Genomic DNA, 57,671 nt, shown 5'->3' on the forward strand with positions numbered 1-57,671 from the left:
AAAAAAAAGACAACCTTCTATTCTTTGAATTAATAATCTACTAATCGGACAATCTAAAACTCAAGCATCTTCTAGACTTTAATGAGTAACACCCTATTGCTTTTTTCGAAATATTCGTTATACTGATAAAAATTATTCAAGCATCGATGAGCGGGAGAGTAGTTAACGTGTTCTAGTCCACAGCGAGCCGGGTAAGTGCAAGCCGGTACAGATCACCTAATGAAGCGCACCCGTGAGATGGACTTCAGAACCTAAGTAGGAAGTCCCGGCTGAAGACCGTTATCCTGTAAGGTGGCTAAACATCTGTTTAGCAACGAGAGTGGTACCGCGAGCGCTAAAGCCCTCGTCTCTTTTGAGACGAGGGCTTTTTTGTATTTTTAAAGGAGGGTATAAAATGTTAAGTCAAATCATCAAACACAGTATTGAACAAAGTGTAAAAAAAGTATTCCACACCTTAGAAGTTGCCTACCCAAACGATGTTGCAATTCTGATCGAACAGCCAGCTAATCTAGAGCATGGTGATTATTCCTGCAATATTGCTATGCAGCTAGCCAAACTCCTGCGTAAATCCCCTCTCGTCATAGCAGAGTTAGTAAAAGCAGAAATTAAATTACATGAGAGTTACACGGGTCTTTTACAAAAAGTCGAAGTAGCTGCTCCTGGATTTATTAATTTGTATATGAATTGGCAGGTGTGGGCTAAACATTCCTTTAATCTGCCTGACAGCACGGGGGAGAAGGTCATCATAGAACACACTTCAATCAATCCAAATAAAGCTGCTCATGTAGGTCATCTGAGAAATGCTTGCATCGGCGATGCGCTGGTCAGAATAATGAAAAGAACCGGACATAACGTAGAGGTCCATAACTACGTGGATGATCTGGGCAACCAGCTGGCTGATACAGTCGTTGGTTTATTAAATGTACCTTTAGAAGGGGAACATCAACGTTTCGGTGATTATTGCTGGGATCTATATGCCAAAGTGAACAAAGAATATGCACGGAATCCAGAGATCACTCACAAGCGCACGGATATGCTGCATGCCCTTGAACAGGGTGATGGTAATGAGGCGTGGCTGGGCAATCTAGTCGCTGAACGTATTGTGAGAGAACATGTATCGGAAATGAAGCGTTTTGGTATTCACTATGACCTGCTGGTGTGGGAGAGCAATATTTTAAAAGAGGGCTTCTGGACAGCCGCATCTAAGCTATTGAAGCAAACGGCAGTTTTTGTACAGGAGACTGAAGGCAAGCTTGCGGGCTGCTGGGTGCTAAAACAAGGGACAGAGGTTAGCAGTGGAGCGGATTCAGAGGATCATCAGATGGATAAGGTGCTTGTGCGTTCGAATGGGATTTTGACGTACACAGCCAAAGACATTGCTTATCATCTCTGGAAATTCGGTCTACTATCCAAAGATTTCACCTACAGTGAATTCTCGTCTGGTTTATGGACCACAGGATTAACTGGAACCCCTGAGCCTTATGGACATGCCGACCGTGTTATTAACGTGATCGATTATAGACAGGAATATCCGCAACAAATGGTTAAGCAGGCTTTAGGAGCACTAGGATATAACGAGCAGGCTGAGAAGCTCCATCATGTAAGTTATGGCGTTGTTTCTCTTAGTCCGGCCTCTGCTGCTGAGCTGGGGATAGATGTTTCAGAAGGGAAATCTTCTTATGCCATGTCCGGGCGCCAAGGAATCGGCGTTAAGGTGAGCGATTTAGTAAAGCTTATGGAACAGAACATAGAACATTCGCGCTCCGATAAAGAGGGTCTTTCCAGCCACATCATTGCAGCTGCTGCTATTCGTTATTATCTGCTGCGGTTTAACCTGGGAACGGAAATCGTGTTTGATTTCAAACAGGCTACCGAAATATCCGGTAACACCGGGGTTTATCTGATGTACACCTATGCCCGTGCCAGCAGTGTTTTGAGCAAATCTACAATCCCGTTCAGCACAGATAGCTCAGAACTTCAATGCCCCATCGAAATGGAAAAGGCAGAGCTCGCTTTGCTGAGACAGCTTAGCGTCTGGCAAGAGACATTGTATTCTGCCAGCATAGAGTTAACGCCGAATATACTCTGCACGTACGCGCATACCTTAGCTACACTTTTCAATAACTTCTATTCTATATGTCCGATTTTAAAAGGTGAAGAGGTCACCATCGCCTTTCGCCTCTGGCTCACTTCGAGATTTAAGGACACTTTAGGGGATGTACTTGAAGTGCTTGGGTTACCGACACCGAGCCGTATGTAGTACAAAAAGGGCAATCACCACGCTTATCGCGGTGATTGCCCTTCTTTTATTATCTTACTTATAAATGTCTATCACATTTCCAGCTTCTACGCAGAGACGATCAAAGTCCTCACGTTTGATACGGATACCGCCACTACGGTAGCGATTAAGCGTACCTTCGGCTTGCACTTCTGTACCGTTAACAGTAATCCGACTGTTATCAGAGCCCGTAAGGTGATAAATAAAGTCTACCTTAGTGCCTGCATATTCAAAGCTAAAACGCATTCCGTCCAGCGACTCCGGCAGAATTGGATCGACGATTAAATCTCCGCCTTCCGTACGGATCCCCAGTGCATTCGAGATCAACTGGTTCATGTAGATCCCAGGACCGCTTGAATAGATTCTCCAGCCACCTTTAACCGCTACGTCACCATTACGCAGTTTATCGAAATTCTCCTGTGCCTCGTAACGGGTGTTAAATTTACCATCCGAGCTACTGAAATAAGAGTTAGCCTGACGTAGTTCAGCGTTTGGCACCACGTCGCGGATTCCGATCGGATTGATCGCCGCTAGGCCATTCCAGACCTGATCGGTTTTCCCTAGCTTAGCCATAGCTTCTACATAACGGATGTGTGCATGTACATATTGAAGTCCAATTTCCCGACCAAAGTTAGAAGCTTGCTCCGCACGTTTGAAATGGGTACTTACGCCGCCAACATATTGAGCTGGACGGTTCATCAGACGAACGCCATCTGGACAGAACAGTTTATCTTGGATTACTTCATAGTGGGCTTCGGCTTGTTCTGGTGTCAGCAGCTCACTGATCATGCTGCGCGTCATTGGCAGCAGACGGTATTGGATCCCTGTTTCCGTATCACTTGGATGCACCATAAGCTTCACTTGCTCTGGGTCCTCCATATACAAGAAGCCTGGAATTACCTCAGATTGAAGCATATGTGTGTTGAAATCCTCGCGAATTCCCTCCACCATCGCTTTCAGCTCTTCCGAACCTGCTGGATCAACTTTATGAAGCACTTCTGAGAACTGATTCAATGTCTGATAGGTAAGCGCCACTGTCCAGCTGCTAACCATGTACTGCTTCAGCTGTGGATTAGCCGGTTGGAGTGTATCATCCCAGTCTCCATCACCGTAAGAAGACAAATGCGTGTCATGCAGGAAGTGATTCTTAATATAAGCAACTTCCTTCCGTGCATGATCCAGCAGCGTCGCTTTTTCCTCTGTAAAATCAAAGCTATGCTTGCGAGTATAAGGCACAGTCGCTTGCAAAATACTGTAGTCTTGCGTTACCGCCAAATAGTCTCCAAGCACTTTGAGTGGCCATACAATAATATCTCCATGGCTCTCCTCTTGCTGAATCTTCGTATATTTATCAAACATGAACCACTGTGGCCAGTTACCATCATCTTCATATTGATGAGCATACAGGGTCAGCAATATTTCACGAACCTGATCGTATTTTTGCGTAGCCATGAAGTATTCCACTGGCCCCTGACACACGTCACGGGTTCCCCAAGCAGCGCCGCCGTATTGTTCCAATCCGTGAGGGACTGAATAATGGACAAGCATATTATGTGTATACCACCAAGCTAGAGCATTTACCTTAAACAACTCACCTTCGGACCCATCACCTAACGTCAAGCGGAAACCATTCATAACCCCGCTGTAGAACTCGCGGTATGCAGAAATCTCCTCTTCAGCTGTACGGCTGCTCGATTGAATCTCCTTACCATCCAGAAGACCTTGAATGTTCAATGTCCATTCACTGCTCTCCGACAGTTCCAGAATAGCTAGCGGCGCATCAGACTGGTCAGCATGAGAGACAAGTCTACCTTCATTTTGAAGAGTGAAATCCGCTCCCTGTACCTGGAATTTATATTGCAGATCAGGATATTCTCCTGCACTTAGTGCACTTCTATCAGCCGAGAAGGTTACGGTTCCCTCTTCTTGCTTGAATTGATATGGAAGCTCGTATTCGTTAACGTTCATAGTGATTTGATTAGTGACTAAATAACGATAAGCTTTTCCACTTTCCGTACGTACATTCAGGAATATCTCCGGAGAATCTGCCGTGGTGTAGTTCGTAATAATGAAGCATTCGCCATCTGTTCTGTAATACCAACGGGCATAGTTGAAACCAACTTCGAACAATGAAGGCATGGTCAAGAGGCGATATTCGCCATTCCACTGTACATAGATTCTTTGTCCCGAAGCCTTTGGAATGTTAAGTGCATTTCTGGCATTGGTCATGAGCTTGTTGAAATTGGTATTGCCAATAACGATTTGAGAATTAAATATTCCGTACATATAGGAAGTCGTAGTGATTACCTTATCGTTAAGTCGGGCATTATCCCCACTCATTAGAATATGACCATGAGGACGCTCTACCTTAAGTTCCTTCTCTTTTAATACAACATGCTCATAATTTTCCGTGAAGAAAGACAGAAGCTGGTCTCCCTCTTTTTCCTCTTGATAGCGAACCGGGAACAAGGCTTCGATCTCTTCACTCGTCAGAGAATTTGCAGCTAGTGGTGCTCCCAGCTCTTTCGTCAAGAAAGAACGTTCGAGCGGTGCTTCAGCTACTAAAGGCAACTCTTTTACCGTTTCCCAAGCCGCAGCAACATCATTCGTGAATTCTAACGAGGTAATCGCTTCTGGATGATCTTGCTTGAACAATCCATAAAATACAAACCGGGCTTCTCCGCTCAGCTTCACCCGCTCCGATTGCAGCGCAGTATAAGCGAATTCATATTGATAGATTTCATTACTTAATTGCTCACGGCTCAGGCTTTCTGGTTGATTGGTCTCTTTATAAGACAATCCAAAGAATTGGAAACCATCTGTTGAGAAGCTTGCTGCCTTAGTGATTGCACCTTGCTGCAAATATGGGAATTTGCCACCTTGCGGTTGATTCTGTCTGGAACATACTACATATCCCTTTGACTGATCCTCGAATACGGCGTGGTCAATATACTGTGACAGATAGGCTTCATTACTGCGAACAGCACCGATATCGGCAATGCCCACATCTTGTCCGTACACGAGATCCACATCTGCATCTTTCCCTTTAAGCTTCACGTCCCAGAACCAAGCGCCTTGAGCCGTCGGAGTAAAAATAACCTGATACTCGATATTTTCCGCAGTACCTTCCCAAACCAAGCGGTTTCCAGCCTTACGTACAGTGCTTGAGGAATGAATGCCCAGCAAAGGAACAGATTGAATGCTTCCATTACTATGAATGCGTAAATATAGATTGGATAAGGAGCCATCCACAATGTTAGGCAACAATTGATTGATCATTGTCCGTTCATGAAGAACTTGGAACAGGTCCCCGCTGTTTGTAAAAATGAATGATAAGTCCCCGGCGTTTAAATGGATGTTAGAATTCATAGTAGTAGTCATATTCTTGTATTTCCTCCATTTCGACAGCTAGTGCCGTTTATATTCTACATAATCTAATGCTAAGCGAAAATCTCGTTCTTTAACCTCTTGGCTATTTGGACCCACAAACAATTTGAATTGTCCAGGATCACTGCTAAAGCTTAAATCGCTATGATAGTAACGAAGCTGTTCTTCCGTAAGCGTAAAGCTCACTTCCTTGCTTTCTCCCGGGGAGAGGCTGATCTTGACGAAGTCTTTCAGTTCCTTCATCGGTCTTACGACTTCTCCTGAAATGTCTCGAATGTAGAGTTGCACTACCTCTTCTCCATGCACATTGCCCGTATTTGTCACCGTAACAGTTACCTTAATAGGCTGATCCTTCGTCATTATTACTCCAGAAAGGATCGGTTCACTGTAGCTAAATGTCGTATAACTAAGACCAAAGCCAAATGGCAGAAACGGCTCATTAGGAATGTCCAGATATTGTGAGACATAACGCTTGTCCGCACCCGGTGCATGTAGAGGACGTCCAGTGTTGAAATGATTGTAATAGACCGGAATTTGCCCAACAGATACAGGGAAAGACATCGTTAATCTTCCTGACGGATTCTCGTCACCATACAGTAGACTGGTAATCGCCGTACCGCCCTCGCTTCCTGGGAACCAGGCTTCCAGAATGGCATCCGCATTCTCAATCACACCACTAAGATCCATTGGGCGTCCGTTAAACAACACCACCACAATAGGTTTACCCAGTGTCTTCATACGCTCTAAAAGCTCACGCTGTGCTTCCGGCAAGCGGATATCTGAACGACTTCCAGCTTCTCCGCTCATATCCGAATGTTCTCCAAGCGCCAGCACAATCACATCGGCTTCCAGCGCTGCCGCTTTCGCCTCCAGCCATTGCTCTTCTGTAAAGCTCTCAATCCCGGAGCCTGCTGCCACGGTAACCTTACCTGCAGCTGCACGAGCTTCAAGAGCTGGAGCAAGACGGCTGGCTTCTTCTGTTGAACCCAACCAGGACCATGGTCCAAGAATATCTCCGTTATTAGCAAACGGTCCGATTAGCGCAATCCGCTGCTCTGTCGCAAGCGGCAGAACCTGATCATTCTTCAGTAGAACGCAGGATTTAACCGCTAATTCTCTCGCTGCTGTCCGGTGAGCCTCACAGAAGATCACCTCGCGTTCCTTCTCTATATCTGCCCCACGTAACGGATTCTCAAACAAGCCCAGTCTTTGCTTCAATTTCAAAATACGAAGTACGGCTTCATCAATGATGCTTTCATCCACTTGCCCATCAGCGACAAGAGCTGGCAATTGGTGCACATAACACTCTGTCATCATCTCGATATCCACGCTAGCTTTGATAGCTTTAAGTGCTGCTTCAGTCTCATCCTCGGCGACACCATGCGGGATCAGTTCCTTCACCGCGCCCCAATCTGAGATCAACACGCCGTCAAAGCCCCATTCCTCACGCAGCAGCTGACGAAGCAGCTTAACGTTTCCGCTTATCGGAATCCCGTCAATCGTGTTGAACGAAGTCATAACCATTTCGGCACCCTCATCCAGCGCTGCACGATAGGCTGGCAGGTAATATTCCCGTAGCTGACGTTCTGATAAATCGACCGTATTATAATCCCGTCCGCCTTCGGATAGACCATAGGCTGCAAAGTGCTTAACGCAAGCCGCCACACGACTTACATCACCCGTCAAGTCATTTCCCTGAAATCCGCGTACAAATGCACGGGCAAACCTACCATTCAAATAAGGATCTTCGCCGGTAGACTCCATCACTCTTCCCCAACGCGGGTCCCGAACAAGGTCCGCCATAGGGGCAAAAGTAACGTGTACACCAGATACTGCCGCTTCTTTAGCAGCAATCTCAGCGCTTAGCTCCGCTCGTTCCATATCCCAAGAGCAACCAATCGCCAGTGGCACCGGAAAAATCGTCTTAAAGCCATGCACGATATCGGCCATCATCAGCAGTGGAATACCCAATCTATTTTTACGTAAATGAGCTTCTTGGACGGCAATGACTTGCTCTGCACCCGAAAGTCCAAGTACTGAACCACTGTTCTCAATCATGTGATCCGTAATCCCCATGGATGCCATAGGGCCAGTGATTTGCCCTCCTTCTTCCGCTCCTTCATAGAAATTAGCAGCTAGCTGCTGCAATTGTGCTATTTTCTCTTCAAGCGTCATCTGGTTCAACAGGGACGTCAGTTGCTGGTCTTTCATCTCAAATCCTCCATAATATCTCTTTCTGCAATTGCTCATTGCTCCTAGTTGTACAAGAAATCAAAAGCTGTCTTCAGATGCTCCTCCCAGAATCTCCATTCATGTGTTCCCGGAGTCTCAACATATTGAAATGTATAGGGACTCGCTTGCATATGAGAAGCAAATTCCCGGTTCATCTCCACAAATGGATCTTCCGAGCCACAGCAGGTCAAAATTGAAGGCAGCTTACGTTTATCGTCGACCAATTTAGCCGCTAAAACATACAGATCTTGATCCGGCTTAACTTGTAAGCGTTTTCCGAAAGTGCCTGCCATCTCCCGCGCCATATCCGAAGACATTTGCGGGTCTTTCAATCTTTTCTGAATATCTGTAACGCCTGATAAGGAAACTACTTTGCTGTAACGCTCAGGAAAGGTAAGTGCACATTTTAGTGCCCCATATCCGCCCATCGATAGTCCGGCAACATACGTCTTTTGCGGATCATCATCCAGCCTCATCATTCGGCCACAAAGCTCAGGAAGCTCTTGCGTAACATAGTGGAAGTAATCCAGTCCGTACTCCATATCTGTATAATAGCTTCTTCCTACCTGAGGCATTATGACTGTACAGCCATACTTGTTAGCATACTGCTCAATGGTGGTCAGCCTGTACCATGTGCTAGCATTGTCGCCAGCACCATGTAACAGATAGAGCGTTCCTCCGGTGGTATTGCCCGAATCAACGGGGGAGATGATACTGATGGACGTTGTCATTCTTAAGGTAGGAGAACCAGTCTCAACGGTTAGAAGTGCCATATGTCATCTCCTTACGGAACCTTTTTTAAAATATAAGAAATTATATGCTTACGCTATAAATTATCCTTCTATTTCTCGCTCAAACGCTACCGTCCTTATAAGGACGCCAAAGGCGTTTATGCTTGTTTATTAATCTTCTTGCAAGATCCCCGCTTAACCAAAACAGACTCGAATACCACATGTTTGTTCTCCGATTGTCCCGAAATCAGGTCAAACAGAATTTCAACACTGGCTTTCGCCATATCCACCCCAGGTTGGCTAATCGTATCCAGCGATGGGTGATAGTATTCTGCCATCTCTATACCGTCAAATCCGATGATCGAAATATCATTTGGAATCGATAGACCCAAAGACAATAAAGCTTTGGCAGCTCCGATAGCGATGGTATCTGATGCGGCAAATACAGCGGTGATATCTTTTTTCTTATTAAGCAGTCTTTTCGTAGCCGTGAAACCAGAACTTGGACTGTATTCACAATCCTCTACCAAGGAAGCATCATACTCAATCCCATGATCCTCAAGCGCTTTAATATACCCCATTAGACGACGGTTTCCGGTAGTATGCTGAACCAAAGGAAATCTGGCCAAAAAGCAAATGTTCCGGTGTCCGAGTGAAATTAAATAGCTCACAGCTTTATAAGACTCTTGCATATCATCAATGATCACACTGGAGAATACGGCAGGATCAACATCCTTCGTAGTCGTGATGGTAGTCAAAACGAATGGGATCGGTAATTGTTTGAATTTTTCTTCAGAATGGTCATATGTACCACCCATAAAGATTACCCCGTATAAATTCTTTTCCTTCACAAGCTGAAGAGCAGCATTGATCTCATCCACTCCATCTTCAACATGCTGGATCAGAAGCGGGCAGCCGCGCAGATTCACTTGACGCTCTACTTCTTTGATCATGTCTGCAAAAAACGGATTTGCAATCCCCTTAACCATAAGTGCTATCGTATTAGAACGCGTTTTTTTCAGATTGCTTGCATTTCCATTTGGAATGTAATTATGTTCTCTTACAACAGCCATTACTTTAGCTCTGGTTGCATCGCTTACGACACCGGAGTTATTAATTACCCTGGAGACCGTGGCGATACCAACGCCTGATAGCCTTGCAATATCCTTGATATTCATAATTCCCCCCTGTTTCACCCCTATAATGAGCTCCCCCTGCATCTGATGAAATCAGCTTGGTGGAAACGCATGAAATAATGGGAAACGTTTCCCACGACATCATTTTGACTGTTTTCGGATCTAAATCGCTTAATACGTTCATTATGGACAGATATTTTTTAGAAGTCAACCTATGATTTTTGACTAAAAATGATTTGCATCTCAAATTCGTTTTAAATTTTAATTGTTTTGATGTTAAATAGTAGTCTTTCTGCTTGCATTGACTTTAAAATAAGAATAGAATAGCATCGATTTAGCTATTTAATATCTAGTAAGAGGAAACGTTTCCACATCATTTTCAATCATTTCGACTACCAAACTTCCTAATCCCAGCTTGGAATCTAAGAAAGAGAGGGCTACATTTTATGTTAAACATGACTCGCTTCGAAGCCCAGATCCGCGAACGTGGATTGAATGTGTTCAATGTTCGTGTGCTTCAAAATGGAACGTTAGTGGGAAAAGTGGATCTCGCAGAGGATATTCGGCGCTTGCAGCATTCGGTCAGCAAATCTTTTACATGCATGGCGGTAGGTCTAGCCATCGAAGAAGGAAAACTATCACTAAATACAACACTTAAGGATTTGTTTCCAGAATATGCATTCACTCATAAAGAAGTCCTTCCTTCCATGCAACCTGGGGATTTGACCTTGTTCGATTTACTACGTATGAGTACAGGGCATGATTCCCCACCGTTTTGGGTTGAAGAAAGATTGGCCTTGAAAGATGTAAATTGGATACAACATTATCTATCGCTACCTTTAGACAGACCTCCTGGAGAACAGTTTACCTACAGCAGCGGGGATACCATTATGATCTCTGCAATGGTTCAGGCCAGTGTCGGACAAACCGTAAAAGATTACCTTGTTCCCCGTCTCTTTACCCCACTAGGCATAGAAAACGTCGATTGGGAAACGGCCCCTCAAGGGATCACCCTCGGTTGTGCCGGACTTCAGATCAATACGGAAGAACTAAGCCGATTTGGACAGCTTCTTTTGCAAAAAGGAATGTGGAAGGGACAGCAGCTTATTCCCGCAGCTTGGGTTAATTTTGTTACACAAAAGCAGATCGAAAATAACGGAGCTGGTGATTGGGGCCAAGGGTACGGCTGTCAATTCTGGTTGTGTACGCACGATGCTTATCGTGCCGATGGCGCTCATGGTCAATTCTGCATTGTTGTACCGGATGCTCAAGTAGTAATCGCTATTAACAGTATGGAAGATAATATGCAAGCTATTCTAGACACTGTCTGGGAGGAGATCTGGCCGCTTTTTTAGCGGTGGGCATATGCAAGACAGCCTTCTCACGGGAAGGCTCAAGGTGCCGAGAAAGTCTCGGCACCTTCTTTTCGTATAATTAGGCCAACCCATTTATAGGGTTGGCCTTTTTTGAGAGTAATCAGGGAAAAGCTCCCTGTATTTAGCCGATAATTGCTTGAAATGAATGAAAAGAGGGAAATCCTCCCTAAAAATCGGGTGAATATCTATATCGGCCAACGAATTAGTTAAATTACAGGGAGGATTTCCCTAATTATTAGTCTATTGAGTAGAAAGCTCTGAATTATAGGGAGATTTTCCCTAATTGTTTATCAGAGCTTCAGTTTACTTACTTTGGCGAGGATGCCCTGCACGCAAAAACAGCCCTCCCGAAGGAAGGCTGTTACTTGCCCCGAGCGGGATACAGCCCTTTCGGGCTGACTGCGAAGCTGATCCTATCGATGCTTATGCTCCGACGAACTACCAGGGCTTCTCTTTCCCTGCACGCAAAAACAGCCCTCCTGAAGGAAGGCTGTTACTTGACGTCCCGGAAGGGATTCGAACCCCTGACCGTGCGCTTAGAAGGCGCATGCTCTATCCAGCTGAGCTACCGGGACATATAAGAATTAATGATATGTATTGACGCAACGATATTTATTATACCTTATTCAGCAGAATTTTCAAGATCAAACATTTTGGAAAATAAGTAATCTTAATCCTATTTTAATAATAACGAGGGCATCTTAGCTATTTTCATAGCTTACGGATACCCTCGTATCTACTCCATATTACTCCAGATTCCGAAAATGCTGCTCCAGTTGCTTTTTTAAATCTCCGTATGTCATTAATTCTCTCTGAAACTTGGAACGTTCATCTTCTGGCGTCATAATCATACTGCCTGTAAATGCGCTAGAAGTCACATCTTTAAAAGCATCATGCATATTGTTATCAAACCAATCGGTAGAAGTGTCTGCGTCGTTAGTGAGGATACGGACAATCTCATAGCCTTCTTCGCGCTGATCTTCTACGATATACACCAAAAGCGCAGGATCACTAACAGCACCTGGCAATACACCTACTTCTGCACAAGGCGCACCGTCATACTCCATCATTCTGCGAATTTTGGCATCTTTAATATAATACACCTGTCATCCTTCCCTCCTGGCAAATTCCTCTCTCCCCTAGTGTTCGGATAAGGACATACATTTTATGCCTTCCTTCGGCATATATCTGTATTACTTGGCAAAAAAGTAAGGACAACAATCGCACAAAAAGAGAGGATGAACCATCATGTGCGGAATAACCGGATTTATCCAGTGGCGCGGAGATCTCACGCAGCACTCGCAGTTGCTGGTCAAAATGACTGAAACTTTAGCAAACCGCGGACCCGATGCAGCTGGAACTTGGATTTCAGGTCCTTGCGCATTCGGTCACCGCAGACTTAGCGTTATCGATCCAGAGAACGGTGCGCAGCCTATGATCACCCGCCATGAGGAACAGGTATACGCGATTGTGTACAACGGCGAATTATATAACGCACCCGAGCTTAAACAAGAACTTAAGCAGCGGGGTCATCAATTCCGTACCCAATGTGACACCGAGGTTCTGCTGCATGCCTATATCGAATGGGGACCGGACTCAGCAGAGAAGCTCAATGGGATCTTTGCCTTTGCAGTGTGGGACGGACTTCGGGATCAGGTCTTTTTTGCACGTGACCGCTTAGGTGTGAAGCCTCTGTTCTATAGTAAAGTGGATGACGTCTTAGTTTTCGGATCAGAGCCTAAGGCGCTGCTGCAGCACCCCAAGGTACAGCCAATAGTCGGGCCCGAAGGGTTAGCGGAAATATTTATTATCGGTCCAGCCCGTACGCCAGGACACGGTGTTTATAAGGATATGCAGGAACTTCGTCCGGGGCATGCCATGATCTATAGTCGCGAAGGTCTACGTAGTTACGCTTATTGGAAGCTGGAAAGCGCAAAACATACTGATAATGAAACAGAGACAGCCGCTAAAGTACGTGAACTGCTGCAGGATACGCTTGAACGCCAACTGGTCTCAGATGTTCCTGTCTGTTCGCTTTTGTCAGGAGGGCTGGACTCCAGTGCGCTGACAGCACTTGCAGTGGACTACTACAACCGAAACGGCCAGGGACGAGTGGATACGTATTCCGTCGATTATGTCGACAACGACAAGCACTTCAAGAGTCATACTTTTCAGCCCGGAGCAGATGGTCCATGGATTAAGCGAATGGTCGATGAATTAAATACGAACCATCACTATATCTCATTTGATACGCCAGAGCTTGTAGAAGCACTTGATAATGCGCTGTACACACGCGATTTACCTGGGATGACCGATGTTGACTCTTCTTTGTATTTATTTTGCCGTGAGATTAAAAAGAATGCTACTGTAGCTATTTCCGGCGAAGCTGCCGATGAGATTTTTGGCGGATATCCTTGGTTCCATCGAGAGGAGATGCTCTCCTCGGGCACTTTTCCTTGGTCAGTTGCTCCTAAAATGCGTGCAAGTCTATTATCCCCTGAAGTTAATGAATGGATTCGGCCACTGGAATATTTGGGTGACAGATACAGTGATGCAGTAGCCGAAGTCCCTACATTGGATGGGGAGACAGGTAAACAAGCACAAATGCGCGTAATGTCCTATTTAAACATCACCCGCTTCATGCCTACTTTGCTCGACCGTAAGGACCGAATGAGTATGGGCGCCGGACTAGAGGTACGTGTTCCTTATTGTGATCATCGCCTCGTTCAATATGTCTTTAATATTCCTTGGGAAATCAAGAACCTGAACGGTCGTGAAAAAGGGATTTTACGCAAAGCGCTTGAGGGAATTCTTCCAGATGATGTGCTATATCGTAAAAAAAGTCCTTACCCGAAAACCCACAATCCAGCCTATTTAAACGCAGTACGAACACAAGTATTGAACATTCTAGATGACTCTACTTCGCCAATACTTCCTTTAATCGATGCCGCCAAAATCCGTGAGATCGCCGCTTCCCCAGAATCCTCTACCAATCTGCCTTGGTTCGGTCAGCTCATGTCCGGTCCTCAGCTGTTTGCTTACCTAGCTCAAGTAGATCTCTGGCTGCGTAAATATAACGTCTCCATCCAATAAGCGACAAGCCAAACAGCAAGTCCCCGTATCGGTGGCTTGCTGTTTGGCTTGTATTCGTAATTTTTAGAAATTAAAATTGTCCGGATCCGGACCGAAACGATGGTCTCTGTTCAAATCTTCGATGGCTTTAACATCCTCATCACTAAGCGTGAAGTCAAAGAATCCCGCATTCTCCTTAATTCGATCCGCATGTACCGATTTTGGAATCGTAATTACGCCTTGCTGCAAATCCCAGCGAAGTACAATTTGAGCAGGGGTCTTATCATACTTACCAGCCAGCTCTTTAAGAAGGGGGAGATCTAAGTTTCCTTGCATTAGCGGACTCCAAGCTTCAAGCTGGATTCCTTGCTCATTGGCATACTTCAGCAACTCGCGCTGAGTCAATAGTGGATGGAATTCCACCTGGTTCACCACTGGAACTACGCTAGTGTCCTCGATGATATCCTTCAGATGATGAATCTGAAAATTGCTCACGCCGATAGATTTGATGAGGCCCTCTTTTTGCAGATGAATCAGAGCTTTCCAAGTCTCCCGATACTTTCCTGCCACCGGCCAATGTATGAGATACAAATCTATATAGTCCAGCCCCAGCTTGCGCCGGCTAACTTCGAACGCTTTCAGCGTTGATTCATAGCCTTGATCAGGGTTGCGCACTTTCGTCGTAATAAACAGTTCATCACGGGCCACTCCACATTCACGAATAGCCTGACCTACACCTTCTTCGTTATTGTAACCAGCAGCCGTATCAATACTGCGATATCCAAGCTCCACTGCGGTCTTGACCGCGTGAATAACCTCTTCCCCATCTTTAGTCTGATACACGCCAAGGCCTAGCCACGGCATGGTCACTCCATCATTTAAAGTCGGACCTCCCGAGAACGGTGCATTCAATTCACTCATCGTTTAACCCTCCAAGCTTATTGTTATTTCATTAATCTTACTTAACCTAAATTCACGCTTCAGAAGCGAGCGCTACCACAAAAGTATAGCAGACTGCTTCATCATTCCCAAAATCCTCATAAAAAACAGGTGCTGTGTAAAATCAAAAGAGGCTTGCATCTTACCCGCAAGCCTCTAACTTGTTTATCCAACTAAATTATTCTAATCTTATTTAGACATTCTCAAAAGCAGGGTCACCGCTTCCGCTCTCGTCACCGGATCATTTGGAGCAAATCGGTCATTTCCTTTACCTTGGATCAGACCTGCCTCATATGCCGCTGCTGCATAATCTTTTCCCCAGGCAGGAATTTGATCAGCATCAGCAAAAGGCAAGCTTGTCTTCGTACCACTCTTCAAATCGAGTGCACGTGCAACCATCGCTACAAATTCGATCCGGGTCACCTTACCATCAGGACGGAAAGAATTATCCTCGTATCCCTTAATAAGTCCAGATTTGACTGCACTTGAGATGTAAGTTTTCGCCCATGACGGAATGCTAGTTGCATCTTCAAACGGAAGAGTTGTAGTGTCCGTATCCGAGAGTTTCAACGCACGGCCAAGCATAACCATCAGCTCACTGCGTTTCACCACAGCATTCGGACGGAATGTTCCGTCTTCATAACCCTTGATAATTCCACGTTCTATTGCGGTAACAATAGAATCGAATGCCCAGTGATTCGAAATGTCCGGAAATTTCGGTAGATTAACCGAACCTCCGTTGTTTCCGGTGTTCCCGTTATTACCATTATTGCTGGTGTTTCCGCTGTTGCTATTATTACTATTGTTACCGTTGTTGCTATTGTTTCCGTTATTGCCCGAATCTTCATTTGCCTTGATAACCGTTAAGACAAACGTCTTCTCAACCTGAACGCCGTCTTTTTCCAAAATTGCTTTCAACGTCACTGGAGTAGAAACAGTCGGGCGCTTTACCTTACCCGTATTAGAAATTATATTCGGCTCGCTTGAAGACCAAGTGATTGAGCTACCGCGCTTTCCTTCCGCTCTCAACACCACGTTTTGGGTTACCGAGTCACTGGAGTCGCCGGTAGCAAATCCAATGGCAAGCTCCTCTCTATCAAGCTCTACATCGGTAGGCTTAGGTAGATCACTCAAAGTGATTGCTAATGTTTTTGTACTGAGCGGAACGGTAACGATACCTTTGGCGTTATCAACAACACCCCCAGAAGACTCCAGAATGTTGTTAACCATACTAGGCAATTGAATGCTGATTTGTGCATTGCTCGTATCAGCCTTGGCTTGCTCCAGACTGGTCGTAAATGTAACCACAAGCTGGTTTGCTTTTCTAACCACATTGTATCCTACTCTTCCACCTTGGAATGCAGGATAGTTCTGAACATCCGCTACCACATTGTTGTTCTTATCGGCATCCGTTACCCACTCTTTAGGAATACCACGTCCCACAATAATTTCGTATTTTGTGTTCTGATCGTAGATACGCTCAGTGATCAGCGAGTCCACCAATACCTTTGAATTGACGGCCTGCCCCCACATATGCTGGGCCGATCCGCCACCGCCAGGCGTACTACGCACACCAAGTTCATCATTGGTTGCCGTCCAAGGGCTAGATTCTGCGGTAGGGTAAGCTACGCCTTCCCACCAACTAAACGGTCCACTCATGGAGTTTTCAATCATAAACTCGTAAGCTTTAATCCCCATGTCTCTGTATTTCTCACCGCGAAGCGCGGCGCTGCCGTAACCGGCGTTATACGCACTGGAGTAGAAGCCATGCGGATAACCGCCAAAGTTATAAATAGAATCGGTTGTCCCTTCCTTGACGCGTCGCTCCATACCATAGGTATAAGTATCATCTAGCATCGTCAGGTTGATATTGTCCTCTGGCTGGTTCGCACCATACAAATATCCATCCCACAGCCATCTTCCGAACAGGAACATGGAAGCCCAGTTGGCATCACGGGAGTCCTTCATCCGGTTCTCGTCATTACTTTGCACAACAGATGCAGGAATATAGTTTAGTGCTTTGTCGGTAATTGTTTTTTGCAACTTGGCCGTGAAAGCCGCGAGCAGATCCTCGTATTGAGCGTTAGCCCACTCCGCTTCTGCTAGATAACTTGCCTCTCCTTTCACCTTATACAGCTCACGCGCAATATATTCATAAGACGCTAACCCTGTCAGTGCCGAATAATTGTCAATCGTCCAATAGCCCAATGAATCTATGGCTTTCGTTTCTTTCATAATTCGGCCATCTCCAGCACGGTCGCTTTCAATGCTTCTTGCTCCGAATTTTACCCGCTTATCGAAAACGGTACCCTCTGATCCGTCATCCGCTTTCATCTTTTCATCAAATAAGGATGTATCGCCGGTTTTGCTCAAATATACAGCATACGTCCACGGAAGCTTCCAGTTGGCATCCCAGAACAGGTTTGGGTCCACTTGACCGGTCTCGATGTTAATTCCGCCAGTAAGAGGTATGCTTTCCAGATACTCTCTTGCGTGTGCAAAGTCACCGCTCTGAATCAATTGAACAACAATCCCGATGGTATCGTGAGAGTAAAGTCTGGCATAACCATTCTCACCCACATGCAGATAGTTGCCGTCTTTAATGATCATGTCGTAAATATAGCCCGCTTTAAAAGCATTAACCAGCTCTTTATTCGGCAGATCGATATCAACTATTGTAGACAGCCTGTTATTCCAGTAGGATTTCATCTCACTGTAGTTGCTATCAAACGTACCAAGTTTCGACACTTGCTCTCTCGTTAAGGATGTAAAGCTCGTTTTCCCCGCATCGAAATATTCATACTTATCCCCTTCAATAGCAAACTCTCTGACAACTGTCTCACCAGGTTTGATCGTATAAACTTCGTTTGCAGCCTGATTCATCGGAACCAGATTGGCAGATACAACCGGCAGCAGACGCGTCTCATCCGAATGATTGGTAACCGTCATTCTGGAATAGTTAATAACGTAGTCTTTGCTCTCTACCGTATGTTTGTTACCAAACGATTCAATTTTATAGTCCATATTATCTTTGGTAAACTCATTTATAAAGACTGGCAGATAGCCTTCGGCATTATACCATTTGATGCCTGACGTATTTGTCGCACCGAACGTAACGATTTGTTTCGTTGCCACAAACCCATTCTGCATAGGGCGGGTTCCGCCGATCTGATAGGATCCGTCAAGGAAAGCCAGCGTGGCGTTCTTGTCACCCTCAAAACCAAAACCAGCGGTCATTTTAGGGTTCAATTCGTACTGATATTTCATTTCCAGTTGCAATCCATCCATTGCATTCAGTACTTTTGAATACACCTTGATCCGTTCTTGCTCGGATGCACCGATATTCAAAGCTTGTGCTTCCTGGATCGCTTGATGCAAAGCATCTGCCGACTGGCTGGTGTAGCCAATCAGGGCCGCTTGGCTGATCGTCTTCATCTGTTTAGCCATTACATCCAGGTTCGTACTTAGCACTAGGTTATTAAAGGCTGTTTGCACCTGATTTAATGCCGTATCAAGCTCTGCTTGTTTAACATCCACATCGTTCAAGCGCTCATGAGCGCTGCTCAATGCTATCTCCAAGGAAGACCAGCTCTGGAGCGTGTAAAGTTGTCTGTTATATTGCTTAAGCTCTTCAATCAAGCCCTGCAGCGGGGCCCGATCCACGTTACCCTCTTTGACAATTCTCATGATGCCCGTGCCCAGACTTGCTTCAGATTTAAAGACACCTGATGTCGATTTACCAAAGAACTCCTTTTGAGATTCAAAGTTTTTGGACATAATGACCCAGCGGTATTCCCCGGAGCCCCGCTCTTGTTGAGTGAGAACAAGCGCATATCGCGTATCCTGAAGGAGACTGTAGCTAAGCTCCGCAGTAGTGAGTCCTCCGTCCACAATCCGGTTTTTGTCCACTGTCGTTTGGACTAGCGGATCTCCAGTCGGCAGCCCTTCACTGTTTACTGCATGCAACTTGATAATCAAGTCGCTCACAGGCTCTTTATATCTTTTGACATTGACCTGAACATACTTCATATCAACAGCTTCCTTCACTGTGAAGGTTTGATATCTGTCCTGTTGATCTGTTTTAGCACCGAAAGTATACTCCTTGAACGCTTTATCCGTAAAATCGATTACAATGTTCGATTCTCTCTTCACCAGACCAAGCTGCGCTGCTACCAAAGCATTGATAGCGCTGTCAACTTCCGTCTGCGTTGCCTCTGTTCGATCAAGCATAAGCTTGGCAGCTGCCAGCGTATTCACCAGAACTTGCCACGTCTCATTTGTATAAAGACCTTGTGTCATATTGCTAACTCGGTTGTATTCATTTTGCAGAACCAATTTATCCGCAAGTGCCATACTGCTTAAAGCGAGTCCAGAGAATGATATATTTCCGTTCTTCGCGACAACCTTTGTCAAACGCCCTTCAATTTTCAGCTTCACATTCGCAGGCACGTTAACTTGATATTTATAGTTCTTGGAAACAGAATCGCCGTATACGCTTCGGGTTACCGAGAGTACATCGTCAGTATAGATATTGAGATCTACATCCGCTTGCCACAACCCAAGACCAAATACTAGGGTGGAATCCTGTGGCTGCGCTGCTACTTCAATGTCCCAGCCAACATTGTTATAGCTTCCTTTGTCTCGACTGGATTTTGGATAAAATAAACCCGTCCCAGTGTCATTTAATCCATATTCAAATCCTGGCATACCATTACTCCAGGTATAGGACATGTAATCGGCATCGGTGCCTCTGTTCAACTTCCCCTCAGTTGCTGTATCTCCATATACACTGAAGGTAACTGAATTGGGGCCTGCCTTCTGAATTCGTTGAAGCTGATTCAAATTATCCGCTTTAAAATGTAGCCAGTCGATATCTCCCGTTTGTGTTAAATTCAGTGGAAACTCGCCATTGACCACGCCTTCATTAATCTTAGGAGCAGGTGCTGCGGGTGCTGCCTGCATAGAGTACACAGGACCGATGGATGTGATAAACAAGCACATGAGTACAATCTTTGAAATGACACTGTTAAACGACTTTTTCATTTTCCCCTTAGACCTCCTTAAATGATTGTGAAAAAAATGGTTGGACTTTGGTTATGGCAAAGTCCAACCGCTTGATAACTAGTTTTCACCGTATTTACTTTGAAGATCATTCAGCAGCTTTTCAACCGTCAAGCCGTCTTGCTTAAAGATGATTTCCTCTACGCCTTTAAGCAGATCGGCATGAAACGCTTTGGTTTGTTCAGGGTAAGCAAAGGGCATGCCGACTTTTTCCATATTGTCGAATACCGCTTTCAATTCAGGATTCTTCTCCAAATATTTAGGAAGCAGAGAAGATACTGCCGGTGAATATCCAACTGCCTCAATTGCATTCAATTGTGCTTCATCACGTAGCGCATACTTGATCACTTGCATAGCTTCTTCCTTATGCTTGCTGCCGTCCAGTATCGACAAGCCGTGAGAGTATGCGCTTTGTGCTTCTACCGTACCTTTTGGCATCGGCAGAGCAATCAATCCCATATCAGGGTTAGCTTCTTTCAAATGACCTACATACCATGGACCAGCCGTGGACATAGCCCCTTTTTCTTGACTGAATACTTCGCCGTCCCATGGAGCCCCTACTTCGATTGGAGCAATAGCAACTTTATTTTTGAGGAAAAGGTCCACGAAGAACTGCACACCAGCTACGTTTTCTTTGGAATCGATCGTTTTTCCGAAGCCCCAGTCTCCACCGAAAGCGTGAACATATTGAGTGATGTGGAATGGATCGATACTGCCGATAATACCTTTCACACCATCTTTAGTCATGGCTTTTGCCAACTCAACAACCTCATCCATTGTTTCTGGATATTTAGTGATTCCTGATTTTTCAAACATCTCTTTGTTGATCGCCAGCATAGAAGTAGAAGAATCATAAGGAATTCCGTAAAGTTTATTATCATCTGTCCAGCCTTTGTACAGCGATCCAGTAATACGTTCTTTATCAAACCCCACTTTATCGATCATATCATCGAGTGGAGCGAGTACGCCTTTCTTGATATACTCATAGTTTCCTTCATCCGACATAGCAATGATATCAGGACCTACCCCGGCAGCAATCGCCGTTGGAACCGCTTTCCAAAATTCATCACTGGTTGGGTACATTTGCATCTTAACTTTAATGTTCGGATATTCCTTATCAATACCATCTACCATAAATTCGAAGTTCTTTTGCTCGGACGCATTAGCCCAGTATGCCATCGTGACTTCGACGGTTTCTTGCTTCTCCGGCTTTGCCGCTCCGGCGTTGTCTGAAGCTCCGTTGCCAGAGTTACCGGTATTGGATTTGGTGCCACATGCTGCCGTAGACAGCATCAACATCAGCGAGCACAATAACAGGACTGACTTCTTTCTCATTTGTCACTACCCCTTTTATTTAAGAAGATTCACCGTAAGTGGTGTTATCTTCATCTTAGCTACACAGCAATCGAGAGCAAACAGAGGATCTTTACATATCTTTGTGATTTTTTACTTTCCCATGCTAGTCTTTCGGTATTCGTTCGGTGGGAGCCCATAAATCTTCTTAAAGCTGATATAGTAGTTGTCAATACTGTTAAACCCTACTCTCTCCGCGATCTCATACGTTTTCAGCTTTCCTTCTTTAAGTAGCTCTAGAGACTTTTTCACACGATAGCCGTTGATATATGGAATCAGCATGGAACCCGTTTGCTCCTTAAAAATACGACTCAGATAGCTGTTGTTCAGACCGACATAATCGGCTAGCTCATTCAGTGTCAAATCTTGATTGTAATTCTGGTGAATATAATCAATGACCCTTTTGATCTTGTAGTTCGTAGATGTCGCCGCATCCGTATAACTCTCCTGTAGACTCTCCAATTCCTGGATCAGCAGCAGATGAAGATGCTCCAAACGCTCGGCTGACATGATTTCCTGCATTCCTGTATAGTCTTCCTCCCCGCTGTCCTCCTTCATATGGGACTGAATCTGGCAGTGGAGATTCACGCATATTTCCAAGGTGGCATGCCTGCTTAAAGATCTCTTCTCCTTGATCGTGGCAAACATCTCATGAACTATAGCAATAGCAGAAGATACGTGCTTTTCATCCATTTCCTTACGGATACGCTGTTCAAACAGGGTACACAGTGCCTTATCATTCATTTCCTTGATGCTGCCTGGTTCGTAGACAACAACGTTGCTGCGATCCTCATAAAATAGCATTTCAGCAGATTCCTGAGCTTCATGATAGGCTTTGGGAATATCAAGCAGACGGGCATGCAGCCCGCTGATAAGAAAACTAACTTGTATGTTCAAAAACTGTTTTAATGTCTTTTCAATTTTACGGATGAGTCCCCAGCGTTCTTCAAGAATCTCATTCATACTTCTAATGCCGGAATACGTTTTTATAATAACCAGCTCGTTCGGACTCATCAGAAACAGCTCTAGCTCGCTGTACCTATGCAGCACCTCTTGCAAAATATTGAGGATCGAAAAGCCGAGTAAATGCTCCATTCCCTTATTGTAACGTTCCTTCACCTTGTCATATTGATCAATCAACATGACGATGCAAAGCACATTAGGCTGTTTCAGATTCAAATCGTACAGCTTTGTCTTTTGCTCAATTTCCCACTCATGGCGAACAACACCGACCGCTAAATCCCGTAAAAAAAGCGTTTTCAACTCATTTCGGTTCTTCTCCATATTTTGCTGTAAAGAAACAAGATGATCTCCCACTGGCTGATGATTCACTTGAGTCCGGACACGCTCCAACGCTTCAAATACAGCGGACTGGGTCAGATTCGGTTTATGAATATAATCGCATGCACCTAGCCTGAGCGCCTCTTGGGCATACTCAAACTCATTATGGCTGCTGAGAATAATAACTTTGCAGGAATGTTTGGCATGCCGGAGCTGCCTTAGAACCTCAAGCCCATCCATCAGTGGCATTCGGATATCCAAAAAGACCACATCCGGATGAAGCTCATCCATTTTCTCCAAAGCCTCTTTACCGTTTGCAGCTTCGCCTACTAGGTAATAGCCATGATGCTTCCAGTCCACAAATGTCTTAAAATTCATTCGAATAAAGGACTCGTCGTCCACAATCATGATTTTCATGCGTATCCCTCTTTCCTTGTTCCAGCGTAGTTCTGAGGATGCTCCATGGTAGGGATCAGGATAAGAACGGTAGTTCCTTCCCCTTTTACGCTATTTATAGTCACCCCGTACTTTTCTCCGAAATGAAGCTTCAATCTTCGGGAGACATTGCCCACACCAATAGAATTCATCGTCTGCGCGTCCGACATTTCCTGCTGCAAGAGTCTACTTAGCTGTTCTTCCGAGATCCCCATCCCGTTGTCCGAGATCGTAAACTGAATATCGCTGCCTTTTCTCTGCACGCGTATACTCAAGTTATATTGACGGGAATCTTCTGCAAAGCCGTGAAACACCGCATTCTCTACAAAAGGCTGCACCATAAATTTTAACGTTCTGCATTCCAGAACATCTGGTGCAACATCGATTTCAAAATCAAACACATTGAAATACCTGAGCTGCAGCAGTTCCAGGTAGCTGTGTATAAAGGCCGCTTCTTCCTCAATAGAAACAAACTCCTGAGTATTACGTGTGGAAAAGGACAGAACTTTGATCATGTCATCTACTGTTTCCGTAATGTTGTTCGCCATTTGAGCCTGCGCCATCCATTTAATCACGGAGAGCGTATTATAAATGAAATGCGGATTAATTTGATTTTGCAGCGCATTAAGTTCTGCACTCCGCTTCTTCTTCTCTTCAATCTTGGTTTGCTCAATCAAATCTTTGATTTCGACAGTCATTCGGTTAAAGGTACGCGACAGATGCCCTACTTCATCCAGACTATCCTGCTGAGCGGTAACATCAAAATCCCCCTTCTCTACCTTTCGCATCAGTCGATTGAGTCTTCGAATCGGATTGGAGATACTGCCAGATACTAGATAAGCAGTTACGAATCCCAGCACTATCAACAAAAGAAGCAAGAGTGTAGAAAAATTGCGTATCTGGTTACTTTCGGCGAGCAGCTTGTCACGAAGAACGATGCTGTAGAATTGCCATCCAGATACATTTGACTCATCGTGAACAACATAGTAGTTTTCATTGTCCGGCTTCATTTTTGCTATGACCTGACTATATTTCATCCCAATCATGAACGGATCTGAGCTGAACACAACCATCCCTTTTTCATCCACGATGAACTGGTTTACGTCCTGTTTGTCACCCAGTCCGCTGAATAGCTTCTCAAGCTTATCCATGCGGAAATTAACGAGCAGCACACCAAGCTTCTGATAGGTACCCACATCCACCAGTACACGGCCTACAGATAGCACAGAGCGGGGCTTGGCATACATCTGTTTCTCCTCGTGCATGCCGACCAGAATGGGCCTCTCCGCATTATTGACAATGGTTCGGTACCATGGTTCAGTCACCGGACTGTAATTGTAATTGAATGTCGTATCATAACCCCTGCGATAGATTAATGAATTGTTTACAGGGTAGATCAGAATGGAATCAATATCGGGATTAAATGTCATCAACTCTTTAAAAACATTATCGCTTATGTAACGGAAATCCATGCTTTTTTCAAAAGTCTCATAGGTTACAGTAGAATAATCCTTCGACAAAATTTGCATAAGCCTCTCATCATAAAAAGGCTGCTCCGAGGATTTGAACATACTGCTAACAAACGAGTCCGCAGTGGATACCATCTGCTGATTCGTCTCCTGAAACGATTTCACAATCCTGGATTCAAAAACAGACATAGCGTATATGTAAAAGTAAATACTAATGACCACTAGAGGAACAATCATCAACAGCGTATAGGTCAAAAATAGCTTTTGCCGTATATTACGATCCCGAAACCGACTCCATTTCCGCATGAAGAGATTCCTTCTTCCTGTAGAAAATTGTTGTATTATGACGAATCAATCTTATGTCATATCCTGATTTGCTTCAATAGCAAACTATGTAAGCTGAACTATTCATACGAATTCGTTCAACTTACATAGTATTTTGAGATTTAACTTTTAAATTAGCGTCCGGCCATATGCTGCTGAATCTCGGACAAAGATAGCTTCGATGTTTCCGAGACAATATAGTCCGCTTTTGACAGAATCTCAGCATCACCAACCCCTACAGCAAACATTCCCGCACTTTTTATCGCCTGAACTCCAGCCTCTGCATCCTCTACTCCAACACAATAACGGGGGTCAACCCCTAGCTCCTCCGCTGCCTTCAGAAAAATATCCGGAGCCGGTTTTCCATGAGCCACACTCTCCGGATCGGCAATCACATGAAAATATGAATCTACCTTCAACTGCCGTAGCAGTGTGCCGGCATTACGGCTGGCCGAAGCCAACCCGATCGGTATTCCGGCATACTCGAGATCATGGAACAAATCCAGGATGCCTGGCAATATTTCAGATTTATCCACAGTCTGAATCAATCGCTTATAATTGTTGTTCTTCCGATCAGCCCATTCCTTTTTTTGTTCCAAAGTGAAGGCTGCACCGCCGTCCGGTAGTTGACTCAGTATTTTTTCCAAGGAAGCCATGCGGTCGATCCCCTTGAGCTGCTCATTAAATTCCAGGTCAAAGGGAATACCCAGCTCATCTGCCAGCTGTTTCCACGCTTCATAATGATATTTCGCGGTATCGGTTATCACTCCGTCCAGATCAAAAATAAAGGCTTGAATCTCCTGATGTTCTTTATTCAACTCACTTAGCCTCCTTCAAGTCTGTAACGATACGATCCTTCAACACGTATTCCCGGCCATGAATGAGCAAGGTAAGCTCACCCAATCCTGAAGTTAGGCGCTCCACCTCCAGCTTGCCACGGGTAACCGTCACCTGCAGACGCTCACCCTGCCAGGCCAGCGGGAAAGACAAGCGCTCCCAGGCCTGTGGAAGTTTCGGGTTCAGGCGAAGAGAGCCCTCCCAGGAACGAACCCCGCCAAAACCCATGATCGCTGCCTTCCAAATGCCGCCAATCGAAGCAGAATGGATACCTTCATCGCAGCTATGCATGTTCGTACCTAAATCAATGCGGGCTGCCTTGGCAAACATATCGTAAGCCAATTCCAGTTCATTGACATCGCTAGCCAGCATACTGTGCGTGGATAAGCTGAGCGAAGAGTCATGCAACGTTTTCGGCTCATAATAATGCCAATTCGCCGCTTTAGTCTCTTTAGAGAACCAGTCCTCCAGTAAGTAAAACAAAACGAGAATGTCCGCCTGCTTCGAAACCTGTATTTCACTGAGCTGGGTCATGCTGTAGTCGGCAAGGATGGAAGCCACCTGCTCCTGATCACGGTACTTCTCCAGATCAATAATTTGCTTGTTCAAATAAGTATCGTCCTGCGGAATGATGAACGAATGCATATCCGGCTGCGGCAGATAGATCTGCTTGGATTTATCCTCCCATTCCTTCAATCGCTCGGTTAGAGCCAACTTACTCTCCAAAGTCAAATAAACATCGCTTTGCGCTTGCATAAGCTTGCGGGAGCATTCGATTGCTTTTGTCATATTCCAGTAGGCCATATAGTTGGTGAATGCATTGTTAGAGACATGTTCCTTATATTCGTCCGGACCAATCACATCACAGATATGATACTTCTGTTCCTTATCGCTCCACTCCAGCCGGCTTGCCCAGAAGGTCGCTGTTTCGAATATAATCTCATATCCGTACCGATCCATATATTCCTGATCACCGGTAGCCTGATAATAATGCCACACGCCATATGCCACGTCCGCTGTAATATGCTGTTCGATTTTGCCTGTCCAAATAAAGGTTGGCTTTCCGGTAACGATATCTACAGGGCCCCACTCTGGCGTCTCTTCCTCGCCGGTTGCTGCGGATTCCCAAGGGTACATCGCGCCGCGATAACCATTGTCACGCGCTTTTGTTCTCGCACCATTCAAGGTATGATAGCGATATTCCACCAGCTTGCGGGCTTTCTGAGGCTCCATGTACAAAAAGTATGGCAGAATAAAAATTTCTGTGTCCCAGAATACATGTCCCTTGTATCCCTCTCCTGTCAGTCCCTTGGCTCCTACAGAGAAACGACTGTCATGGGCAGGTGTCATCAGAAGCAAATGATACTGTGCAAACCGGATGGCCAACTGATCAAAGGAGTCGCTGCTCTTGATCTCAATGTTCGTTTTAGCCCATACACTTTTCCAAGCCTGCTCGTTTTCATTGAATAGTACATCAAAGCCTTTTTCTGCCTTCTTGCTGAGATATTCCCGGGCGGTATCCTGCAAAGCTTGATGCGCGGCCCCCCGATCTCTCCACTCCTTATCATAACTCGTATGCACCGAAGCCACTTTATCCAGCGTAATGCACTTGCCTACTTCCGCTTTAAGCTTGTAAGTCAGTGAAACTCTTCTGCGATCCATGCTCGGAGCTGGCGCAGTTGTAAGACGTACGCCCCCCTCATACATCTGATGGACACACGTATGTACAAATTCAATATTCGACTCCGATGTCGTTGCGGTAAGCTGGAGCAGCTCTTTATCAAACACCCTCCGCTCACCTTCTATAAAATGCTGTGCGCCCGAATTTGTCATCTGCCCGTTGATACCGGAACGAATTGTAATTTCCGCGGATTTCGTCAGCGGGGTGATTTCCACCCGCATACCCATTAGATGCCGGTCCTGTAGCGATACGAACCGCAAGAAAGTCATCTTAAACTGATCGCCGTTCTCGTCCTCCCAGAGGATGTCACGCCGGAGCTCTCCTTGCCGTAAATCCAGCTCCCGACGGTAGCTGAGAATTTTTCCTTTTTCTAAATGAAATGGTTTACCGTTCAGACGGATATCGAGCTGCACCATATCTGCGGCATTCGGAAGCTCAGTAACCTCCTGATTGGCAAAGCGGTTAAACGCTCCTGCAACAAACAAGTTGCGGCGTTCACCCGGATAGGACTCCTCTGTAGCAGCTCTTAGCCCAAGATATCCGTTACCCTGACAAAAAATTGTTTCAAACTTCCCTAAAAATCTAGCATCAAACTCTGTTTCCGCAATCACCCATCCGTCATCGAGCGCATTCAATCCTGTATATTCAATCACTTTACATCCTCCTGTCTGAACGTATTCTGTATTAACCTTTCAGTCCTGTAGTCGCAATGCCTTGCACCATATGGCGCTGGAACATCAAAAAGACGATAATGATTGGCAGGGTCAAGAGTACAACACCAGTCATCGTGAGGTTTGGCCATTCAAAATAACGATTCTTAAGTGTGTTCAGACCAACAGTCATTACATACCAACGACTGTCATTCACCAAGGTCACCGGCCAAACGAAAGAGTTCCATGTACCGGTAAAACTGAATATAATCTGTGTCCCGATCGCACCTTTGGATAGCGGAAGCATAATCCGGTAGAAAATACCGATCTTGCTTAATCCGTCAACCTCCGCTGCCTCTTCAAGCTCCTTCGGCACGGTCAAGAAGAATTGACGCATCAGAAAGACAAGGAAGCCCTGGAACAGAAATGGAATAATGAGACCTTGGTAGCTGTTAAGCCATTTCATATCAACGATCATGGAGAAAATCGGAATAATCATCACTTGATAAGGCACCATCATCATCCCGATCACTAGGAAAAACACTACACCTCTGCCCCGAAAATTAATACGAGCCAAGGAGTAGGCAGCCGTCGTATTAACAAACAAGTTACCAATCAAAATACCGAACGTTACGATGATCGAGTTCTTATACCAAATCAATATATCGGAAGTTTCGAAGATGTCCCTGTAGTTCTCAAATGTCCACTGGCTTGGCAGCACAAGATGCCCGATGTCTGCTTTGGACAAAAGTGAAGTATAGATGGCATAACCAAACGGTACGACGAAAAATATGGAGAATGCGAACAGTAGTACATATCGTAAAATTTGAGTTTTCCGGCTATGCATCATCATCTATATCTCCTCCTTAAGAAAGCGTTTTTGAAGCATGGATAGCGCAATAATAAGGGCGAAAATAATAAATGCAGCCGCACTACCGTAACCGGAACGATTGAAGCTGAATGCCTGACTATAGAAATAGGTTACTATCGTGCTCGTTGCGCCGGCCGGACTTCCGAGCGAGCCGTTTCTCGCCAAGGCATAAGGCTGGTCAAACAGTTGCATGACGTTAATAATCCCGGACATGATGACAAGGAAGGTCACTGGTTTCAGCATAGGTACCGTAAGCTTCCAGAACTGCTGCCATCCGTTCGCTCCGTCCACACGTCCTGCTTCATAAATATCGTTTGGAATGGTTTGCAATCCCCCCAAGTACACGACCATGTAGAATCCCACATAAGTCCAAATCGTCAGAATCATCAAAAATGGAAGTGCATACTTAACGTTGGCATACCAAGAAACGTCGGGGAAACCAAACCAAGTCAGCAATTGTGTTGCAATCCCTTCATTCTGCATGAACAAATACATAAATACGGTCGTCACTGCAATGGTTGAGGTAATATAAGGCATGTAATACAGCGTGCGGAACACACCTTTAAAGCGCATCACCTTGTTCAGGTTTACTGCAATCACCAAGGCGATGATTGCTTGAAGCGGTACCGCTACTACTGTCAACAATAAAGAATGGCTCAAGGCCGTCCAGAAGTCCTTATCCTGGACAATCTCCGCATAGTTTCCGAATCCAATAAATTTTGCCGCATCCGGATTTAGGAAGCTAATGTCCTGGAAGCTGTAAATTAATGATTGAACCAGCGGGTAATAAAACCAGATTCCCATCAAGATCAGGATGGGGGCGACAAACAAGTAGCCTACGAAATTTGATGAACTTCCCAATTCGGACAATCTTGACCCGAATCCGCGTTTTGACTTGTGTAGAGAGAGATTAGTTTCTAAATTTGGCTTCATGGTGTTACTCCTTCCACTTACGAACCACTTGTTCGTATGTTTTTAGTAACTCCATCATATGAATTGCCCGGTTCTACTGGAATAGAGGATATTTACAAGACTCCGAGGATTTTTACATTGTGTATTTATGGTAGAAGAGGACTTAATATATGGGGTGAAACAAAAAGTAGCGAGCCTCCCAAGATAGGAGACTCGCTACTTTATTTTGTTACCGTTTTGAAAGGATAAAGGGGTTTATTTCTCAATCAGTTTGAAATCATCAAAGTGGAATTCTGGAGAAACAATACAGGATACCAGGACCGGTTCTGATCCTAACGGGCGAGCCGCCTGCCATACGCCTGCTGGAACTACTACCTGCGGCTGTTGACCTGCAGCAATATCGAGACCCAGAATAACTTCCTGCACATTCTCAGGCTTATCTCCATTACCTCCGAGACTAAGTACTATTGGACTACCGGAATGCCAGAACCAAACTTCATCGGACAAAACAGTATGCCAATCAGATTGTTCCCCCTCGTGAAGTAGAAAATAAATTGAAGATGCCGAATGGCGCGATCCGGAATAGCTATCCCCAAGCACTTCCTGCGGAATTTCAAATTCGGAGTTCCAAAGTCTTTTGTACCAACCGCCCTCAACATGGGGCTGTAATCCGAGCAGTTCAACTAACGGTGAGATTTCTTTTTGTGTCACGGTAGCTTCTCTCCTTCAAAGTTTGCATGAGCAACAATAGCTTCATATGCATAAGGTTGTTTTTGCTTTTTACTTTAACGGAAGAAGCACGAATTGTAAAATCTATTTACTATCCTTGCTCGCTTTGAATACCTCAGCAATCGCCCCAAGACTTCCCAGCGTTTCAACAGCGCTTGTCGGCAAGAACACTTTATTTGCAGGACCTTTGGCGATTTCAGCCAGAGCCTCGAAGGAGCGATATGCGAGCACCTGCTCATCCAGACCTGCTGAGCGAATCAGCTCAATGCGTGATTTTTCTGCTTCAGCCACTGCTTGAATTGCTTTCGCCTCACCATGAGCTTCCAGCTCCTGTGCTTGTCTTGAACCCTCTGCTTGGCGGATACGTGCTTCCTTGTCGCCTTCCGCTTTCAGAATCTTGCTCTGCTTATCCCCTTCAGCACGCAGGATCATATCTTGCTTGGCAGCTTCCGCTTCCAAAACAATCGCCCGTTTGCTCCGCTCCGCTTTCATCTGCTTATCCATTGCTTCTTGAATATCGAGCGGCGGCTTGATATCGATGACTTCCACACGCTCGATTCTTACGCCCCACTTCTCTGTAGCCTCATCAAGCGCCAGACGAATATCAGTTGAGATTTTTTCACGCCCAGACAGCGTTTCGTCCAATTCCAGCTTACCAATAATTTGCCGCATAGTTGCCGTTGAAATGTTTCTTACCCCATATACATAATCGGAAATGCCATACGTAGCTTCCTCTGGTCCCACTACCTGATAGAAAATAATCGTGTCGATCTGCACCTGCACGTTATCCTTCGTGATCACCGTTTGCGGAGGCACATTCGCTTGTTGAATCCTTAGATCATGGTAAGTACGCACCTGATCAATCACAGGTATCAGAATGTTCAGACCCGGCGTCAGTAGACGATTGAATTTACCCAGACGTTCCACTACACCTACCCGTTGTTGCGGTACGATTTTGATCGTTAATGCCACAAATACTACGACTACCACTAGAATAATTGAAATAATTGCCCATTCCATTAGTTCATATCCCCCCATCGTTCTACTTCAATAATGGTCGTGCCTCTCTTCACTACTCTGACCACTTCGTCCTTGCCCAAAGACTGGTCAGAGCTCGCGCTCCACGTATCTCCGCCTACCTTCACTTGCCCGTAGCGCCCCTGCTCAATCGGCTCAATGACGACTCCTTGCCTGCCTACGATTTCTGTGCCTGTATCCTTGAACCCACGTGAACTGCGAAATTTAGAAACCAGTGGTTTCGAGAATATAGTCAGACCAAGTGCCACCAGTGATCCGAGGATCACCTGAAACAAAATGGCTTCAGGAATAATCAACGACACCAAACCTGCGGCCAACGCACCAATACTAAGCCATAGCAGATAAAAAGTAAGCGTCATCATCTCTACAACAAACAGGACACCGGCTGCGATCAACCAAAACACAACCATTGGTGAACCCACCACCTTCCTTATGATACTACTATAACGAAGAGAAACAGCGATGCGTTGCGTAATTCCGTAAAAATATTGCAGGCATGTATATAATTTATATTCATAACATCGGAGGTTATGTGTTCTGCATGAGTTTCCTTAAAAAGAAGACATACACCTTTTCTATCAAAGTTCACCTAAACAAGTATCCATGAATTAGAAAAATGTCCCCCTATATTACTGAATTTTATCCCTAGCATAATCGCTCTCTATGCTTGAAAATAAGAAATGCCTTCACCCATAAATAAGAAATTAATCCTAATTATTGAACTCCAAACCCACTCTTCTACTCACCCTACACCCCTTCAACAATGTTACATCTACAAGTTTATCAAAAAGGAATCCTTAGAACAGCAGTTTAGAAAGCGCTTACTTATTGTGTAAACCTTATGTAGACTGCTATTTTTTTGCTGCAAAATCTATGAACTTGGTGTCAGTAGAATGATAGATTTGCAAGGGTGAAGGTACAGGTGAAATTCAAACTATGGGAGGTGAAGGTTGGGATTTCTTGCCGAAAAGAATTTCGAACTACACATTGAACCTTGGAGGTATAAAATCAATGATATTCACGAAAAAAAGTTCACGTAAGACCTTTGCGATCGCGATGATCGCCGCGCTTGTTCTTACACTTTTTTCAGCCCTGGGTAGTAGTGCCAAAACGGCCAACGCCGCACAGGATTATAAACTGGTTGGTTATTACGCTTCTTGGGCCGCTTACGGGCGGGCTTACAATGTATCAGATATCGATCCTACCAAAATGAATGTCATTAACTACGCCTTCGCAGATATTTGTTGGAATGGCATTCACGGCAACCCTGACCCTACCGGCCCTAATCCGGTAACCTGGAGCTGTCAAAATGAGCAAGCACAGACCATTAACGTTCCGAACGGCACGATTGTTCTGGGTGACCCGTGGATTGACACCGGAAAGAGCTTCGGAGATGACAAATGGGATGACCCCATCAAAGGTAATCTGAAGCAGCTATGGAAGCTGAAAGAAAAGAACCCGAACCTGAAAACGTTGATCTCCGTTGGGGGCTGGACCTGGTCGAACCGTTTCTCGGATGTGGCGGCTACAGCCGTTACCCGTGAGGTTTTTGCCAACTCGGCGGTAGACTTCATTCGTAAATATAAAATGGACGGGGTCGATCTCGACTGGGAGTACCCAGTCAGCGGTGGGCTCGCAGGCAACAGTTATCGTCCCGAAGACAAGGAAAACTATGTACTTCTACTGCAAAAAATCCGTGAGAAGCTAAATGCTGCCGGTCAGACCGACGGCAAAACCTACCTGCTGACCATTGCTTCCGGTGCAGGACCGACGTACGTCAATAACAATAATCTTGCAGGTATTGCTTCCATTGTTGACTGGATCAATATTATGACCTATGACTTCAACGGGAGCTGGAATAAGACCACTGGTCACAATGCTCCTTTGTACTATGATCCAGCCGCTTCTGCATCAGGCCTGACCGAACCGCAAAATTTCAACGTCGATAAAGCGGTAACCAGCTATTTAGCCAATGGCGTACCCGCGAACAAGTTAGTGCTTGGTATGGGATTCTATGGCCGTGGTTGGGGAGGTGCTCCTGCCGCAGGAAATGGCCAATATCAATTGTCCGCTGGTATTTCGTCCACGGGTACATGGGAAAAGGGCAGTTATGATTTCTATGACCTCGAAGCTAATTACATTAACAAAAACGGGTATACCCGTTATTGGAATGACATTTCTAAAGTGCCTTATCTCTATAATCCAACGAACCAAACTTATATCAGCTATGACGACGTAGAATCTTTTGGCCATAAGATCAGTTATCTCAAATCAAAAGGCCTAGCGGGTGCCATGTTCTGGGAGACAAGTGGTGACCGGAACAAAACACTGACCAACAAGCTGAACGCCGACCTTGGCGGAGGAGTGGTACAGCCGACACCGACACCTACCGCAACAGCAACTCCCACACCATCGCCTACGGCAACAGCAACTCCAACCGCAACTCCGATTCCAACGGTAACTCCAACACCAACGGCTACTCCAGGACAATGCGCAGCGGCGTGGAACCAGACTGCCGTATATACTGGCGGCCAGCAAGTTTCTTACAACGGTTCAGTCTATGAAGCTAAATGGTGGACTCAAGGCGATCGCCCCGACCTTAGCGGTGCTGCTGGAGTCTGGAAATTCATCAACGTATGCGGGACAGCAACTCCGACTCCGACGGCAACAGTGGCACCAACCGCAACTCCCACACCAACGGCCACTGTAACACCGACAGCAACAGTAGCACCAACCGCAACTCCGGCTCCAACCGCAACTGTAGCACCGACCCCTGGGAGTTCTAGCTGGATTGTAGGAATCGCTTACAAAACGGGTGACATCGTTAGCTACAATGCCAAAACGTATACTTGCCTCCAGCCCCATACTTCACTTCAAGGCTGGGAACCAGCGACCACACCCGCACTCTGGAAACTGAATTAAGACTCATTATTAACGCGAAAGGCTCACCGTTCCTAATCTACTCCCGCAGTTATATTATCCCTTTTGGAGGAATGTTAAATGAACATAAGTACACGTAATAGGCGAAGTAAATCCGCACGCTACATTGCGGCCTTAATGAGCGCCATCATTCTGCTTCCGCTTTACACAAGTGCAGGTGGATCGTCGCAAGTAGCCTTAGCAGCAGGGACGACGCCTACTGCTCCAGCTCCGGCTGCAGATCATCCGCGTAAAATTGTAGCTTACTTCCCGGAGTGGGGAGATCAGGAGAACAAAGGATTTTATACTGTCGATAAAATACCGTGGGGCAAAATCACTCACATTAACTATGCGTTCGCCAAGGTCAACCCTCAAACGAACAAGATTGATCTGATGGACCGTACAGCAGCTATCGAAAAAGACTACCCTGACCAATTAACTAATTTGCCGTATAAAGGACATTTTAATCAACTCGTAAAGTATAAGCAGTTATACCCCGATGTCCGCACCCTGATTTCGGTTGGTGGTTGGTCGGGTTCTGGTGGTTTTTATAGCATGGCCAATTCAGAAGCCGGCCGTGAGACCTTTGCCAACAGTGTTGTAGATTTTCTTCGTACCTACCAGTTTAACGGTGTGGACATTGATTGGGAGTACCCTTCTGGTACTGGTCAATCAGGTAATCCGAATGACTTCGGTGTGGCTGAGCCGCTGCGCACAGTGAATTACAACAACTATGTTCTCCTCATGAAAAAGCTTCGTGAAAAGCTGGATCAGGCAGGCGCACAGGACAATCAGAAATATGACCTAACCATTGCCGCAACCGCCTCCTCTTGGATTCTGGGCGGAATGAAGCTAGGGGAAGCCAACCAGTATTTGGACTGGGCGAACCTTATGACCTATGATTTCCACGGCGCTTGGAATGGATATGTTGGGCCGCATTCCGCCCTGTACCCGGATTCTCGTGATACTGAAACAGCTGCGCTGGGTACTCCGGTTCTGAATACCGACTGGGCCGTTCGATACTATTTGGGTACGCTTCCTCCGGAAAAAATCGTCATCGGAGTTCCTTATTACTCACGTGGCTGGAAGAATGTAAATGGAGGCATCAACAATACCGGTCTTTATGGTACAGCTCCTACAACCGGAGGTGGAGCCGACGGCGTATACGGAATCTGGAATGATCCTGCACCAGAGCAGCCGGCTGGCGCAAATCCAATCTGGCATGTGCTGAATCTGCTCAAAGACCCAGCGAACAAACGTTATTTCGATCCTGTTACCAAAACTCCATACTTGTTCAACGCAGACAAGAAGGTCTTTCTTACGTATGAAGATAAGGAGTCACTCGGCTACAAACTGGATTATATCAAGCAAAAAGGCTTGGGAGGGATGATGTTCTGGGAACTGACCGGCGACTACTCTGAAAAGAGTGATGGCACCTATACGTACGGTAACTCGTTGACCGATTTTGCCTATGACCAGCTTAAGTCAGCCTCTCTGCCAGGTGGAACTCCGAAGCCACAACTGCCTGCACCTACGAACTTCAGTCTTAGCTTCAGTGGCGCTTACGATCATCCGAATTATACCTACTCCCTGAAAATAACGAATAACACAGGCGCGGATATCTCTGGTGGCTGGAAGCTGGAATTCGATCTACCGACAACAACAACCTTGACCTCTGCATGGGGAGCCGGTACTGTAGAGCAAATCTCTACGGATTGGGACTTTAATCGCTATCGTATTACCGGGACTGCATCTCAAACGATTGCAAACGGAGGCACACTGGAAGTTCCAGGCATGATGAAGCTGAATTTCTCGGGTGGTCCGCAGCGAATTACACTGAACGGAAGCTCGTCCCAACAGGAATACGACAAATTGTATGGAGGCATCACTCCAACGCCTACACCTACGACAACACCAACTGCAACACCAACGCCTACTCCAACAGCGACACCGACATCAACTGCGACACCAACACCTGTTCCTACCGTAACACCAACACCGACCGCAACACCAACGCCGACTGCAACCGCAACACCTACTCCAACGCCGACCGTTGCACCAACACCGACGGCAACCATTGCACCTACGCCAACGCCAAATCCAGGAATATCTGCCTGGGCAGCGGGAGTCGCATACAAAGCGGGTGATAAGGTTAGCTACAACGGGTTAACGTATACATGTCTACAGCCCCACACTTCACTGCTGGGATGGGAACCGACCGCAACACCCGCACTCTGGAAGCTGAACTAATTCAATAAAATTATAAGCCTAGCCTTACAAATCAAAAAAAGCTTGCAAATCAAGGTACACCCCTTGGATTTGCAAGCTTCTTTATTTCATCTCATATGCGACCGCATAGAGGCTTAGGATTAGGAATTCAAGTCATCTGCAGCTGCCAGCTTCTCCGTCAGCAACCTTAGCGCAGTGCCTCGGTGGCTAATCCGCTGCTTCTCTTCCAGCGTTAGCTCTGCCATTGTCTTTTCATATTCCGCTAAGTAAAACAACGGATCGTAGCCGAAGCCACCACCACCAGCAGGTTCGGATGTGATCCATCCCTCCACTGCACCCTCAGCGGTTAACTCCCGTCCTGAGCTTGGATCGTATAAGGACAATGTACAGACAAACCGAGCTGTACTTAGCAAAGGCTGTCCGGTATCCTCGCCCTGTTTTAGCTTCTCCAGCTCGCTAAGCAGCTTCAAATTGTTCTCTTCATCTCCTGCATCTTCCCCTGCATAACGTGCAGAGTACACACCCGGCCTGCCATCCAAGGCGTCTACGCAAAGACCCGAATCATCGGCGAGTACCGGGATTCCAAGGGCGTCACCTACGGCTTTGGATTTTTTAAAGGCATTCTCGGCAAAAGTGGCTCCGTCTTCCTCCACATCGGGCAGATCCGGATAGTCGTACATACTTTTCACTGTCAGCCCTAGCGGGGCAAAAGCATGCTCGAATTCGCGTACTTTCCCCTTATTCTTCGTCGCAACAATAAGAATACCGCCGTCAGACTTCATGCTACACCTCTTGGCCCGGCTGGCCGGAAGGGATTTTGAGAGCGATCGCTCCAAGCGCTTCTTTCTGCGCAGCAATCAGTTCATAGATTCCCTTCTCACCTAGACCCAGCAAAAGATCCAACTCTTGACGAGTGAACGGTCTTTCTTCGCCAGTCCCTTGAAGTTCAACAAAGGCACCGCCGCCAGTCATAACTACATTCATATCTACTTTTGCTTTGGAATCTTCTTCATAATTCAAATCCAAGAGCGTTTTATCCCCTACAACACCGACACTGATTGCCCCCAAGAAATCTGTTATAGGAAACACAGGCAACTTGTGCTGAAGTGCAATTTTGTTAATAGCAAATGCCATCGCAACAAAAGCACCTGTTATCGAAGCAGTCCGTGTACCACCATCCGCCTGAATCACATCACAGTCCAGCGTAATACTACGCTCGCCTAACGCTTGTAAATTCACTACGGAACGAAGTGCTCGTCCGATCAGCCGTTGGATTTCCATAGTCCGTCCGGTAAGCTTACCACGTGCAGCTTCACGCTGATTACGGGATTGAGTTGCCCGAGGAAGCATCGAATATTCAGCGGTTACCCAGCCTTTTCCTTGCCCTTTAAGAAACGGAGGCACTTTTTCCTCCACAGTAGCCGTACAAATGACTTTGGTATCTCCCATTTCAATGATCACGGAGCCCTCAGCATATTTATTCGTTTGGGTTGTTATTGTCAGCGGCCGTAATTGGTCGTCGTTTCGCCCGTTTGATCTCATCTTTTCTGCCTCCTACATCGTATAGCTAAAAGTTTAGCGTGAGTCCCATTTCCCCGTCATAAATACCGAGTAGCACAATGCTTGGGACGTAACGTCTTTTTGAGCAACTTTTATTCTACCAAAGAGGAGGCACAAAAGCATCTTTTAAACCTTACAGGGTCATTCTATAATGGGATCTCATTCAAATATTCAGGTGCGGAAACAGGTTTGCTGTAGTCCACATTATCTGTATCCGTAATCGATTCCTTGCCGTTCAAGCGAATTTGTACCAGAGAATCATCCGAATTTTGCGCAACAGTCAGTACGACCGATTCCAGCATTTCAGCGGGTACACCTTTACCATCTGTGAACATATCATCCGTCAAGGACACGGTAACTACACCGTTCTGCCCAGCATCAACGGAATCAAGTATCGTTCCCTGTGTCATGACCATTTCCAACCCATTTCCGGATTCAGGACCTGCAATCAATTCGTTCAAAGCAGCGGTCAGCTGTTCTTGTCCGGCGGGTACAAAGCGGGTTACAGGTACATAATATTGGATACCGTCAGGAGATGTTGTGGAAAAATAAACAGTAACCGCACTTGAGTTCATCAGAAGTGGACCTTGCTTCGGCAAGTTTATGCCCATTGTGCGGGATAATGGACGATCCAGCGGAGTTCCTTGAAGCGGCATCTCTGTAAGCTTTTTACCATCTACCCAGAGTTGTACGCTTTTAATGTCATCTTGACCGGTCAGCGTCCAAGTGATAGCTTCGAGGATTTTACGTTCCTCTAAAGGATCATAGTTATTGAATTCTGAATTAAATTCGACAACCGCAGAGTTCGACTTGTCTATCGTAATATTTTTGACTTCCGTTCCAGCTGGAAGAATGCCTTGGAAACCTTCAGGCACTGATGAGGCATATTCTCCCTTGCTCACTAATGCCATTAACGAGTTTTTGAGTGCGCTGGAATCTTTACTCTTTGGCAAGCTTAGGGATACAGGAGCGAGTAATCCATTACCATCTTCCAAAAATACAGTTGTGCGATCTCCGGAAGCATTGCCCTGTGAAGTTTTGGTGCTGCCTTTAACCGCTGTCTGTGTATCATCCTGTGTCACAGGACCGAATACACCTGAATCCAACGTAGTATTTCCACTAGTCTGTAACATTTGTGCTTCAACCTCTGGTGGCGGAGCATCAATCGATGCCGATTCTGAACCAAACAGCCCACAACCGGACAGTGCCAGTGGAACTGCGAGTAAGCATACTGCGGAGATTCCGCGGATTTGTTGCATAGGTTTCATCATTTATTACCCCTTTCAAGGTTAGATATCATTTGTACTGCTATGTATACGAGACCTTTGTCCAAAAAATAACAACAGCTTATCCTAAATTGTTGGAAAAGCCTGTGAACTACTTCTTCATCTCAAGTAGGGCCTGGATTTCAGTTCGCTGAAACCTCCCTCGCTGGACAAATACTTCCAGTAAACGTACAATCTGAGGTAACAACAGTCCTTAACATCATACTAACGTTTGCTGTAATGAAATGACTTACTAAACAACGAGGTGACTGAACATGACTGATGACAAAATCGAAAAAATTCCGTACAGTCTGAACAGCAAGGCCGTCGCAGATGCGACCAAATTCTGGCTGAACAAGCGTGGAGTAACCCTGGAAGAAATCGCGGAGCTCGTTATGTTCCTGCAACAGAAATACTATCCGAATTTAACGATGGATGAATGTATCCATAATGTAGAGATGGTGCTTAGCAAGCGAGAAGTACAAAATGCTGTACTAACAGGCATTCAATTAGATGTAATGGCAGAAGAGGGCAAGCTGTTCTCCCCACTTCAAGATATGATCGAAAATGATGAGGGATTGTACGGCGTAGATGAGATTCTTGCCTTCTCTATCGTGAACGTATACGGCAGTATCGGATTTACCAACTATGGCTATGTGGACAAGCTGAAGCCAGGCGTTCTTAAACGGTTAAATGACAAAAGCACCGGACAGATCCACACCTATCTCGACGACATCGTTGGAGCCGTGGCAGCGGCAGCCAGTAGCAGAATCGCACACCGCAAGCAAGCGGAGCGCGAAATTGAGCTGGATCTGCCTCACACACCAGAGGATCGCGAAGAGGCCGCTAGAAAACTTGCGGAATATGATGAAACTCCGGAGTGAGGAGTTCTAGAGGCACCAGATGAACTCCAGAGTAGGGGTTTTTAGATACACCAAATGAAACTTTAAGGAAAAAGCGATTGTTTCGTATCCCCCTGCGGGCTGCTGAGACAGTCGCTTTTTTGAGGGTTTCGTTGGGTTCACTGGGTTCGTTGGGTTCGCTGGGTTCGTTGGGTTCGTTGGGTTCGCTGGGTTCGTTGGGTTCGTTGGGTTCGCTGGGTTCGTTGGGTTCGCTGGGTTCGTTGGGTTCGCTGAGCTATAGGGAAATCCTCCCTATAAAATAACGATTTTGGCTTAAATCCAACGATTATACGGAATTCTTCCCTATAATCTCTATAAAAATCTCAATCTATAGCCAAAACAGTAGAATTATAAGGAGAAATTCCCTATAACCAGCTCTATAATCATTAAATCTAAAATTATAGGGTGAAATTCCCTATAATTACCACCATCATTTAGTTACTCAATATAAGAAGCGTTTCGCCCACGTTGTCGGAATCAGGAGACGTTATACTCATAAATTACCCTTGATTTGAGCACTTTCGGACTCCAGAGACTCTATTTGTTCAAAAATGACCCGAAAACACTACTCTGCACTAGTAATAACCCTTTACGGTCCGCGACTAACCTCAAAAGTTCCAAAATCAACGAATAGCATCATCTGATTCCGAATACTTACACTAACGAATGAATATGGAAGCGATCGAAGGATGGCATGAGGGACTGTTGTGACTGAGTGACTGAGTGACTGAGTGACTGAGTGACTGAGTGACTGAGTGACTGAGAGACTGAGTGACTGAGGGACTAAGTTACTCAAATACAAAAAAGAGCAGTCCCCACAATTAGGACTGCTCTTTAACAAGTTATACTTTCCAGTACACTTCGATCTTGCAAGATACTCTGATACTCTAACTGATATGCTCTCTGACACTTTCAGCTGCGGCGAACAAGATACCGCCGTCTGCCTCCAGCATGACTGCCCGTCCCCGGCGCACCAATTCCGCCAAATGCGCCAGGGTCTCACTCATCGCAAAGCGCATCTGATGAACGGTGGTTACTCGGCTGCGAAACAGGAATTCGCACACCGCGAATCCGCTGAGCGGACCGCTAGTGAGCAGGGTCGCAGCTGTATCCAGCCGCTCCTCATGATGAGCGAGCAGGCTGTTTACCCGGTGCGCGAAGCCAGTGAAGGGCTCGCGATGCCCCGGGAACGCCATGCTGACCGGGTAGCTGCCCAGTTCACGCAGCCCCTGAAGGAACGTCTGTAGCGGCTGTGGATCGCTGCCCGGCAGCAGGCTGACATTGGGCGAGATCTGCGGGAGCACAGCGTCCCCACAGATCATAAGCCCGCTGTCAGCATGATACAGGCTCACATGCCCCGGTGCATGTCCCCCGGTAATAATGAGCTGCCATTCACGGCCGCCCATCTTGAAGGGCTCCGCCAAATTGAAATAAGAAACGGCAGGCTGCGGCTCCACTTGGGAATTAAAGCTTTCCAAGTGGGCTTTAATCCCGTTCGACCACTCATCTGTCATCCCATGCCGGATGAAATAACCCGGTAAGATCTCATTTATGCCTACATCATTGTCTACGCCATTCCCCGTATCTTCACCTGTATCTTCATCCATGTCATTCCCCAGATCTTCACCAGTGCCCAAGCCCCACATCAACAACGCCTCCGCATGGGCGCGCTCCGTCATCCACACCTTACAGCCACTCTGCGACTGCAGCCAGCCGGCTAATCCATAATGATCGGGATGGTGATGCGTAACGACAATATCCCGTATATCCATCCACGACAAGTCCAGCTCCTGCAAAATCCCGAGCCAGCAATTCTCTGTATCCGGGCTGCGCGGGCCCGGATCGATAATAGTCACTCTCCCATCTTCGTCCGAAAGAATATAACTGTTCACTTGACGAAGAGGCGAGTCCATGGGTACCGAGACTTGGAGAATGTTCTTGTCCCATGAAGTAAGCTCTGCCTTAGACATGGAGCGTTCACCACCTTTAAATCTTTTTCCGGAAACCATTTAGGGACGTGTTCCACCAAAGATCATCCGCGTGGACCTTTCTGCATCATAAACCTCATCTTCATAGCTGCCATGTACAGCTTCGAGCTGCAAGCCCGCTTTCTCAATCATTTCCTTGAACTCCTCCAGTGAATAAAGCTTCACACGCTCATGATATTGACGGGGCGTAGGGTCATTCTTAGTGGTTAGAAGGATGTCCTTCTTCACATAACCATCCTCAATCCGGCGTGACTCATCTATCAAATTCTCTCCATCCTCACGCGTAGAATGCGGCACCAGATGACGAATCACATGCGCAGGATTCAAAAAATCAATAACGAACTTGCCACCTGGCTTCAGCAGACGATAGATTTCACGCAGAACCTTTACTTGCTCCTCATCTTTTTCAAAATAACCAAAAGAAGTGAACAGATTAACTACGGCATCGAATCCTCCATCTAGTGGTAAATCACGCATGTCGGAACGGATCCAGGTTACCTTCTCCGCCCCGGCTTGAGATCGAGCTTCACGAAGCAAGACCTCCGACAAATCCACTCCGGTAACCTCGTACCCTTCCTTCGCAAGTGCCAGAGAATGACGTCCCATCCCACAACATAAATCCAGCACTTTTGAACCTGGGGGCAGTCTCAGCCAGGCGATCATCTGATCTACTTCTTTACGAGCGCCACCGAAATCCCGGTGCTTATATACGATCAGATAATCCTCTCCGAAGCTCTTTTCATACCATTCAGTCATGTTGTCTCTCCTCCTACAGGCGTCATCCCGCAACTCCTCTTATGTATGCTAATGTATCGCCATTGTACAGTCTTTTGCTGACAAACTCAAAGAAGAGTCATCATCTTGACCTCTTGGGCTTTAATGACAACTCTTATTGAAACTTCCTTTACACACGCTGCTGCAAATAGACCCTTGCTTCATAAGGACGAAGCTTGAAAGAACGAATATCCTGATCTTTTGACTCCGGGTAATTACTGATTAATAGCTCCTGCTGATCTGGATCGAACCCCGCTGGCCATTCGAATTCAGGCTCTCTATCAAAAAAATTCAAAATAACCAACAATCGCTGATCCTCTAAAGTTCGGGTATACGCATAAATCTCAGTATGCTCTGCAAGCAGTAGCTCATATGATCCGTACACAATCACCTTGTATTTTTTTCTTAAAGCAATCAGCTGTTTATAGTAGTTGTATATAGAATCCGGATCTTTAACCGCATTGCCAGCGTTAATCTCCATATAGTTTGAATTCACTTCAATCCAGGGCGTCCCTGTTGTAAAACCGCCTGCATGTCCATCGTCCCATTGCATAGGGGTACGGGCATTGTCCCGGCTTTTATGATGAATCGCAGACATAATCTGCTCTTCTGGAACACCGTTTTTTCGCTTTTCTTCATAATAATTAAGTGTCTCCACATCCCGGTATTCATCAATGGAATCGAAACAGACATTCGTCATCCCGATTTCTTCTCCTTGATAAATGTAAGGTGTGCCTTCCAGCATATGAATGAATGTCGCCAGCATTTTAGCCGAAGGAATCCGGTAAAAGAGATCGTTCCCGAACCGGGACACGGAGCGCGGCTGATCATGGTTGCAGAGATAGTTCGCATTCCAGCCTCTGTCATGCAGAACCGTCTGCCAGTTACTCATGATCTTTTTCAACTCTAGTAGATTCCAGGGAACCACATCCCATTTTCCGCTACCCGGCGAAGCGGCATCCAGAAACATATGCTCAAACTGAAAGGTCATATTCAGCTCCCGGCGTCCATCACCTACATAATCCAGCGCCTGCTCAGGTCCAAGTCCTGAGGTCTCTCCTACCGTCATAATATCGTAGAAATATAGCACCTTATCGTATAGATTCTGTAACAAGGTATGCACATCCTCCAGATTAGAGAACATACCATAGGCCCTTACCGTAGGTGTTCCGTTCGGGTTGTCTGCATCTGGATACCCTTTCGTCTTGACGATATGTGCAATCGCATCAAAACGGAATCCATCCACACCCTTCTTCAGCCACCACTCCACCATTTCATGCAGCTTATCAATGACCACAGGATTCTCCCAGTTCAGATCGGGCTGGTATTTGGAGTAGAGATGTAGATAATATTCATCCGTCCGCGGATCAAGCTCCCATACCGAGCCACTAAAATAAGACTCCCAGTTGTTCGGAGGGCCGCCATTTTTACCTTTTCGCCAAATATAATAGTCCCGTTTAGGATTGTCCTTCGACGACCTGGATTCTACAAACCAAGGATGCTCATGTGACGTGTGGTTCAGCACCAAATCCATCATCAGCTTCATTCCACGTGCGTGCAACTCCCTGAGCAACCGGTCAAAATCATCCATCGTACCGAATTCCTTCATAATGTCACAGTAATCACTGATATCATACCCGTTATCATGGTTAGGTGATTTATAAATAGGACAGACCCAGATCACATCTACACCTAGGTCCTGTAAATAATCCAGTCTGGATATAATACCTTGCAAGTCTCCGATTCCATCTCCGTTACTGTCCATGAAGCTGATCGGATAAATCTGATACACGACGCTTTCTTTCCACCATTTGGGGTTCATAACTCGGTTACCTCCTATTTAGCTATATGTAGAGTTTAACCACACAGAGCCTAGTAGATAACAAATCCCCCCCTACTTCCCTAATCCCTTTTGATATTGTGAAGGTGTAAGTCCAGTCCATTTTTTAAAAGTAGCACTGAAGTGACGCTCTTCACCGTACCCTACCAATTTTGCAACGGCGTACATCTTTAGATTTTGGCGGAGCAGCTTTTTCGCTTCTTCTACCCGGTATTGATGCAAGTAATCAAGAAAATTCACACCAAGCTCCTGGCGGAAAAGTGAGCTTAAATAAGTATTAGAAACATAGGATTCTTTCGCGACATACTCTAGTGTCAGATTGGTATTGTATTTATTACGGATGATCTCCATAGCAGTGACTACTGTGCGATGTAGTGGACGATGTTTTGAAAAAGCCTCCACCACATTCTGCATGACCTTATTCAAAATCGTAGACAATTCTTCCAACGTTTCTATCTGTGGAGCCTGCTCCATCCAATTGACCAAATGCTGCTTCCATTCGAAGCCAGCGACTTGTTTTTCTTGCGCGAGTCTCTTTAATCGAACTACAAAAGCAGTTGCCCGAATATTCACTTCTTGCTTAAGACATCCCGGATTGCTACGAAAACGATCCAGCCATTTCTCCAGCAGATCGAGTGCGAGCTCATTGCTCCCAGCCCCCACTGCCACAAGCATTTCATCCTCCAGCACATTTAATTCAGAATCATCTAAAATCCCGATTTCCTGTGGAGCGCCACCTATTACTCCTGTTCCTTCTGTATAGTAATAAACACCGCCTTTTCCGTTCAAAAATCGCGATTCCATCGCCTGAAGGGCTTCTTTATACGACAGATGCGCTTCAGAAATATCCGAACGACAGGAGCCAACGGCAATACTGATTGACAGTTTGAGATATTTCTCCAAATTACTCTGCAGCTTCTCAATCTGCTCTTTCAATTGGAGGGGTGCCCGGTAAGGCTTGCGGGAATCGGTTCCGGCTAATCCGCTGCCAATCCAAAGCAAGTTATTGCCATCATGAAAAGTCTCTATTTTTCCCCTATAGATAGGAGACAAGGTCTCACTGATAATATTTAACGCTGCGTAGCGTAGAAGTACAAAATCCTGTCCTGTGCCTGTAGCGGAGGGTGGGTCAAAATCAAAACTGACCAGACCAATTTGTGGTCCTTCAAAGCCAATCGCCATAGATAACTCTCCGATCAGCTCTTGTCGCCGTTCCAGCGGAACCGGGGGATGATAAATCCATTGAGACAGAACCTGGCTTTTGAGAAGCGGTGCATTTTTATGCCAGGAACGATCTCTTTTAAGCTGTTCATCCTCCTGATTTCGTTGTCTTTCAATAAGTTCCTTGGCCTTCAGTACCGTCTTCAGAATTTCCTCAGGTCGGCATGGCTTCAGCACATAATCAACAACACCCAGGGAAATTGCTTGCTTCGCATAGGTGAACTCGTTATACCCCGATAAAATAATCGACCGAAAGCCGTAACCTCTACGCCGTGCGACTTCAATCAGCTCGAGACCACCCATTTGTGGCATACGAATATCCGTTAATAAAAGATCGGGCTGTTCATTCTCCATCAAAGCCAGCGCTTCACTTCCGTTCCCCGCCTCACCCATGACCTCAATCTGATGGGACTTCCAATCAATCATATTCACAATGCCCTCACGGATCGTATCTTCGTCCTCAGCAATCAGCAGCTTCATCATTTATGGCCCCTCCACAGTGATATGAATAATAATACGTGTGCCTGCCCCTTCCACACTCTCTAGTTGTAAAGAGGCTCCTGCAAAAAATAAGGCCAGTCGTTCCTGCACATTCATGAGCGCAAAGCCTGTGCGTCCAACATTGTCTTCCTCAGGTAAAGAATTTCCCCTTGCTAAACGTTGATGAAGCTCTAGAAGTCTATCTGCCGTGATCCCTGCACCATTATCCTGTACCTCAAGCACAATAGTCTTCTCTATACGGTAAGCACGAACGGATATCAGTCCACTTCCAGACAACGGCTCAATCCCGTGAATCACTGCGTTCTCGGCTAGTGGCTGCAGCAGCAGCTTTGGTACTGTGAAATCCTTGATACTCTCATCCAGAGAAATTTCGAATTCAAAACGCTCCTTAAAGCGATTTTTCTGCAGGAACAAGTAATTGGTCACCAGCTCTACTTCCTGCTCCAAAGTAAACGTATCACGTCCATCATTTAAGCTCAGTCGGAACACTTGTGAGAGAGAATACACCATATCGGCAATTTCTTTATCTCCCTTCTTCTCAGCTTCCCAACAGATTGTATTTAACGTGTTATATAAAAAGTGAGGCCTGATTTGAGCTTGAAGCGTTTTCAACTCTGCCTCCTGTTGCTTCATTCTTGAGGCGTATACATCATTGATGAGCGATTTAATCCGCTGCACCATTAGATTATAACCATGCCCGAGTAAGCCGATCTCGTCATTTCCTTCAAAAAATACCCGCTGCGTGAAATCACCTGTCTGCAGTCTGCGCATCGAACGAGAAAGCTTCTTCAGTGGTTTCGTGATAGCGGCAGCTGCCAGCCAGGTAACCATTAGGCTAACTACTAAACACAGAACAGCAATCGTCATCGTGACCTGTAAAATCTGACCGAGCTCTTTAACAAGCTGCCGCTTGGAATGAGCCACCACCACATACCAGCCTGTCGTCTCCGACTGCAGATGCGATACAATCCACTGTTTATGATCCGCTGTAGATTCCAGCCTTTTTTTCACAGTCAGCTTAGGGTCGCTGTCCGCAAAATACGGAAGTTCCAGATCTCTTTTGCCAATCCAGCTCGGATTCGAAGCCGTAATAATCAGCCCATCCCGATCAATCACGAACATATCTACATCATCTTCAGCATTGTCGAGATATTGGCTCCCAATCTTCCCTGCATCCACACCGATCACAGCGAGTCCTGCCGGCTTTAAGGTGTAAATATTCATGATGATTCTGGAAAGCACAATCTTATGATAATGATCGCCTACAAAAATGCCGTCAGTCGGCCTGGAGAGTCCAAAGGTTGGGCTACCTGCTGCTTTAATAGCCTCTCGATAATACGAGGTTTTGATAAAATCTGAGTACTTCATACCTGTCGTCAATCCTGCCTGATTCGCAGCAAAAGGCTCTGCTCCATTGTTATCGTCTAAAGAATACAGAATCAGAGATTGAATAGAATTGCCTGCAACCATAAGATTTGTAACGGTCTTAAATACAGAATTACGTTCCTTTTGCGCTTCAGACGATGCTAAGAGCCGCTGCACACTTTCATCCAGAAAGAGTGTATTCGAAAAAGATATCATGCCTCGCACCATCTCATCGATCTGCTCTGCTGTTTTTTTGGTAAGATGATCCTGCGACTGTTTCATTTTCTCCACCACCTGCTGTGAAGAAATCTGATACGAGTTCCAACCCATAGCGAATATGGTCACCAGTAGCAGGGGGACGAACCATAACAACAGCTTAAATTGGAGCGGAAGATGGCGATAACGGCTGACTAAGCGAAAGTTTCGATTCATGAGAACCACCTTCTTATATAATAGAAAGATGTGTGAACCAAGTATAACTGAAATCATTACACCCTGAACCGGCTTTTTACATTCGCTAAAAAATGCCTACATCATTCTTAAATATGGACCATGTTTCTATTAGCCAGAAACTCTTAAGATGAGGATGCAAGCATAAACGCCTTCGACGTCTCTTATAGACGGTAAGCGTTTATGCGAGAAATATATGGATAATGTATAGCGTGAAATTTATACATTCTTATATTTCAAGAAGAAACGACGTTATCGTCTTCCTTGATGGATAACCATCGTTTCTTCAAAATACATCATTCTAAAAAGGTGGGTTTTTGATGAAAAGTAAAGGAATCAAGCTAATGCTTATGAGTCTAATGCTTCCAGCTCTGCTTGCAGGCTGTGGAGGCGGAAATAACAATGCGAAAGCTACCAACGCTCCTGCAAATGACAAAGCCGAAGCTACTGCCGAGGCCACAGCGAACGCACCAGCCGAAAAAATTACACTGAAGTTCTTCACCGCACTTGCTGATCGGGCAAACGGTTCAGGCAAGGTGGAGCAAGACATTATCGACGCTTATATGAAAGAGCATCCTAATGTCAAGATAGAAGTGGAAGCGCTTCAAGATGAACCTTATAAATCAAAAATCAAAGTATATGCTTCCAGCAATCAGATGCCTGACATCATTCAAGCTTGGGGTCAGCCTTCTTTCCTGAGTCCTCTGCTCGATAATGACCTACTGCTTGAACTGAACAGCGCTGACTTCGAAGGCGATCAGTTTGTTTCCGGTTCTATGGACGGCTTCAGCAAAGATGGCAAACTGTACGGATTGCCACGCAGTGCCGACTATATGGTCATGTTCTATAACAAGAAAATCTTTGCTGACAACGGCATCGAGATTCCAAAGACTACCGCTGACCTGCTCGCAGCTGTCAAAACATTGCGTGCCAACAAGATTAACCCTATCGCTATGAACGGTATGGATGCATGGACGCTGCCAATCTGGTATGAGTTTGTTGCTCAACGCCAAAATGGTGATTTTAATAAGATGGATGAAGCTGTTGCCCGTAAAATATCCTTTAATGATCCTAGCCTTGTTGCAGCTGCAACCGAAATGCAAGATTTCGCGAATGCTAAAGGTTTTGCCGACGGCTGGCTGACCGCCGATTACGGCGCAGCGCGTAACTTGTTCGGACAAGGACAAGCCGCTATGTTCTTTATGGGCGCTTGGGAGTCTGGCCTGGCAACAGATGTGAACTTCTCTGAAGAATTCCGCAATAATGTAGGCGCATTCGCTTTCCCTGGTTCAGATAAAGGTAAATCAACAGATGATGCTGCTTGGTACGGTGGTGGATATGCAGTAAGTAAAAACTCCAAACATCCTGAAGCTGCTGTTGATTTCTTGAAGTATTTCTTCGCGCCTGAGAACTGGTCTAAAATGTTATGGCAAGCTGGCGCGGGTACACCTGCGCAAAAATTCGATGAATTCTTAACTGGTAATGAAACTCAACTCCAAAAAGAGCTAGTCGATGTCTTCAGCTCGATGACCTCTTCCAGCGGAACTCCGCTACAGGATATTGGTAACGATGAGTTCAAGCAAAAGGTAATGGAGGCTCACCAAAGCCTGCTTTCCGGCGCTATGAATACAGCGGAATTCGCCAAAGCGCTTGACGCCGCGTCTGATAAATTAACTGGTAAATAAGTTCTAATACTAGTAAGAACATGGATCATGGCGCTTCTGAATTAACATCATAAATAGTAGCGTACAACCCCCGACTCTCCCCAGAGGCCGGGGGTTTGTTTTCGAAAAAATGTGTACAATCATCTGAAATATACGGCATGTTCCAGGGTCTAGCTTCCCGTTACGATGGTAGTAGATAGATTACTCTTTCAAAGGACGGAGATTTCCATGCACAGAGTGTTAAGCGACAAAAAAGCGATATTCCTACTCATCGCACCCGGGCTGTTCCTGTTTGCTTTTATGATTTGCATCCCTATCTTCATGAGCGCTTATTACGGCTCTACGGACTGGGGCGGGATCGGCAAGTACAATTTTATCGGCTTTGATAACTATCGCGAAATCCTATTTCATGACAAAGTATTCTGGACTTCACTGGGCAATGCCCTGTTACTGACCGCTGCTACTGTATTCTTACAGCATCCCTTTGCAATTCTCATAGGGATATTCCTGACCAATTCCGGCAAATACGAAAAAATATTCCGGACGATCTTTTTTATCCCCGCAGTAATTTCTGTTGTGGTTACAGCCAAGCTGTGGAGCGGGATTTTTCATCCCAATTACGGATTGCTCAACAAGTTGCTAAGCGGCGTTGGACTGGATTCACTCACACATGATTGGCTTGGAGATCCGAAGACAGCGATCTGGTGCATCATTATTGTTGTAATGTGGCAAGGTTTTGGATACGCACTGCTGCTATATTATTCAGGCCTGCAGGGCATTCCAAGTGATCTAAGCGAAGCCGCAAAGATCGATGGCGCGAACAACTATACCCTCTACACGCGCATCATCATACCGCTTCTTTCGCCTATGATGCGGGTTGCCATTATCATCGCGGTTACAACCTGTCTTAAGCAAATGGAAACCGTGTTCTTAATGACCAACGGTGGCCCGGCGAACAGCACGCAATTCTTAGGGAACTACCTTTACAAAACAGCCTTCTCATCGTCGCTTTACGGCTACGGTAATGCCATATCCATCCTATTTATTGTGTTCTGCCTTGTACTGACCGTAATACTCAACAAGGTTCTGAAGAAAGATATCGGAGAGTTTTAGAATCCCTGTAACCGGAGGAAATCATATGAATAATTCATTAGCACCTGCCGCTTCGCCCCTCAATCTGAAGCTTCATAAACAGAAGCGCAGTAAACCTACAACTGGCAAAATCCTAATGATGGTGTTTCTTTGTCTCATTGCTTTGATTCAGTTATTTCCGCTCATCTGGCTGATCGATTACTCCCTGCTAAAGAGTGGTGATTTTTTCGGAAGCTCTTTTCTGAAATGGCCATCCCCTCCGCAATGGGAGAATTATAGAAACGCTTTTACCTATGGGCGTGTACCACGCTATTTTGCCAACAGTCTTATCATTACAGTAATTACCGTTGCGCTGTCCGCACTAGTGTCACTGATGATGGGGTATGCGTTCACCCGTATGAAATGGAAGCTAAGTGGTATCGTGTTGTCACTTATCATGATGGGCATGATTATTCCCATTCACGCGACACTGCTGCCGAACTTTATTCTGTTTAACAAGCTCGGAATGCTGAACAATATGTACACACTGATTCTGCCTTATTCGGCTATTGTCATCCCAATGAGTGTGCTCATCATGACTGGATTTCTAGAGACCATCCCTCGTGCGATTGAAGAGTCGGCGGTTATCGATGGCTGCGGCATTTACGGTGTGATCTTCCGCATCATCTTCCCTATTACGAAACCCGCACTAGCTACCATCTGTGTACTCAATTTCATCAGCACTTGGAATGAATTTATTATGGCGAACACCTTCCTCACCTCGGAGGATCTGAAAACGATTCCGTTCTCCATTATGAAATTCGCCGGAGAATACTCGTCCAACTACGGTGCTCAGTTCGCTGTTATGACGATCATTGCCATCCCAACTATCCTGATCTATCTGCTCTTCACAGAACAGATGACCAAGGGAATTACCGCTGGGGCGGTTAAGGGGTAATACAAAAAGGAATGGATAACGATAACTCTAGCTTACTTCTCCAATATTTTATTGACATTAACTTTCAACTCGTATATGATCTCCTTAGGCAAAAACACAACGAATTAAATCAAAAATTTAATATATCCCGTAAAGGGGAGTAGCTGTTAAATAAAGTCGTCAATACGAGAATATGAGGATATTCTCCGGCTTTATTGGCAATTCAACATTGTTAGCGAGACCTTTACCAATCAGGTTAGACCTTTATTCCAAAGGCTAATCTGTTTGGTAAAGGTCTTTTTTATATAAAAATGGTTAAAATGGTATAGTAAGTATCTTTTAGTAGATATTTGCATTAGAAAAGGGAGGACAACAGTAATGGATTGGGGATTAGTATTAGAATATGGCTGGGTATTACTCGTTCTTGTAGCACTTGAAGGACTACTAGCCGCAGATAACGCACTGGTATTGGCAATTATGGTTAAACACCTTCCTGATGAGGAAAGAAAAAAAGCACTGTTTTACGGATTAGCCGGAGCCTTCGTGTTCCGTTTCGGTTCACTATTTGTCATCTCTTACCTGGTTGATATTTGGCAAGTACAAGCCATCGGCGCGATCTATTTATTATTCATCGCGGGGAATCATATCTTCCGAAAACTATTGTTCAAGAAGCCAGTTACGGATGAAGCAGCTGAGAGTGGTACTGGTGCTGCAGTCAACAAAAAGAAATCCAGCTTTTGGTTTACTGTCTTTAAAGTAGAAGTTGCTGACATCGCCTTCGCGGTCGACTCCATTCTTGCAGCAGTTGCCCTCGCGGTTGCTCTTCCTGCAAGTGGACTTCCGAAAATCGGTGGACTTGACGGCGGTCAATTCCTCGTCATCTTTGCCGGTGGATTTATCGGACTGGTTATTATGCGTTTCGCAGCTACCTTCTTCGTTAAACTGCTCCACACTCGCCCAGGTCTTGAAATTGCAGCCTTCTTCATCGTAGGTTGGGTCGGAGTTAAGCTGGCAGTCATCACCTTGGCACACCCTTCACTTGGTGTTCTTTCCGAAGATTTCGCACATAGCACTTGGTGGAAGCTCACCTTCTATGTTGTACTCGTACTCATCGCTGCAATTGGTTGGTTTATGAGCAGCAAGGTTGAAGAGAACGCAAACGAGAACCCAATTAAAGAAGTAGATAAACAACTCCATTAATCCAATTTGAATCACAAATAAATAACCCGAAAGATGCACCCTTTAGGTGTTCGTCTTTCGGGTTATTTTTCTTTTAACTCCTATTTTGCATTAAATATTGTTATTGACCAATCATCTGATCCGTCTTCCCTTGCAGTTCCACTAGCTTCATAATCACCGTAGCCGCCAGTGCTTTCGTTACCGTCTGCTGCGGATTAAACTTGCCGTTGTCATCCTTTAGAATTCCCAATTTCACAACAAGAGCCACCGCTCCCTTATTGTTTATAGATGCACTATCACTGAACTGACTTACCGTTACATCTTTATCAAGATAGGCTGTGAGTTTGTTGTATTTCAAAAAATTAGCCAGCTGAACAGCAAGCTGTTCCCGGGTTAACTTGCTATCAATTTGCAGGCTTTGATCCTTGTTAATCCACTTACGATCTGCTGCATAAGTAACAACATCATAATATGAATTCTCAGGCTTCACACCTGCCACAGTTTTCCGTTCATTATTAGCAATATAACTGCTGAAATTCGGATTAGAAGCCTTGGCAAGATAGGTTAACCAATCGCCAACTGTTATTTCTTGATCCGGGTTTACTTTACCATCGGCATCCGGAGTAATCACATGATATTTTACTAATTCTGATAATGGTTGTTCTGCTGCATGACCTTTGATATCCGTTGCAGATATTTGAGCATCTTGCTGACCGAGGTAATCATAGACGGCTACCCATTTTCCAGTGGCTGCATCTAAAACCTGATATATTCCATTAGATTCATCAAAAGTTGTATCATATACCAGCTTCACCTTTGGCGCGGCATAACTATTATAACTATAGTATCCACCAACCTGAGTATACTTCAGCTTAGTCTGATATTTAGGTTTATAACTTTCGAGCGCTTCCTTCTTGGAAATTGTTGCATCAGGAGATAATGTGATTTCATCGATACCGTTTATCCGATTCCCCATGTAAGAAATCAGTCTGCCGTAAAGATCCAAGTTTACCGTAAGGGTACTGTCACTCACAGGAATGCCTTGATGATATCTAATAAACTGATATCTAAATCCTGATCCGTCTGAAGTAACGTTTGAGTTATCTCCATATTCTACAAGCTTTAGCTTCTGACTCGCCTGAGGATATAGGCTATTTATTATACTAAGTACTTTAGTCTTAGCTTCGGCCTCACTAAGCTTCTTCCCTCCAGCAGGGACCGGCTCTTCCTTCTTCTTATCCTGAGTAGCACCATAAGCTTGAACCTGGTACTGTAATATTTCACCGGTCTTTGCATCGATCTCGGCAGAGGATTGTTCTGGAAAGCCAGCCCCAATGTAGCGTTCATTTCCACTACCACCCCAGTATAACTGCCAGATCTTCCGATCTCTATCCTGATAGTCATTTCTCAAGCTTTGGGAGATCAATTTACGATCTGCTGGAATATAAGCAACCTTCTTTACAAGCTGTTCCGCTTCTTTTGCAGTAAGCTCTGTAGTTGAAGTTCTTGCTTGAAAGACATCCTTACCCTTTGCTACATCTGAATACACGACTGGGGTGAATACAGATTCTTTTCCTTCATAATCTATTCTCTTGCCTGTCAATGCATCGATAGGATATAAAGACTGATCCACTGGGCGCCAGCCTAGAATCCAGTTGTTAGGTTTTCCGTTCTTATAAATAGGAATGTAAAAAAGGCCTACATCAAACTGTTCCGCAAATTGCTTCTGCGCTTGCTCCAAGGTAATCTTCGGCTGTGCAGACGGATACTCAAGCCCTTGAGAAAACTTAGAGAATTGAATTACATTACCGTTGCCATCCACGGCTATGTTAATGTTATCCGATCCAGAAGGAAGACCATTCTTCATGACACTGAAGTAATAGCTGTATTGAACAGGACCGAATAAAGCGTTTGAAAAATAATTATAACCAGCATTCTCATTTAATTGCAGATCACTGCTCTTAACCGATGAGGCTGCCTTAGCCACAAAAGCCTTGGCGATCTCCAGTGCCTGAGGCTGCGATACTTTCGGTGGATAATAGGATTCGTTATTCTCGCGTGGGTATGAAATATACGTACTGATGATATCTCCATTAATGGCATCTACCTCACTGCTAAAGCCAAATCCCGTATTGCCCTCTTGAATCTGCCACTGAATATTCCAGATCATTTGATTTGCTGGAGGGGGGTAGCTTTGGTTAGATCCCAGTTGAACATTGTTTACCGTTGCATCCTTTAGGGATGGGAATAATTCTTTTAGCTTCGCAATCGCTTGCTCCTGTGTGAATTTCACTTTTGTAAGATCTGCCTCGGAGTTCGTTGTAGTCACCGGTGCTTGTGCGCTAACCTGTGTTATCGTAGTGTTGCTACTTGCAGATATAGAATCGGCTGCGGCCAAGCTTGGAGGTAACAATAATGCGATGGCGACTGAAGTAATCAATACCGTTTTAGCTGTCTGATGAACAAAGTGAGTGTTATTGCTTTTCAAAAGAATTCATCCTCCTCTTACACGTGATTCATAACATTATACAGATAATTACTTATATTTTCCATATTTAATTAACGACAGGAAATTACAATGTTTATGTAATGCACACTATATAAGCTATAATGGTAGGCAGCTACAGCTTCAACTCATCTATGAAAGGGGGCCATTCACATTACTGATTGGAACCTTCAGCCGCTTATAGACGGTATTACTGGCCTAGAAATTCGCAGTTGTCTAATCGTTCAACATGGAAAACCTATACTGGAGCATTATCGCGAGCCAGAAATCGCTAAGGAGCTAGGTAAAATTAACTCATGCACCAAAAGCGTGCTCGCCGCCTTAGTCAGCATAGCCATAGATAAACAAATCGTTCCGCCACCTGATACACCTATTTCTCTATTTTTCCCTTTATTAAAGGAGGATCAAGATCAACGAAAAAGAGAAATCACTATCCGTCACTTATTAACAATGACAGCAGGCTTTAACTGGACCGAATTTGGGGGGAAGAATTCCTTTCCAACCATGACTAGAACCGCAGACTGGATAAAGTTTGTGCTCGCCCAGCCGCTATCTCATACACCAGGCACTAAGATGAACTATAACTCCGGTTGCTCTCAGCTCTTATCCGCTATTCTGCGTGAATGTTCTGGACAAGACGTTGCAGCATTTGCTGAAGATCAGCTATTTCAACCGCTGGGCATCGAAAGCTACCGCTGGGACAGTGATCCGCAAGGCATACATACTGGTGGATTTGGCCTTTATATGATGCCTGAGGATATGCTCAAATTCGGTCTCCTTTATTTGCAAGAAGGGCGCTGGAAGGATCAACAGCTCATTCATTCGGATACCGTTCAGAAGTCCACTCACCCTTATGTCTCAGCCACGCTACCGCAGAAGGGCTTCTATGGCTGGCACTGGTGGGTATCTTCATTCAATGCAGGTACGGAGCTGCAGCCAAAGGAGATCCCTTATTATTTTGCGCTTGGCTTCATGGGCCAGCATATTATTGTGGTTCCATCCTATGAGCTGGTTGCAGTCATTACTGCGGATAAATACAAGAAAGGCTCACCAGCTAATGTGTTCGGCCGATTTATCGTGCCAGCGCTTCTTGGGCAGTAACGACAGGGAGATACCGCGCACTCCCATTATGAAAGAAGGAAGCCTGGTTGCAATGACCCGGCTTCCTTCCTGTTTTTATTCAGCTTCGTGGCTAAAAGCTCAAGTCGTTAATTTTGCATACACAGCAAAAAATAACATCATTTCTCCAATAATCAGGTAATTGGGTATAAGGAACAACAAATCTACTGCGAAAAAAACTCCAAGTAGACCTAATAATGAAGCTAAATGGAACATCCCTAATCTTTGCTGTAAACGTCTGTATTTATGGAAGACCAACGAGGTAGAGAAGAAGTAGAGCAGGACCGATCCAAAAATAAAACATACCATAAATGTGTAATTTAATTGTTCTAAAAATAGCAGTTGGATTGAAGCTGCAATCATGCTTAAGGATACATAAATAAATAAAT

Annotated in this window: 38 protein-coding genes, 1 tRNA gene and 1 other annotated feature (1 of these 40 running past the window's edge); of the genes, 11 read left to right on the plus strand and 28 right to left on the minus strand. The window is 45.4% G+C overall.

Annotated features, from left to right (window positions below):
* Positions 1-137: 137 nt before the first annotated feature.
* Positions 138-354: a binding site (T-box leader), on the plus strand.
* A 40-nt stretch (positions 355-394) separates the two neighbouring features.
* On the plus strand, positions 395-2,260 hold the full coding sequence (locus ACWNM1_RS18140) for an arginine--tRNA ligase (RefSeq protein WP_449602078.1): 1,866 nt from the start codon (positions 395-397) through the stop codon (positions 2,258-2,260).
* A gap of 54 nt (positions 2,261-2,314) precedes the next feature.
* On the opposite strand, the gene ACWNM1_RS18145 is transcribed toward ACWNM1_RS18140, so the two are convergent.
* The 4 genes from ACWNM1_RS18145 to ACWNM1_RS18160 form a co-directional block, all read right to left on the minus strand.
* Complete coding sequence (locus tag ACWNM1_RS18145; protein ID WP_449602080.1) at positions 2,315-5,659, minus strand: GH36-type glycosyl hydrolase domain-containing protein; 3,345 nt, start codon at positions 5,657-5,659, stop codon at positions 2,315-2,317.
* Positions 5,660-5,686: 27 nt separating this feature from the next.
* Positions 5,687-7,876, minus strand: coding sequence for a beta-glucosidase BglX (gene bglX, locus ACWNM1_RS18150; RefSeq protein ID WP_449602081.1), 2,190 nt, complete (start codon positions 7,874-7,876; stop codon positions 5,687-5,689).
* Between the two features lie 44 nt (positions 7,877-7,920).
* Positions 7,921-8,670 (minus strand): alpha/beta hydrolase, encoded by a 750-nt coding sequence (locus ACWNM1_RS18155; RefSeq protein ID WP_449602082.1) that lies wholly within the window; start codon positions 8,668-8,670, stop codon positions 7,921-7,923.
* 116 nt (positions 8,671-8,786) lie between these two features.
* Positions 8,787-9,806, minus strand: coding sequence for a LacI family DNA-binding transcriptional regulator (locus ACWNM1_RS18160; protein WP_042191311.1), 1,020 nt, complete (start codon positions 9,804-9,806; stop codon positions 8,787-8,789).
* 404 nt (positions 9,807-10,210) lie between these two features.
* On the opposite strand from ACWNM1_RS18160, the gene ACWNM1_RS18165 reads away from it, so the two are divergent.
* Entirely contained in the window at positions 10,211-11,119 is a 909-nt protein-coding gene (locus tag ACWNM1_RS18165; protein ID WP_449602083.1) for a serine hydrolase domain-containing protein, read from the plus strand.
* Positions 11,120-11,641: 522 nt separating this feature from the next.
* Here ACWNM1_RS18165 and ACWNM1_RS18170 read toward each other — a convergent pair.
* Positions 11,642-11,715 (minus strand) — tRNA-Arg (locus tag ACWNM1_RS18170).
* 171 nt (positions 11,716-11,886) lie between these two features.
* Entirely contained in the window at positions 11,887-12,243 is a 357-nt protein-coding gene (locus ACWNM1_RS18175) for a hypothetical protein (protein WP_076286059.1), read from the minus strand.
* A gap of 145 nt (positions 12,244-12,388) precedes the next feature.
* On the opposite strand from ACWNM1_RS18175, the gene asnB reads away from it, so the two are divergent.
* Positions 12,389-14,233: an asparagine synthase (glutamine-hydrolyzing) gene (gene asnB, locus ACWNM1_RS18180; RefSeq protein ID WP_449602084.1), complete on the plus strand. Its 1,845-nt coding sequence runs from the start codon at positions 12,389-12,391 to the stop codon at positions 14,231-14,233.
* A 63-nt stretch (positions 14,234-14,296) separates the two neighbouring features.
* On the opposite strand, the gene ACWNM1_RS18185 is transcribed toward asnB, so the two are convergent.
* The 12 genes from ACWNM1_RS18185 to ACWNM1_RS18240 all read right to left on the minus strand — a co-directional run bounded on the left by ACWNM1_RS18185 (position 14,297) and on the right by ACWNM1_RS18240 (position 32,202).
* Entirely contained in the window at positions 14,297-15,133 is an 837-nt protein-coding gene (locus ACWNM1_RS18185) for an aldo/keto reductase (protein WP_076286057.1), read from the minus strand.
* Between the two features lie 207 nt (positions 15,134-15,340).
* Complete coding sequence (locus ACWNM1_RS18190) at positions 15,341-20,194, minus strand: S-layer homology domain-containing protein (RefSeq protein ID WP_449602085.1); 4,854 nt, start codon at positions 20,192-20,194, stop codon at positions 15,341-15,343.
* Between the two features lie 78 nt (positions 20,195-20,272).
* The gene (locus ACWNM1_RS18195) at positions 20,273-21,547 is read right to left on the minus strand and encodes an extracellular solute-binding protein (protein WP_449602086.1); all 1,275 of its coding nucleotides are present in this window, start codon (positions 21,545-21,547) and stop codon (positions 20,273-20,275) included.
* 111 nt (positions 21,548-21,658) lie between these two features.
* Positions 21,659-23,263: a response regulator gene (locus tag ACWNM1_RS18200; RefSeq protein ID WP_449602087.1), complete on the minus strand. Its 1,605-nt coding sequence runs from the start codon at positions 23,261-23,263 to the stop codon at positions 21,659-21,661.
* Positions 23,260-25,056, minus strand: coding sequence for a sensor histidine kinase (locus ACWNM1_RS18205; protein ID WP_449602088.1), 1,797 nt, complete (start codon positions 25,054-25,056; stop codon positions 23,260-23,262). The genes ACWNM1_RS18200 and ACWNM1_RS18205 overlap by 4 nt, the downstream gene beginning before the upstream one ends.
* Positions 25,057-25,208: 152 nt before the next feature.
* Positions 25,209-25,892, minus strand: a complete 684-nt coding sequence (gene pgmB / locus ACWNM1_RS18210; protein WP_449602089.1) for a beta-phosphoglucomutase — start codon at positions 25,890-25,892, stop codon at positions 25,209-25,211.
* Between the two features lies 1 nt (position 25,893).
* The gene (locus tag ACWNM1_RS18215; protein WP_449602090.1) at positions 25,894-28,245 is read right to left on the minus strand and encodes a glycoside hydrolase family 65 protein; all 2,352 of its coding nucleotides are present in this window, start codon (positions 28,243-28,245) and stop codon (positions 25,894-25,896) included.
* A 31-nt stretch (positions 28,246-28,276) separates the two neighbouring features.
* Positions 28,277-29,095 carry a carbohydrate ABC transporter permease gene (locus ACWNM1_RS18220; protein ID WP_449602091.1) on the minus strand — a complete coding sequence of 273 codons (819 nt, stop codon included), beginning with the start codon at positions 29,093-29,095 and terminating at the stop codon, positions 28,277-28,279.
* The gene (locus ACWNM1_RS18225) at positions 29,096-30,046 is read right to left on the minus strand and encodes an ABC transporter permease subunit (RefSeq protein WP_052414714.1); all 951 of its coding nucleotides are present in this window, start codon (positions 30,044-30,046) and stop codon (positions 29,096-29,098) included.
* A gap of 234 nt (positions 30,047-30,280) precedes the next feature.
* Complete coding sequence (locus tag ACWNM1_RS18230) at positions 30,281-30,736, minus strand: cupin domain-containing protein (protein ID WP_076286056.1); 456 nt, start codon at positions 30,734-30,736, stop codon at positions 30,281-30,283.
* 102 nt (positions 30,737-30,838) lie between these two features.
* Positions 30,839-31,774 (minus strand): SPFH domain-containing protein, encoded by a 936-nt coding sequence (locus ACWNM1_RS18235; protein WP_060621782.1) that lies wholly within the window; start codon positions 31,772-31,774, stop codon positions 30,839-30,841.
* Positions 31,774-32,202: an NfeD family protein gene (locus ACWNM1_RS18240; RefSeq protein ID WP_449602092.1), complete on the minus strand. Its 429-nt coding sequence runs from the start codon at positions 32,200-32,202 to the stop codon at positions 31,774-31,776. Before ACWNM1_RS18240 ends, ACWNM1_RS18235 begins: the two co-directional genes overlap by 1 nt.
* A 601-nt stretch (positions 32,203-32,803) precedes the next feature.
* On the opposite strand from ACWNM1_RS18240, the gene ACWNM1_RS18245 reads away from it, so the two are divergent.
* Positions 32,804-34,714, plus strand: a complete 1,911-nt coding sequence (locus ACWNM1_RS18245) for a glycosyl hydrolase family 18 protein (protein WP_449602093.1) — start codon at positions 32,804-32,806, stop codon at positions 34,712-34,714.
* 78 nt (positions 34,715-34,792) lie between these two features.
* The gene (locus ACWNM1_RS18250; RefSeq protein ID WP_449602094.1) at positions 34,793-36,961 is read left to right on the plus strand and encodes a glycosyl hydrolase family 18 protein; all 2,169 of its coding nucleotides are present in this window, start codon (positions 34,793-34,795) and stop codon (positions 36,959-36,961) included.
* Between the two features lie 119 nt (positions 36,962-37,080).
* Here the strand turns inward: ACWNM1_RS18250 and ACWNM1_RS18255 are convergent, their stop codons facing one another.
* From ACWNM1_RS18255 to ACWNM1_RS18265, 3 genes are all read right to left on the minus strand, one after another.
* Positions 37,081-37,722, minus strand: coding sequence for an XTP/dITP diphosphatase (locus ACWNM1_RS18255; RefSeq protein WP_449602095.1), 642 nt, complete (start codon positions 37,720-37,722; stop codon positions 37,081-37,083).
* 1 nt (position 37,723) lies between these two features.
* Positions 37,724-38,482, minus strand: coding sequence for a ribonuclease PH (rph, locus tag ACWNM1_RS18260; protein WP_042130710.1), 759 nt, complete (start codon positions 38,480-38,482; stop codon positions 37,724-37,726).
* Positions 38,483-38,646: 164 nt separating this feature from the next.
* Positions 38,647-39,768: a GerMN domain-containing protein gene (locus tag ACWNM1_RS18265; RefSeq protein WP_179085838.1), complete on the minus strand. Its 1,122-nt coding sequence runs from the start codon at positions 39,766-39,768 to the stop codon at positions 38,647-38,649.
* A 272-nt stretch (positions 39,769-40,040) separates the two neighbouring features.
* Between ACWNM1_RS18265 and ACWNM1_RS18270 the strand changes: the two genes are divergently transcribed.
* Complete coding sequence (locus ACWNM1_RS18270) at positions 40,041-40,649, plus strand: phosphatidylglycerophosphatase A family protein (RefSeq protein ID WP_449602096.1); 609 nt, start codon at positions 40,041-40,043, stop codon at positions 40,647-40,649.
* 905 nt (positions 40,650-41,554) lie between these two features.
* Here ACWNM1_RS18270 and ACWNM1_RS18275 read toward each other — a convergent pair.
* The 5 genes from ACWNM1_RS18275 to ACWNM1_RS18295 all read right to left on the minus strand — a co-directional run bounded on the left by ACWNM1_RS18275 (position 41,555) and on the right by ACWNM1_RS18295 (position 48,788).
* A complete protein-coding gene (locus ACWNM1_RS18275) occupies positions 41,555-42,637 on the minus strand; it encodes an MBL fold metallo-hydrolase (protein WP_449602097.1) in 1,083 nt (360 codons plus the stop codon).
* Between the two features lie 39 nt (positions 42,638-42,676).
* A complete protein-coding gene (locus ACWNM1_RS18280) occupies positions 42,677-43,411 on the minus strand; it encodes a class I SAM-dependent methyltransferase (protein WP_449602098.1) in 735 nt (244 codons plus the stop codon).
* Between the two features lie 148 nt (positions 43,412-43,559).
* The gene (locus ACWNM1_RS18285) at positions 43,560-45,251 is read right to left on the minus strand and encodes a glycoside hydrolase family 13 protein (protein WP_449602099.1); all 1,692 of its coding nucleotides are present in this window, start codon (positions 45,249-45,251) and stop codon (positions 43,560-43,562) included.
* A 72-nt stretch (positions 45,252-45,323) separates the two neighbouring features.
* Complete coding sequence (locus ACWNM1_RS18290) at positions 45,324-46,973, minus strand: response regulator (protein WP_449602100.1); 1,650 nt, start codon at positions 46,971-46,973, stop codon at positions 45,324-45,326.
* A complete protein-coding gene (locus ACWNM1_RS18295) occupies positions 46,974-48,788 on the minus strand; it encodes a sensor histidine kinase (RefSeq protein WP_449602101.1) in 1,815 nt (604 codons plus the stop codon).
* 338 nt (positions 48,789-49,126) lie between these two features.
* Between ACWNM1_RS18295 and ACWNM1_RS18300 the strand changes: the two genes are divergently transcribed.
* The 4 genes from ACWNM1_RS18300 (at position 49,127) to ACWNM1_RS18315 (ending at position 53,678) form a co-directional block, all read left to right on the plus strand.
* On the plus strand, positions 49,127-50,491 hold the full coding sequence (locus ACWNM1_RS18300; RefSeq protein ID WP_449602102.1) for an ABC transporter substrate-binding protein: 1,365 nt from the start codon (positions 49,127-49,129) through the stop codon (positions 50,489-50,491).
* 207 nt (positions 50,492-50,698) lie between these two features.
* On the plus strand, positions 50,699-51,583 hold the full coding sequence (locus tag ACWNM1_RS18305) for a carbohydrate ABC transporter permease (RefSeq protein ID WP_042130723.1): 885 nt from the start codon (positions 50,699-50,701) through the stop codon (positions 51,581-51,583).
* Positions 51,584-51,608: 25 nt separating this feature from the next.
* Entirely contained in the window at positions 51,609-52,499 is an 891-nt protein-coding gene (locus tag ACWNM1_RS18310) for a carbohydrate ABC transporter permease (RefSeq protein ID WP_081393202.1), read from the plus strand.
* A gap of 357 nt (positions 52,500-52,856) precedes the next feature.
* Positions 52,857-53,678 carry a TerC family protein gene (locus ACWNM1_RS18315; RefSeq protein WP_449602103.1) on the plus strand — a complete coding sequence of 274 codons (822 nt, stop codon included), beginning with the start codon at positions 52,857-52,859 and terminating at the stop codon, positions 53,676-53,678.
* 100 nt (positions 53,679-53,778) lie between these two features.
* On the opposite strand, the gene ACWNM1_RS18320 is transcribed toward ACWNM1_RS18315, so the two are convergent.
* Entirely contained in the window at positions 53,779-56,145 is a 2,367-nt protein-coding gene (locus ACWNM1_RS18320) for a YcdB/YcdC domain-containing protein (RefSeq protein ID WP_449602104.1), read from the minus strand.
* A gap of 171 nt (positions 56,146-56,316) precedes the next feature.
* Here ACWNM1_RS18320 and ACWNM1_RS18325 point away from each other — a divergent pair, with 171 nt between their 5' ends.
* Positions 56,317-57,264 (plus strand): serine hydrolase domain-containing protein, encoded by a 948-nt coding sequence (locus tag ACWNM1_RS18325; RefSeq protein WP_449602106.1) that lies wholly within the window; start codon positions 56,317-56,319, stop codon positions 57,262-57,264.
* A 99-nt stretch (positions 57,265-57,363) separates the two neighbouring features.
* Here the strand turns inward: ACWNM1_RS18325 and ACWNM1_RS18330 are convergent.
* Positions 57,364-57,671: part of a low temperature requirement protein A coding region (locus tag ACWNM1_RS18330; protein ID WP_449602105.1), annotated on the minus strand (this coding region is incomplete at its 5' end). 540 nt of the annotated region lie beyond the right edge of the window; the window shows 308 of its 848 annotated nt.

This window comes from Paenibacillus sp. Marseille-Q9583 (assembly GCF_976954365.1).

Coding starts and splice junctions, on each gene's coding strand:
- ACWNM1_RS18205 (WP_449602088.1), bottom strand. CDS start 25,056: ATGCGGAAATGGAGTCGGTTTCGGGATCGTAATATACGGCAAAAGCTA.
- ACWNM1_RS18305 (WP_042130723.1), top strand. CDS start 50,699: ATGCACAGAGTGTTAAGCGACAAAAAAGCGATATTCCTACTCATCGCA.
- ACWNM1_RS18290 (WP_449602100.1), bottom strand. CDS start 46,973: ATGATGAAGCTGCTGATTGCTGAGGACGAAGATACGATCCGTGAGGGC.
- ACWNM1_RS18310 (WP_081393202.1), top strand. CDS start 51,609: ATGAATAATTCATTAGCACCTGCCGCTTCGCCCCTCAATCTGAAGCTT.
- ACWNM1_RS18195 (WP_449602086.1), bottom strand. CDS start 21,547: ATGAGAAAGAAGTCAGTCCTGTTATTGTGCTCGCTGATGTTGATGCTG.
- ACWNM1_RS18300 (WP_449602102.1), top strand. CDS start 49,127: ATGAAAAGTAAAGGAATCAAGCTAATGCTTATGAGTCTAATGCTTCCA.
- ACWNM1_RS18240 (WP_449602092.1), bottom strand. CDS start 32,202: ATGGTTGTGTTTTGGTTGATCGCAGCCGGTGTCCTGTTTGTTGTAGAG.
- ACWNM1_RS18255 (WP_449602095.1), bottom strand. CDS start 37,722: ATGAAGTCTGACGGCGGTATTCTTATTGTTGCGACGAAGAATAAGGGG.
- ACWNM1_RS18145 (WP_449602080.1), bottom strand. CDS start 5,659: ATGACTACTACTATGAATTCTAACATCCATTTAAACGCCGGGGACTTA.
- ACWNM1_RS18245 (WP_449602093.1), top strand. CDS start 32,804: ATGATATTCACGAAAAAAAGTTCACGTAAGACCTTTGCGATCGCGATG.
- ACWNM1_RS18280 (WP_449602098.1), bottom strand. CDS start 43,411: ATGACTGAATGGTATGAAAAGAGCTTCGGAGAGGATTATCTGATCGTA.
- ACWNM1_RS18140 (WP_449602078.1), top strand. CDS start 395: ATGTTAAGTCAAATCATCAAACACAGTATTGAACAAAGTGTAAAAAAA.
- ACWNM1_RS18275 (WP_449602097.1), bottom strand. CDS start 42,637: ATGTCTAAGGCAGAGCTTACTTCATGGGACAAGAACATTCTCCAAGTC.
- ACWNM1_RS18235 (WP_060621782.1), bottom strand. CDS start 31,774: ATGGAATGGGCAATTATTTCAATTATTCTAGTGGTAGTCGTAGTATTT.
- ACWNM1_RS18265 (WP_179085838.1), bottom strand. CDS start 39,768: ATGAAACCTATGCAACAAATCCGCGGAATCTCCGCAGTATGCTTACTC.
- rph (WP_042130710.1), bottom strand. CDS start 38,482: ATGAGATCAAACGGGCGAAACGACGACCAATTACGGCCGCTGACAATA.
- ACWNM1_RS18155 (WP_449602082.1), bottom strand. CDS start 8,670: ATGGCACTTCTAACCGTTGAGACTGGTTCTCCTACCTTAAGAATGACA.
- ACWNM1_RS18160 (WP_042191311.1), bottom strand. CDS start 9,806: ATGAATATCAAGGATATTGCAAGGCTATCAGGCGTTGGTATCGCCACG.
- ACWNM1_RS18315 (WP_449602103.1), top strand. CDS start 52,857: ATGGATTGGGGATTAGTATTAGAATATGGCTGGGTATTACTCGTTCTT.
- ACWNM1_RS18190 (WP_449602085.1), bottom strand. CDS start 20,194: ATGAAAAAGTCGTTTAACAGTGTCATTTCAAAGATTGTACTCATGTGC.
- ACWNM1_RS18185 (WP_076286057.1), bottom strand. CDS start 15,133: ATGAGTGAATTGAATGCACCGTTCTCGGGAGGTCCGACTTTAAATGAT.
- asnB (WP_449602084.1), top strand. CDS start 12,389: ATGTGCGGAATAACCGGATTTATCCAGTGGCGCGGAGATCTCACGCAG.
- ACWNM1_RS18200 (WP_449602087.1), bottom strand. CDS start 23,263: ATGAAAATCATGATTGTGGACGACGAGTCCTTTATTCGAATGAATTTT.
- ACWNM1_RS18250 (WP_449602094.1), top strand. CDS start 34,793: ATGAACATAAGTACACGTAATAGGCGAAGTAAATCCGCACGCTACATT.
- ACWNM1_RS18295 (WP_449602101.1), bottom strand. CDS start 48,788: ATGAATCGAAACTTTCGCTTAGTCAGCCGTTATCGCCATCTTCCGCTC.
- bglX (WP_449602081.1), bottom strand. CDS start 7,876: ATGAAAGACCAGCAACTGACGTCCCTGTTGAACCAGATGACGCTTGAA.
- ACWNM1_RS18165 (WP_449602083.1), top strand. CDS start 10,211: ATGTTAAACATGACTCGCTTCGAAGCCCAGATCCGCGAACGTGGATTG.
- ACWNM1_RS18285 (WP_449602099.1), bottom strand. CDS start 45,251: ATGAACCCCAAATGGTGGAAAGAAAGCGTCGTGTATCAGATTTATCCG.
- ACWNM1_RS18220 (WP_449602091.1), bottom strand. CDS start 29,095: ATGATGATGCATAGCCGGAAAACTCAAATTTTACGATATGTACTACTG.
- ACWNM1_RS18225 (WP_052414714.1), bottom strand. CDS start 30,046: ATGAAGCCAAATTTAGAAACTAATCTCTCTCTACACAAGTCAAAACGC.
- ACWNM1_RS18270 (WP_449602096.1), top strand. CDS start 40,041: ATGACTGATGACAAAATCGAAAAAATTCCGTACAGTCTGAACAGCAAG.